General features: G+C 67.3%; 55 protein-coding genes, 2 tRNA genes and 2 pseudogenes (1 of these 59 cut by a window edge). 17 read left to right on the top strand and 42 right to left on the bottom strand.

All coding sequences use genetic code 11. The features are described 5' to 3' along the window. Positions 1–1,387: the 3' portion of a carboxy terminal-processing peptidase gene (locus tag VL129_RS11500; RefSeq protein WP_325412957.1), read on the top strand. It extends 722 nt beyond the left edge of the window; only the last 1,387 of its 2,109 coding nucleotides appear in the window; its start codon lies beyond the left edge, outside the window; it ends in the stop codon at positions 1,385–1,387. A gap of 192 nt (positions 1,388–1,579) precedes the next feature. On the opposite strand, the gene VL129_RS11495 is transcribed toward VL129_RS11500, so the two are convergent. The 6 genes from VL129_RS11495 to VL129_RS11470 all read right to left on the bottom strand — a co-directional run bounded on the left by VL129_RS11495 (position 1,580) and on the right by VL129_RS11470 (position 5,788). Further along, a complete protein-coding gene (locus tag VL129_RS11495; protein WP_325412956.1) occupies positions 1,580–2,053 on the bottom strand; it encodes a tetratricopeptide repeat protein in 474 nt (157 codons plus the stop codon). A 1-nt stretch (position 2,054) separates the two neighbouring features. After that, positions 2,055–2,414 (bottom strand): hypothetical protein, encoded by a 360-nt coding sequence (locus VL129_RS11490; RefSeq protein WP_325412955.1) that lies wholly within the window; start codon positions 2,412–2,414, stop codon positions 2,055–2,057. A gap of 1 nt (position 2,415) precedes the next feature. Next, on the bottom strand, positions 2,416–2,739 hold the full coding sequence (locus VL129_RS11485) for a helix-turn-helix domain-containing protein (RefSeq protein ID WP_325412954.1): 324 nt from the start codon (positions 2,737–2,739) through the stop codon (positions 2,416–2,418). A gap of 89 nt (positions 2,740–2,828) precedes the next feature. Further along, positions 2,829–3,272, bottom strand: coding sequence for a YkvA family protein (locus tag VL129_RS11480; RefSeq protein ID WP_325412953.1), 444 nt, complete (start codon positions 3,270–3,272; stop codon positions 2,829–2,831). Positions 3,273–3,488: 216 nt separating this feature from the next. Beyond that, entirely contained in the window at positions 3,489–4,190 is a 702-nt protein-coding gene (locus tag VL129_RS11475; protein WP_325412952.1) for an FKBP-type peptidyl-prolyl cis-trans isomerase, read from the bottom strand. Positions 4,191–4,813: 623 nt separating this feature from the next. Beyond that, positions 4,814–5,788 (bottom strand): DUF1631 family protein, encoded by a 975-nt coding sequence (locus VL129_RS11470; protein WP_325412951.1) that lies wholly within the window; start codon positions 5,786–5,788, stop codon positions 4,814–4,816. Positions 5,789–6,028: 240 nt separating this feature from the next. Here VL129_RS11470 and nadC point away from each other — a divergent pair, with 240 nt between their 5' ends. Further along, positions 6,029–6,877, top strand: a complete 849-nt coding sequence (gene nadC, locus VL129_RS11465) for a carboxylating nicotinate-nucleotide diphosphorylase (RefSeq protein WP_325412950.1) — start codon at positions 6,029–6,031, stop codon at positions 6,875–6,877. Positions 6,878–7,012: 135 nt separating this feature from the next. Here the strand turns inward: nadC and pap are convergent, their stop codons facing one another. Further along, on the bottom strand, positions 7,013–8,503 hold the full coding sequence (gene pap / locus VL129_RS11460) for a polyphosphate:AMP phosphotransferase (protein ID WP_325412949.1): 1,491 nt from the start codon (positions 8,501–8,503) through the stop codon (positions 7,013–7,015). Positions 8,504–8,617: 114 nt separating this feature from the next. Here pap and mnmC point away from each other — a divergent pair, with 114 nt between their 5' ends. The 4 genes from mnmC (at position 8,618) to VL129_RS11440 (ending at position 12,944) form a co-directional block, all read left to right on the top strand. Beyond that, on the top strand, positions 8,618–10,582 hold the full coding sequence (gene mnmC / locus VL129_RS11455; protein ID WP_325412948.1) for a bifunctional tRNA (5-methylaminomethyl-2-thiouridine)(34)-methyltransferase MnmC2/FAD-dependent 5-carboxymethylaminomethyl-2-thiouridine(34) oxidoreductase MnmC1: 1,965 nt from the start codon (positions 8,618–8,620) through the stop codon (positions 10,580–10,582). 80 nt (positions 10,583–10,662) lie between these two features. After that, complete coding sequence (locus VL129_RS11450; RefSeq protein ID WP_325412947.1) at positions 10,663–10,929, top strand: metal-sensing transcriptional repressor; 267 nt, start codon at positions 10,663–10,665, stop codon at positions 10,927–10,929. 10 nt (positions 10,930–10,939) lie between these two features. Next, positions 10,940–11,695: a sulfite exporter TauE/SafE family protein gene (locus tag VL129_RS11445; RefSeq protein ID WP_325412946.1), complete on the top strand. Its 756-nt coding sequence runs from the start codon at positions 10,940–10,942 to the stop codon at positions 11,693–11,695. Between the two features lie 157 nt (positions 11,696–11,852). Next, complete coding sequence (locus tag VL129_RS11440) at positions 11,853–12,944, top strand: TRAP transporter substrate-binding protein (protein ID WP_325412945.1); 1,092 nt, start codon at positions 11,853–11,855, stop codon at positions 12,942–12,944. Positions 12,945–13,133: 189 nt separating this feature from the next. Here the strand turns inward: VL129_RS11440 and VL129_RS11435 are convergent, their stop codons facing one another. Continuing rightward, a complete protein-coding gene (locus tag VL129_RS11435) occupies positions 13,134–13,778 on the bottom strand; it encodes a cation efflux transmembrane domain-containing protein (protein ID WP_325412944.1) in 645 nt (214 codons plus the stop codon). Between the two features lie 68 nt (positions 13,779–13,846). Here VL129_RS11435 and VL129_RS11430 point away from each other — a divergent pair, with 68 nt between their 5' ends. Together VL129_RS11430 and VL129_RS11425 are read left to right on the top strand one after the other, a co-directional pair. Continuing rightward, positions 13,847–14,269, top strand: coding sequence for a MerR family DNA-binding protein (locus VL129_RS11430; RefSeq protein ID WP_325412943.1), 423 nt, complete (start codon positions 13,847–13,849; stop codon positions 14,267–14,269). 87 nt (positions 14,270–14,356) lie between these two features. After that, the gene (locus tag VL129_RS11425; RefSeq protein ID WP_325412942.1) at positions 14,357–15,259 is read left to right on the top strand and encodes a prenyltransferase; all 903 of its coding nucleotides are present in this window, start codon (positions 14,357–14,359) and stop codon (positions 15,257–15,259) included. A 608-nt stretch (positions 15,260–15,867) separates the two neighbouring features. On the opposite strand, the pseudogene VL129_RS17195 reads toward VL129_RS11425, so the two are convergent. From VL129_RS17195 to VL129_RS11410, 4 genes and pseudogenes are all read right to left on the bottom strand, one after another. After that, positions 15,868–16,449 (bottom strand): annotated as a pseudogene (locus VL129_RS17195) (methyl-accepting chemotaxis protein); the annotation flags it as partial. A 273-nt stretch (positions 16,450–16,722) separates the two neighbouring features. Then, positions 16,723–17,487 (bottom strand): annotated as a pseudogene (locus tag VL129_RS17190) (MCP four helix bundle domain-containing protein); the annotation flags it as partial. 197 nt (positions 17,488–17,684) lie between these two features. Next, entirely contained in the window at positions 17,685–18,749 is a 1,065-nt protein-coding gene (locus VL129_RS11415) for a methyl-accepting chemotaxis protein (RefSeq protein WP_139182006.1), read from the bottom strand. A 648-nt stretch (positions 18,750–19,397) separates the two neighbouring features. Further along, positions 19,398–20,339 (bottom strand): class I SAM-dependent methyltransferase, encoded by a 942-nt coding sequence (locus tag VL129_RS11410; RefSeq protein WP_039560412.1) that lies wholly within the window; start codon positions 20,337–20,339, stop codon positions 19,398–19,400. A 65-nt stretch (positions 20,340–20,404) separates the two neighbouring features. Between VL129_RS11410 and VL129_RS11405 the strand changes: the two genes are divergently transcribed. From VL129_RS11405 to VL129_RS11395, 3 genes are all read left to right on the top strand, one after another. Then, complete coding sequence (locus VL129_RS11405) at positions 20,405–21,127, top strand: SIMPL domain-containing protein (protein ID WP_325412939.1); 723 nt, start codon at positions 20,405–20,407, stop codon at positions 21,125–21,127. Between the two features lie 124 nt (positions 21,128–21,251). Next, positions 21,252–21,611, top strand: a complete 360-nt coding sequence (locus tag VL129_RS11400; RefSeq protein WP_052237615.1) for a VanZ family protein — start codon at positions 21,252–21,254, stop codon at positions 21,609–21,611. 13 nt (positions 21,612–21,624) lie between these two features. Beyond that, a complete protein-coding gene (locus VL129_RS11395) occupies positions 21,625–22,050 on the top strand; it encodes a DUF2141 domain-containing protein (RefSeq protein ID WP_027591217.1) in 426 nt (141 codons plus the stop codon). A gap of 135 nt (positions 22,051–22,185) precedes the next feature. Here the strand turns inward: VL129_RS11395 and VL129_RS11390 are convergent, their stop codons facing one another. The 18 genes from VL129_RS11390 to dapA form a co-directional block, all read right to left on the bottom strand. Then, positions 22,186–24,747, bottom strand: coding sequence for a DUF6701 domain-containing protein (locus VL129_RS11390; RefSeq protein ID WP_325412938.1), 2,562 nt, complete (start codon positions 24,745–24,747; stop codon positions 22,186–22,188). A gap of 3 nt (positions 24,748–24,750) precedes the next feature. After that, the gene (locus tag VL129_RS11385; RefSeq protein WP_325412937.1) at positions 24,751–25,128 is read right to left on the bottom strand and encodes a pilus assembly protein MshP; all 378 of its coding nucleotides are present in this window, start codon (positions 25,126–25,128) and stop codon (positions 24,751–24,753) included. Next, entirely contained in the window at positions 25,118–26,086 is a 969-nt protein-coding gene (locus VL129_RS11380; protein ID WP_325412936.1) for a PulJ/GspJ family protein, read from the bottom strand. Before VL129_RS11380 ends, VL129_RS11385 begins: the two co-directional genes overlap by 11 nt. Position 26,087: 1 nt before the next feature. After that, the gene (locus tag VL129_RS11375; RefSeq protein ID WP_414705194.1) at positions 26,088–26,465 is read right to left on the bottom strand and encodes a prepilin-type N-terminal cleavage/methylation domain-containing protein; all 378 of its coding nucleotides are present in this window, start codon (positions 26,463–26,465) and stop codon (positions 26,088–26,090) included. A gap of 149 nt (positions 26,466–26,614) precedes the next feature. Continuing rightward, a complete protein-coding gene (locus VL129_RS11370) occupies positions 26,615–27,058 on the bottom strand; it encodes a pilus assembly FimT family protein (protein ID WP_325412935.1) in 444 nt (147 codons plus the stop codon). A 102-nt stretch (positions 27,059–27,160) separates the two neighbouring features. Continuing rightward, the gene (locus VL129_RS11365) at positions 27,161–27,616 is read right to left on the bottom strand and encodes a type II secretion system protein (RefSeq protein ID WP_039560420.1); all 456 of its coding nucleotides are present in this window, start codon (positions 27,614–27,616) and stop codon (positions 27,161–27,163) included. 38 nt (positions 27,617–27,654) lie between these two features. Beyond that, positions 27,655–28,137, bottom strand: a complete 483-nt coding sequence (locus VL129_RS11360) for a prepilin-type N-terminal cleavage/methylation domain-containing protein (protein ID WP_325412934.1) — start codon at positions 28,135–28,137, stop codon at positions 27,655–27,657. Further along, the gene (locus VL129_RS11355) at positions 28,134–29,378 is read right to left on the bottom strand and encodes a type II secretion system F family protein (RefSeq protein WP_325412933.1); all 1,245 of its coding nucleotides are present in this window, start codon (positions 29,376–29,378) and stop codon (positions 28,134–28,136) included. The genes VL129_RS11360 and VL129_RS11355 overlap by 4 nt, the downstream gene beginning before the upstream one ends. Further along, a complete protein-coding gene (locus VL129_RS11350) occupies positions 29,378–31,093 on the bottom strand; it encodes a GspE/PulE family protein (RefSeq protein ID WP_325412932.1) in 1,716 nt (571 codons plus the stop codon). Before VL129_RS11350 ends, VL129_RS11355 begins: the two co-directional genes overlap by 1 nt. Beyond that, positions 31,090–32,697 (bottom strand): pilus (MSHA type) biogenesis protein MshL, encoded by a 1,608-nt coding sequence (mshL, locus tag VL129_RS11345; RefSeq protein WP_039606151.1) that lies wholly within the window; start codon positions 32,695–32,697, stop codon positions 31,090–31,092. Before mshL ends, VL129_RS11350 begins: the two co-directional genes overlap by 4 nt. After that, the gene (locus VL129_RS11340; RefSeq protein WP_325412931.1) at positions 32,694–33,023 is read right to left on the bottom strand and encodes a Type II secretory pathway component; all 330 of its coding nucleotides are present in this window, start codon (positions 33,021–33,023) and stop codon (positions 32,694–32,696) included. Before VL129_RS11340 ends, mshL begins: the two co-directional genes overlap by 4 nt. Continuing rightward, positions 33,016–33,657, bottom strand: coding sequence for a type II secretion system protein GspM (gspM, locus tag VL129_RS11335; RefSeq protein ID WP_027591228.1), 642 nt, complete (start codon positions 33,655–33,657; stop codon positions 33,016–33,018). Before gspM ends, VL129_RS11340 begins: the two co-directional genes overlap by 8 nt. Then, on the bottom strand, positions 33,650–34,252 hold the full coding sequence (locus VL129_RS11330) for a PilN domain-containing protein (protein WP_027591229.1): 603 nt from the start codon (positions 34,250–34,252) through the stop codon (positions 33,650–33,652). The genes gspM and VL129_RS11330 overlap by 8 nt, the downstream gene beginning before the upstream one ends. Then, positions 34,252–35,127, bottom strand: coding sequence for an MSHA biogenesis protein MshI (locus tag VL129_RS11325; RefSeq protein WP_325412930.1), 876 nt, complete (start codon positions 35,125–35,127; stop codon positions 34,252–34,254). The genes VL129_RS11330 and VL129_RS11325 overlap by 1 nt, the downstream gene beginning before the upstream one ends. A 690-nt stretch (positions 35,128–35,817) precedes the next feature. Next, positions 35,818–35,907, bottom strand: a tRNA-Ser gene (locus VL129_RS11320). Between the two features lie 101 nt (positions 35,908–36,008). Next, positions 36,009–36,884 (bottom strand): phosphoribosylaminoimidazolesuccinocarboxamide synthase, encoded by an 876-nt coding sequence (locus tag VL129_RS11315; protein ID WP_325412929.1) that lies wholly within the window; start codon positions 36,882–36,884, stop codon positions 36,009–36,011. A gap of 85 nt (positions 36,885–36,969) precedes the next feature. Further along, positions 36,970–38,055 (bottom strand): outer membrane protein assembly factor BamC, encoded by a 1,086-nt coding sequence (gene bamC, locus VL129_RS11310; protein WP_325412928.1) that lies wholly within the window; start codon positions 38,053–38,055, stop codon positions 36,970–36,972. A 21-nt stretch (positions 38,056–38,076) separates the two neighbouring features. Beyond that, the gene (gene dapA, locus VL129_RS11305; protein ID WP_325412927.1) at positions 38,077–38,955 is read right to left on the bottom strand and encodes a 4-hydroxy-tetrahydrodipicolinate synthase; all 879 of its coding nucleotides are present in this window, start codon (positions 38,953–38,955) and stop codon (positions 38,077–38,079) included. Positions 38,956–39,124: 169 nt separating this feature from the next. On the opposite strand from dapA, the gene VL129_RS11300 reads away from it, so the two are divergent. After that, the gene (locus VL129_RS11300; RefSeq protein ID WP_325412926.1) at positions 39,125–39,682 is read left to right on the top strand and encodes a glycine cleavage system transcriptional repressor; all 558 of its coding nucleotides are present in this window, start codon (positions 39,125–39,127) and stop codon (positions 39,680–39,682) included. A gap of 10 nt (positions 39,683–39,692) precedes the next feature. After that, positions 39,693–40,169: a peroxiredoxin gene (locus tag VL129_RS11295; protein ID WP_325412925.1), complete on the top strand. Its 477-nt coding sequence runs from the start codon at positions 39,693–39,695 to the stop codon at positions 40,167–40,169. 141 nt (positions 40,170–40,310) lie between these two features. Here the strand turns inward: VL129_RS11295 and VL129_RS11290 are convergent, their stop codons facing one another. Next, positions 40,311–40,559, bottom strand: coding sequence for a sulfurtransferase TusA family protein (locus VL129_RS11290; protein WP_325412924.1), 249 nt, complete (start codon positions 40,557–40,559; stop codon positions 40,311–40,313). Positions 40,560–40,668: 109 nt separating this feature from the next. Between VL129_RS11290 and VL129_RS11285 the strand changes: the two genes are divergently transcribed. Continuing rightward, complete coding sequence (locus VL129_RS11285) at positions 40,669–42,108, top strand: M48 family metalloprotease (RefSeq protein WP_325412923.1); 1,440 nt, start codon at positions 40,669–40,671, stop codon at positions 42,106–42,108. 191 nt (positions 42,109–42,299) lie between these two features. Here VL129_RS11285 and thrC read toward each other — a convergent pair whose 3' ends face one another. The 6 genes from thrC to VL129_RS11255 form a co-directional block, all read right to left on the bottom strand. Further along, positions 42,300–43,709, bottom strand: coding sequence for a threonine synthase (gene thrC, locus VL129_RS11280; protein ID WP_325412922.1), 1,410 nt, complete (start codon positions 43,707–43,709; stop codon positions 42,300–42,302). A gap of 51 nt (positions 43,710–43,760) precedes the next feature. Then, the gene (locus VL129_RS11275) at positions 43,761–45,065 is read right to left on the bottom strand and encodes a homoserine dehydrogenase (RefSeq protein ID WP_325412921.1); all 1,305 of its coding nucleotides are present in this window, start codon (positions 45,063–45,065) and stop codon (positions 43,761–43,763) included. A gap of 106 nt (positions 45,066–45,171) precedes the next feature. Beyond that, on the bottom strand, positions 45,172–45,645 hold the full coding sequence (locus VL129_RS11270) for a GFA family protein (RefSeq protein WP_325412920.1): 474 nt from the start codon (positions 45,643–45,645) through the stop codon (positions 45,172–45,174). A gap of 167 nt (positions 45,646–45,812) precedes the next feature. Continuing rightward, the gene (locus tag VL129_RS11265; RefSeq protein WP_325412919.1) at positions 45,813–46,538 is read right to left on the bottom strand and encodes a DsbC family protein; all 726 of its coding nucleotides are present in this window, start codon (positions 46,536–46,538) and stop codon (positions 45,813–45,815) included. Positions 46,539–46,589: 51 nt separating this feature from the next. After that, entirely contained in the window at positions 46,590–47,486 is an 897-nt protein-coding gene (xerD, locus tag VL129_RS11260; protein WP_325412918.1) for a site-specific tyrosine recombinase XerD, read from the bottom strand. 40 nt (positions 47,487–47,526) lie between these two features. Beyond that, on the bottom strand, positions 47,527–47,931 hold the full coding sequence (locus VL129_RS11255) for a hypothetical protein (protein WP_325412917.1): 405 nt from the start codon (positions 47,929–47,931) through the stop codon (positions 47,527–47,529). Positions 47,932–48,050: 119 nt separating this feature from the next. Here VL129_RS11255 and VL129_RS11250 point away from each other — a divergent pair, with 119 nt between their 5' ends. Beyond that, positions 48,051–48,923, top strand: a complete 873-nt coding sequence (locus tag VL129_RS11250) for a helix-turn-helix transcriptional regulator (RefSeq protein WP_325412916.1) — start codon at positions 48,051–48,053, stop codon at positions 48,921–48,923. 165 nt (positions 48,924–49,088) lie between these two features. Here VL129_RS11250 and VL129_RS11245 read toward each other — a convergent pair whose 3' ends face one another. From VL129_RS11245 to moaB, 5 genes are all read right to left on the bottom strand, one after another. Next, a complete protein-coding gene (locus tag VL129_RS11245; RefSeq protein ID WP_325412915.1) occupies positions 49,089–49,892 on the bottom strand; it encodes an MOSC domain-containing protein in 804 nt (267 codons plus the stop codon). A 72-nt stretch (positions 49,893–49,964) separates the two neighbouring features. Beyond that, positions 49,965–50,888 carry a chemotaxis protein CheV gene (locus VL129_RS11240; protein WP_325412914.1) on the bottom strand — a complete coding sequence of 308 codons (924 nt, stop codon included), beginning with the start codon at positions 50,886–50,888 and terminating at the stop codon, positions 49,965–49,967. A 126-nt stretch (positions 50,889–51,014) separates the two neighbouring features. Then, positions 51,015–51,920, bottom strand: a complete 906-nt coding sequence (gene yegS / locus VL129_RS11235; protein WP_325412913.1) for a lipid kinase YegS — start codon at positions 51,918–51,920, stop codon at positions 51,015–51,017. Positions 51,921–52,149: 229 nt separating this feature from the next. Then, positions 52,150–53,346: a molybdopterin molybdotransferase MoeA gene (locus VL129_RS11230; protein ID WP_325412912.1), complete on the bottom strand. Its 1,197-nt coding sequence runs from the start codon at positions 53,344–53,346 to the stop codon at positions 52,150–52,152. Further along, positions 53,343–53,882 (bottom strand): molybdenum cofactor biosynthesis protein B, encoded by a 540-nt coding sequence (gene moaB, locus VL129_RS11225; protein WP_325412911.1) that lies wholly within the window; start codon positions 53,880–53,882, stop codon positions 53,343–53,345. The genes VL129_RS11230 and moaB overlap by 4 nt, the downstream gene beginning before the upstream one ends. Before the next feature lie 75 nt (positions 53,883–53,957). Here moaB and mobA point away from each other — a divergent pair, with 75 nt between their 5' ends. Beyond that, positions 53,958–54,533, top strand: coding sequence for a molybdenum cofactor guanylyltransferase MobA (gene mobA, locus VL129_RS11220; RefSeq protein ID WP_325412910.1), 576 nt, complete (start codon positions 53,958–53,960; stop codon positions 54,531–54,533). 117 nt (positions 54,534–54,650) lie between these two features. After that, positions 54,651–54,727: transfer RNA gene (locus VL129_RS11215), tRNA-Pro, on the top strand. Positions 54,728–54,931: the final 204 nt, after the last annotated feature.

The following is a 54,931-nucleotide window of genomic DNA, read 5'->3' as shown; positions in this document are numbered from 1 at the left end:
GGACAATGCGGAAAACTTCGACATCAACATGAGCCTGTCGCTGGAGGGCATCGGCGCGGTGCTGCAAAGCGACAACGAGATGGTCAAGATCGTGCGTCTGGTACCCGCCGGCCCGGCCGAGAAGAGCAAGCAGCTGGTGCCGGCTGATCGCATCGTCGGCGTAGCCCAGGGCAGCGACGAAATGGTCGACGTGATCGGCTGGCGCCTGGACGAAGTGGTCAAGCTGATCCGCGGCCCCAAGGGCTCGAAGGTGCGCCTGGAGATCATCCCGGCCAGCAATGCGCCCAACGACCAGACCAGCCGCATCGTGACCCTCACCCGCGAGGCGGTGAAGCTGGAAGAGCAGGCCGCCAAGAAGTCGGTGCTGCAGCTGGAACATGAAGGTCGCGACTACAAGCTCGGCGTCATCGAGATCCCCGCGTTCTACCTGGACTTCAAGGCCTACCGTGCCGGCGACCCGAACTACAAGAGCACCACGCGGGATGTGAAGAAGCTGCTGGCCGAGCTGAAGGAAGAGAAGGTCGACGGCATCGTCATCGACCTGCGCAACAACGGCGGCGGCTCCCTGCAGGAAGCCACCGAGCTGACCGGACTGTTCATCGAGCAGGGACCGACCGTGTTGGTGCGCAACAGCGATGGCCGGGTCGACGTGCTGGCCGACGAGAATGCCGGCACCCACTACACCGGTCCGATGGCCGTACTGGTCAATCGCCTGTCCGCCTCGGCCTCGGAAATCTTTGCCGGTGCCATGCAGGACTACCACCGGGCGCTGATCATCGGCGTGCAGACCTTCGGCAAGGGCACCGTGCAGAGCATCCAGCCGCTCAACCACGGCGAACTGAAGCTGACCCTGGCCAAGTTCTATCGAGTGTCCGGCCAGAGCACCCAGCATCAGGGCGTGGTGCCCGACATCCTCTACCCCTCGGACGTGGATACCGACGAGATCGGCGAAAGTGCGCTGCCCGAGGCGATGCCCTGGGACCGCATCCATCCGGCGATCCGCCCGGAAACCGATCCCTTCAAGCCGTTCCTGGCGGATCTCAAGGCCCGCCATGACGCGCGCGCCGCGCAGAACCCGGACTTCGTCTTCACCCGCGAACGTCTGCAACTGTCCCAGGAGCTGATGAAGGAAACCCGGGTTTCCCTGAACGAAACCCAGCGTCGCACCCAGCACGCCGCCATCGAGGCGCGTCAGCTGAAGCTGGAGAACACCCGCCGCCTGGCCCGTGGCGAGGAACCGCTGAAGAAGATCAAGTCGGAAGACGAGGAAACGCTGAGCCCGCACGACGCCGACAAGCCCAAGCCGGAAGAGGACGCCTACTTGGCGGAAACCGGGCATATCCTGCTCGACTACCTGTCCCTGGACAGCCGCGTGGCCAAGCACTGAAGGGATCTAGGGTGGACAAGGCTTTCCTTGTGCACCCTCGGCAGTGGATGGCGGGCAAGAGCAGCGTTGACCGCCCCACGCAATGTCCCTGTAGGAGCGGCTTCAGCCGCGATGCGGTGCAGCTCCTACAGCAGCAACCACAAATGAAAAAGCCGGCTTCCGCCGGCTTTTTCATTCACGCGCGAATCGTCGCTACAGCCCCAGCTCCTCGGCCCGGCGCTGATACCGTTCGGCCAGATCCGCATCGGCGATCAGGCCGTAGCCACCGCTGCGATACAGATCGGCCAGCTTGCGGGCCGCCAGCGGGTGCCCTGCCTGGGCGGCGAGCATCCACCAGCGCGCAGCCTCCTGACCATCGGGCTCCTGCTGCGGGCTGCCGGCCAGGCTGGTCACACCCAACTGGTAGGCCGCCTTGCTGTCGCCGTTCTGGGCAGCCAGGCGTAACAGGCGCAGTCCTTCCTCGCGCGCGCCCAAGCCACGCCCGCGAAACAGCAGGACATGTCCATAGAAGCTCTGCGCCGGAACATGGCCCAGGGCGGCCATGCGCGAGAACTGTCCTTCCATCCAGCGCCAGGCGCCGGGTTTCTGCATCAGCCAGCGCCAATGAAACAGGCGGCGCGCCAGCGCATAGCCCAGTCGCGCCCGAAGTCGCCACCACCACGCCATATCAGGGCTCCTGTGGGTAATCGAACTCAAAGACCCGCGCCACCTCGGCGGCATGCCAGGAGGCGGCTGCGGTGCCATCACTCGGCCCGGTGAAACGACCCAGGCGCGTCACGCATTCGAAGAAGCCGGGGCGCGGCAGTCGGCTCGCGCCCTGGCTGATGACCAGCGAGCTGCGCAGCGGACGCTCCGATCGGGCATCCAGCGTAGCCAGGTATTCCAGCGCGGCCACCAGGGTCTGCATGGCCGGCGCTGGCAACTGCAGGCGCTCGATCAGCGCCCGGTAGGTGAGCAGGTGACGCTGGCGGCTGGCATCGTTCAGTTCCGCAAGCAGGGCATCCCAGTGCTGTCGACTGATGCGCATCTCAGACCCCCTCGGCGGCAACACCCAGCAGCCGGGCCAGGGAGCGGCGGATGGCGTCGTCGGGCTCGCGCTCACCCTGCTCGATCATCGCCAGATAGGACGGGCTGATGCCCACGCCACGCGCCAGATCCGCCTGGCTCATGCCCAGCGCCTCGCGCAATTCGGCGAGCCGTTGCAGGCTGAATCCGCTCGCCTGCAGGCTGCTGGCCACCGCTGCATGGGGCTCGGCAGCGTGACCGGCGGCGCGCAACAGCGCCTGGTATTCGTCCCAGGGCAGCACGGCATATTCCGGCTGACCTTCGCGTGTTATCACTTGCACATTCATGGATACGTCTCCTGGAAGCACGACCACCGATCCCTCGGCGACCACATCTTAACAAGCCCAACCGTCTTCATTCGTCCGCCGAGCGCACATCAGGGCGCCGAGCGGGAGCGAATTTCCGCCTCGTCCGGCAGGCGCTCCAGTTGCTGGCGCCGCGTCGCGGACTGCGCATCCCGCCAGGCGACGAAGGCATCCAGCTCGCCGCTCCAGGTGCGCATGATCCAGGCGAGCACGGCCACGTCGTCGATCAGTCCCAGGCCCGGCAGGAAATCGGGAATCAGGTCCAGCGGCGAGAGAAAATACACCAGTCCCGCCACCACGCTGAGCAGCGCCTTGCCGCTGATCGCCCGATACTCGCCACGCCACCAGGCCAGGCACAGCGCCTGGAGCAACGCCAGACTCTCGCCCAACCCGCGTTTGCCGCCCCGCCGGGCCGCCTTGCCGGACACCGCCAGCAACAGCGCCGGCAGGCGCTTGCGGCGCAGGATACGCGCCGCAATGGGCAGGAAGCGGGCCAGATGCCACGGCACATTCATGCTGGTCTCCAGGCGGGGCGCGAATGACCGGCGTCCCGCTCCGCTGCAAAACAGAAGCTGTTCCTGAAAGGGTACACAGGAGTCGGGCGGGCTGCCCGGGCTTTCATGCGCAGCCCATCACTGACTCCTTACTAAGACCCGCCGCGGCCGCTACCGGTTTCCAGCGGCGGAAACGACAGCGCCCCGTCAAGACGGGGCGCCTGGCCTGACGCGCAGTTACTTGGCGTTCTTGCCCTTGATGCCCAGCAGCTCCAGCTCGAACACCAGCACCGAGCTCGGCGGAATCAGCGGGCTCGGGCTCTGATCGCCATAAGCCAGATCACTGGGGATGTACAGCTTGTACTTCTCACCAACGCTCATGAGCTGCAGGCCTTCGACCCAACCCTGAATCACGCCGCCCACCGGCAGTTCGATCGGCGCGCCGCGCTCGACCGAGCTGTCGAACACGCTGCCGTCGGTGAGGGTGCCCACGTAGTGCACCGTCACCACGTCATCAGCCTTCGGCTTGGCGCCGCTGGCCTTCTTCAGCACTTCGTACTGCAGCCCGCTGGCGGTGGTGACCACCCCATCGCGCTTGCCGTTTTCCTCGAGGAATTTCTTGCCGGCAGCAACGCTTTCCGCCTGCTGGGCCGCCAGACGCTCGTCCACACGCGCCTGCAGGGCGGTGAAGGCCTCAATCAGCTCCTCATCCTTTACCCGCGGCTCGCGATCGGCCAGCGCGTCCTCGATGCCCAGGGCAACCGCCTGGGGATCCAGATCGTCCATGCCGTCACGCGCCAGGCTCTGGCCCATGTTCAGGCCGATGCCATAGGAGGCTTTCTGGGCCGGGGTAGTGAGTTCCACGCTGGTCTGCGAATCGCAGCCAGACAGAACCAGACCCACCAGCGCCATGGACGCCGCCAACCGATGTTGTCTCATGCTGTTTCCTTCTTCCGCCTTGCGGGGGGTTTCAAACGAGCGGCGAGCTTAGCAGTCCGCCGCAAAAACTGGCTACCGCGATAGGAGCGGCACGAGGCCAGCAAGGTTCCCCAACGCCGGATTCGCCGACGGCCTCGCGGAAATTGACGACAGTCATTCAACCGAAGGCGACTCGGGCCGAGAATGCCCCCGTCTGTTCCTCCCGCTCGTTCCCCTCGCAGGCCTTTGGCCGCGAACGGGAGGAACAGGCGACTCCTCGCGCCGACACCTGTAGGAAATCGCTTACACCTCCTGTAAGCGGCTCGCCCGAAATCCCCCAAGCAGCGCCACGCACACTTCATATAAGCCTTTGTTTTTCATGGAATTACCGGATCCGGCTGGCGGGTTGCCAGACGCTTGCCAGGCGCTCCGGGCGATTGCCGTGCCCAGCCGGCGCACTAGAATCCAGAGCGTGTCGAGGGATCGACCGGGTTGCCAGGACGGTGGCCCGCAGGGATCCGATGCAGGATGCATCGTCGTCAGGAAGACGGCGGGGAGTAAAGGGATCGGGACGAAAGGGGCGGGGTCATCCCCCGCTCCTTTTTTATGTCCTCGGTTTGCTCCACTGCCGATGGCGGGGCGGCTCAGTTGGGCTCTGTGTTCACGCGCCGCAGGTTGATCACCGACTCCAGCGCCCGATCGAAGATCAGCGCATCGTCCAGCAGGCGCACCGCGCCTGCGGCGAAGTCGGCCGCCAGCTCGGCCCGGGTGCGTTCCAGCACCTTCGCGCCACTGCGATTGACGAAGATGTAGCGCCCGGTCGGCTTGACGAAGGCGGCCAGCTTGCAGCGCAGCTTCTGCGCCTCGTCCACGCGGATTTCCAGCCAGCTGCCAACCCGCAACTGATCAACCTGACGGTCTTCGACTACATCCTCTGCGTCAGGTGCGACCGGTGCCTTTGCTTCCTCGTCAGGCTCCGGCTGCGCCGCTACAAGCCCGCCAAGCTCGCGGATGGCCTCGTCGCACAGCACGCCCAGCCGGCCCAGGCAGTGCCGCTCGAACAGCTTGAGCACGATCAGCTTGATGCGAATCGGCATGTCCGCCTCGCTGCACGCCTCGGCGAAGCAGTCGCAGAGCGCCCGGGGCCCTAAGGGGTTGTCCGAAATGGCGAGCGCGCGTCCGCGCAGGGCGGCGAAGCACGCGCTCAACCGGCCGAGCCGCTCGCCCAGCAGGCCCAGGCTCTTGCCGACCATTGCGTCATCGGCCACCCGCGCCTCGTGCTCGGCATGTCCCCGCTGACGCGGCAGCGCTTCGTCGTCCTGCAGGAGGCCCTCGAAACCGCCCGCGCAACGATCCGCAAAGGTCCGCTCGATGCCTTGTCGCTTGAGGCGCAGATCGCGCATGGCCTCGAAGTACAGGCTCTGTTCCTGGTTGTTCTCGGCGCGGTCGGCCATGTCGAACAGCGCATCGTCGACTTCGTCGAACAGGGTCTGCATGCCCTGGCGCAACTGCGCCAGAGCCAGCTCGCGAATGCCTTCCAACGGCGCGGGCAACGGTTGTCCGCTGCGGCGACGCGACGTCGGCAGACCGAAGGCAACCACCTTGGCTTCAGTATTCATCTCGGAACCTCGGAGTGAAGCAGGCGCCAGCGCAGGCCAGCACCCGCCAGACGCCGGAACCGGCGTCCGGGAAAAACGAACTGGCCGAATTATTGGCCAGCCCGCCAGAGGCTCAAGCCCTGCACCACGCGTACATGACGTGCTTCACAAGACCGGCTGAGGGGCCGACGAACGCAACCCGGGCACAGCGGCCTCCGGCCTCGTATAATCGCCGCCCTCCCCCCTCCGCAGGAGCCCGCCATGGCCAACCTCACCCTTGCCGAGCTGACCGCCGACATCGAAGCCAACGTCCGCCTGGCGCTGGCCGAAGACCTCGGCAGCGGCGACATCACCGCGCAACTGATCCCCGCCGAACGCCTGGCGCATGCCAGCGTGATCACCCGCGAGGCGGCCGTGGTCTGTGGCACGGCCTGGGTCGATGCGGTGTTCCGCCAGCTGGATGCGCGCGTGGCGGTGCACTGGTGCGTGCAGGATGGCGAGCGCGTCGAACCCAACCAGGTGCTGTTCCGCGTCGAAGGCCCGGCGCGCGCGCTGCTCAGCGGCGAACGCAGCGCCCTGAATTTCCTGCAGACCCTCTCGGCGGTAGCCACCCGCTGCCGGTATTACGCCGACCTGGTCGAAGGCACCGCCGTGAAGCTGCTGGACACCCGCAAGACCCTGCCCGGCCTGCGCCTGGCGCAGAAGTACGCGGTGACCTGCGGCGGCTGCCACAACCACCGCATCGGCCTGTACGACGCCTTCCTGATCAAGGAAAACCATATTGCCGCCTGCGGCGGCATCGGCGCGGCGGTGGCCACGGCGCGCAGCATCGCGCCCGGCAAGCCGGTGGAAGTGGAAGTGGAAAGCCTCGACGAACTGCGCCAGGCACTGGATGCCGGGGCGGATATCGTGATGCTCGACGAGCTGAGCCTGGACGACATGCGCGAAGCGGTACGCCTGACCGCCGGCCGCGCCAAACTGGAAGCCTCGGGCGGCATCAACGAGCGCACCCTGCGCGGCGTGGCCGAGACGGGCGTGGATTACATTTCCCTGGGCACGCTGACCAAGGACATCAAGGCCGTCGACCTGTCGATGCGCCTGAGTCTCTGATCGCGCCCGCCCGCGTCGGCCGGGCAACACCGAACCCCTGTAGGGCCGGCTTTACGCCGGCCGGAGGAGTCGGAGGCCACCTTCAGGCCTCCGGGATAACCCGGCCCCACCCGCCGCGAGGCTGCTTGGTGGAGCTTACCGGTCCCGCTCGAACGCCCGCTCCAGCGCATCGTTGATGGTGCGCAGCACCTTCACGCGGGCGAAGCGCTTGTCGTTGGCTTCCACCAGGGTCCAGGCCGCCAGGCCGGTGCTGGTGCGATCAACCATGTCTTCCACCGCGTCCACGTAGTGGTCCCACTTCTCGCGGTTGCGCCAGTCGTCCTCGGTGATCTTGAAGCGCTTGTGCGGCGTGGCTTCGCGCTCCTTGAAACGCGCGTGCTGGGTGTCCTTGTCGATGGCCAGCCAGAACTTCACCAGCACCACGCCATGCTCCACCAGGCTTTCCTCGAAGTCGTTGATTTCCCCGTAGGCGCGCAGCCAGTCGGCCTGCGAGCAGTAGCCCTCGATGCGCTCCACCAGCACGCGGCCGTACCAGGAGCGGTCGAAGATGGTGAACTGCCCACGCGCGGGAATGTGCCGCCAGAAGCGCCACAGGTAGGGATGGGCCAGTTCCTCCTCGGTCGGCGCGGCGATGGGGATGATGCGGTACTCGCGCGGATCCAGCGCCTCGGTGACCCGGCGGATGGCGCCGCCCTTGCCCGCCGCGTCATTGCCTTCGAACACCGCCACCAGCGCATGCTGGCGCATGCGCTTGTCATGCATGAGCGCCGACAGGCGCGCCTGCTCGTGGGCCAGTTGGGCCTTGTAGGCGTCCTTCTCCAGCGCCTGGCTCAGGTCCAGGCTTTCCAGCAGACGACGGGTGCCCAGGCTGGCGGCCACCGGCACGGCATGCGGCGCCGGACGCGGCCCGCGTGCCGCTTCCAGGGCCGCGCGCAGGCCCTGCAGAAGAATCTTGCCCACCGTCATGTTGCGGTAATTGCGGTCGCTGCTGTCCACCACGTACCAGGGCGCATAGTCCCGGCTGCTGCGGCGGATGATGTGCTCGGCATGCCGCACCACCTGGTCGTAGGTCTTGCTCTGCTGCCAGTCCAGCGGGCTGAGCTTCCAGCTGTGCAGCGGATCGTCGGCCAGGCTCTGCAGGCGTGCTTCCATCTGCGGGCGGGACAGGTGGAACCAGAACTTGAAGATCAGCGCGCCTTCGTCGCACAGCATGCGCTCCAGGCGCTGCGCGCCCTCGATCGACTGATCGAGCTGGGCGTCGTCGATCTTGTCCTTGACCCGCGCTTGCAGCATCTGGCTGTACCAGTTGCCGAAGAAGATGCCGGTGCGCCCCTTGGCCGGCAGCTGCCGCCAGTAGCGCCAGGCCGGCGGTCGGGCCAGTTCCTCGTCGCTCTGCACATCGAAGGTGGACACCTGGATGAGGCGCGGGTCCATCCATTCGGTGAGCCGCTTGACCGTATCCCCCTTGCCGGCGCCCTCGATGCCATTGATCAGGATGATCACCGGGAAATTCGCCTGCTCGCGCAGCTGGTACTGGACTTCCAGCAGGGCCTGGCGCAACGCGGGCAACTCGGCTTCGTAGGTTTTCTTGTCGATGGCGTGGCCGATTTCGGCGGATTCGAACATGGATGACGCTTCCTGAACTGCAAGGCGGCCAGACTACCCAAATGCGCACCAGTCGACAAAGTCGTAATGCCATCACGCGAGCTACAATGCCGCACCTTTTGCGGAGCCAGATCCATGTCCGAGAGTTCCCGGGCCCAGCTCGACTGGGACGAGCACGGCCAGCCCCTTTCCCGCCAGTTCGGCGATGTGTATTTCTCCCGCGCCAGCGGCCTGGAAGAGACCCGCCACGTGTTCCTGCGCCACAACCGGATCGCCGAGCGCTGCGCCGCCCTGGCGGACGATGGCCGCCTGGTGATCGGCGAGACAGGCTTCGGCACCGGCCTCAATTTCCTCTGCGCCTGGCAGACCTTCGCCGAGCATGCGCCGGCCGGTGCGCGCCTGCACTTCGTCAGCGTCGAGAAGTATCCGCTCGATGGGGAAGACCTGCGCCGCGCCCTGGCGCTGTGGCCGGAACTGGCCGCCTTCAGCACGCCGCTGCTCGAGCAGTACGCCGGCATCCAGCCGGGCTTCCAGCGCCTGCTGTTCGACGGCGGCCGGGTGCTGCTGACCCTGCTGGTCGGCGACGCCCTGGAATGCCTGCCGCAGCTGGATGCCCAGGTGGACGCCTGGTTCCTCGACGGCTTCGCCCCGGCCAAGAACCCGCAGATGTGGACGTCCGAGCTGTTCACGCAGCTGGCGCGGCTGTCCGCCCCCGGCGCCAGCCTGGCCACCTTCACCTGCGCCGGCACGGTGCGCCGTGGCCTGATCGAGGCCGGCTTCCGCATGGAAAAGGTCAAGGGCTTCGGCCACAAGCGCGAAATGCTTGCCGGGCTATACGAAGGCCAGCCCGCAGCGGCCGGCAAACCCTGGTTCGCCCGGCCGCCGCGCCCGGCCGAGCGCCGCGCGCTGATCATCGGCGCCGGGCTGGCCGGCTGCGCCAGCGCCGCCAGTCTGGCCGCGCGCGGCTGGCAGGTGACACTGCTGGAGCGCCACGGCGAGGTCGCCGAGGAAGGCTCGGGCAACCCGCAGGGCGTGCTCTACCTGAAGCTGTCGGCGCACGGCACGCCGCTGTCGCGCCTGCTGCTCGCCGGCTTCGGCTATACCCGTCGCCTGCTGGAGCGCCTGGAACGTGGCGTCGACTGGGACGCCTGCGGCGTGCTGCAGCTGGCCTTCGACGCCAAGGAAGCCGAGCGCCAGGCGCAACTGGCGGCCGCCTTCCCGCCCGGCCTGCTGCAGCCGCTGCCCCAGGCGGAAGCCGAACAGCGCGCCGGCATCGCCCTGCCCAGCGGCGGACTCTTCTACCCGGAGGCCGGCTGGGCGCATCCGCCGGCGCTCTGCCGTCTGCTGGCCCAGCACCCGAACATCCAGTTGCTGACCCACCACGAAGCGCTGTCGATTCGCCGCGCGGACGGCGAATGGCAGGCCCACGGCGCGGACGGCCTGCTGGCGGCCGCGCCGATCCTGGTACTGGCCAACGCCACCGACGCGGCTACCTTCGAGCCGACCCAGCACCTGCCGCTCAAGCGCATTCGCGGCCAGATCACCCGCGTGCCGGCCACACCGGCCAGCCGCGCGCTGCGCACCGTGTTGTGCGCCGAGGGCTACGTGGCGCCGCCGCGCGGCGACGAGCACACCGTGGGCGCCAGTTTCGACCTGCACAACCGCCAGCAGGGCGTCACGACCGAGGAGCACATCGGCAACCTGAAGCGCCTGCGGGAGATTTCCGCCGACCTGGCCGAGCGCCTGGAGACCGATCGGCTCGACCCGGCCAGCCTGCACGGCCGCGCCGCCTACCGCTGCACCAGCCCGGACTACCTGCCACTGGTCGGCCCGCTAGCCGATCCGCTGGCGTTCGCCGAGCGTTACGCGGTGCTGGCCCGCGATGCCCGCCAGGTTCCCGATGCGCCCTGCCCCTGGCTGGACGGCCTGTATGTGAACCTGGCCCACGGCTCGCGGGGCGTGGTCACCGCGCCGCTATGCGGCGAGCTGCTGGCCGCCTGGCTGGAAAACGAACCCCTGCCGTTGCCGCTGGCTGTCGCCGAGGCCTGCCATCCCAACCGCTTCCCGCTCCGCCAACTGGTGCGTGGCCCGGGGGCCTGAGCCGGCGGTCCGCTCTCGCGTTGCCGCCAGCGCCGCCCCGACAGTACACTGCGCCCCCTTGATACCCCCTGGGAGTAACCATGCCCGATTCGATCCAGCTGCATCAGGACACCATGCTCAAGCGTCTGGCCCGCGTTGAAGGCCAGATTCGCGGCATCCAGGGCATGATCCGCCGTGGCGAGGACTGCGAGGCGGTCGCCCAGCAATTCGCCGCCGCGCGCAAGGCGCTCGACAAGGCCTATCAGGAGATGCTCGCCTGCCTGCTGGAGGAAACCGTGCTGGACCCCGAGCGGGACGATGCGCAGATGCTCAGCCGGGTCCGCACCATCTTCACCAAGTACACCTGATCCTTTGCCCATGGAACTTCTGCTGGCCGAAGCGCTGGGCATCGGTCTGGTGCTCGGTTTGCTGCTGGGCCTGACCGGCGCCGGCGGTTCGCTGGTCGCCCTGCCCCTGCTGCTCAGCCTGCACCTGCCACTGCGCGATGCCATCGGCGTCAGCCTCGGCGCGGTGGCCATGTCCGCGTTGATCGGCGCCATCCCGCGCGCGCGCCTGGGCCAGGTGGCCTGGCGCCCGGTCGTGTTGCTGGCCGTGGCCGGCCTGCCGGGCAACGCCCTGGGCCAGTGGCTGGGCCGCTTCGTGCCGGAAACCGCGCTGATCATCGCGTTCTGCGCCCTGGTGCTCTGGTCGGCCTGGCGCCTGTGGCGCAGCAGTGGCCAGCCGCCTCGCGTCGATCCGGGTCCGCTGCGCCCGGGCCCGCTGCTGGCCATCGGCGTCGGCGTCGGCACGCTGTCCGGGCTGATGGGCGTGGGCGGCGGCTTCCTGATCGTGCCGGCGCTGCTGTGGTTCTCACCGTTGCCACTGCTCAGCGCCATGGCCACCTCGATGGCCGTGATCGCGCTGGTCAGCGGTGGCGGTTTCCTGATCTACCTCAGCGGCGCCAACCCGCCGCTGCCGCTGCTCGGCGGCCTGGCCCTGGGCGGCGCCATCGGTGTGCTGAGCGGCAACCTGCTGGCGCAACGCCTGAACAGCACGCTGCTGCAGCGGCTGTTCGCGCTGATGTTGGTGCTGGTGAGCCTGTCGATGGCGGTGCAAAAACTGGCGAGCTTGTGATTCGCGGCGACGCTGGATTATTGTGCGCCACGCCCGCTGCCTCTGGCGCGCGGGTTCTGCCTCGCTCCGCCCAGGCATTTCGGCACCCGGACCGCGGTCTCCCCGTCCCCGGAACCGACCGGGCGGGGCCCAACCTTCCGCGAGGGGAACACTCCTGATGAATCGCCGCCAACTGTTCGGTGCCACTTCGGCGCTACTGCTGGCTCTCGGCCTGGCCGGGTGCAAGGACGAACAACAATCACAAGCCACCGCTGCCGCGCCGGTGGAAACCGTGCACTGGAAACTGGTGACCACCTGGCCGAAGAACTATCCGGGCCTGGGCACCGGTGCCGAGGACTTTGCCAAGCGCGTCGAGCGCATGAGCAATGGCCGCCTGGTCATCAAGACCTACGCCGCCGGCGAGCTGGTGCCGGCCATGGAAGTGTTCGATGCCGTGTCGCGCGGCACCGCGCAGATGGGCCACGGCCCCTCCTACTACTGGAAGGGCAAGGTGCCGGCCGCGCAGTTCTTCACCTCGGTGCCCTTCGGCCTGACCACCATGGAATTCAATTCCTGGGTGACCTACGGCGGCGGCATGCAGCTGTGGGAAGAAGCCTACGCGCCGCACGGCGTGAAGCCCCTGCTGGGCGGTAACTCCGGCATGCAGATGGGCGGCTGGTTCAACAAGGAAATCAACAGCGTCGACGACCTCAAGGGCCTGAAGATCCGCATGCCGGGCCTGGGCGGCGAAGTCATCGGCAGCATCGGCGCCACCCCGGTCATCGTGCCTGGCAGCGAGGTGTTCACCGCCCTGCAGACCGGCATGATCGACGCCACCGACTGGGTCAGCCCGTACAACGACCTGGCTTCCGGCATCCACAAGGCCGCCAAGTACTACTACTACCCGAGCTGGGCCGAACCGCAGGCCGCCATCGAGCTGCTGATCAACAAGGCCGCCTGGGATGAACTGCCCGCCGACCTGCAGGCGATCCTCGAAGAGGCCGCCCGTGGCTCGCTGCAGCTGATGATCGACGAGTACGTCTACAACAACGCCAAGGCCCTGCAGGAACTGCAGAAGCAGGGCGTGATCCTGAAGAAGTTCCCGGACACCGTGCTCGCCGCGCTGCAGCAGCAATCCGAGCAGGTGATGGACAAGTTCGCCGCCGAGAGCGACCTGAACCAGCGCATCTGGACCTCCATGAAGCAGTTCCGCGAACTGGCCACGCCGATGGGCGAAGCCACCGACAAGAACACCTACGAATGGCGCTGATGCCGCGCTGATTCACAGGTGCAACGAAAAGCCCCGGCCTCGCCAGAGACCGGGGCTTTTTTGATCCCCCACCGCCCGAAGCCGCCGCACCAACCTGTAGGAGCGACTTCAGTCGCGAGCTTTGCCCGCGCTCCGCACACAAGAGCCTCGCGGCTGAAGCCGCTCCTACAAGAAAGCGCGCAGCCGCTGTCAGTGCCGCTGGCCAGCCAGCCCCTGCTCACCCTTCAGCTCACCCCGCGCCTGCAAGAGGATCTGCGTGGCGGCGCTGGTCGCCAGGCTGGCCATGATGCCGGCCACCAGCAGGTCCGGCCAGGCGCTGCCGGTGCCGAACACACCGAGCGCGGCCAGCAGCACCGCGAGGTTGCCCAACGCGTCGTTGCGCGAGCACAGCCAGACACTGCGCATGTTGCTGTCGCCCTCGCGATAGGCGTAGAGCAGCGCCGCCACGCCGACGTTGGCCAGCAGCGCCAGGGTGCCCACCACGCCCATGGTCGGCGCGCTCGGTACCGTGCCGCTGACCAGATGCCACAGGGCGGTGGCCAGCACCGCGATGCCGAACAGCAACATGCACAGCGCCTTGAACAGCGAGGCCCGGGCCCGCGCCACCACCCCCATGCCCAGCACCAGCAGGCTGATGCCGTAGTTGGCGGCGTCGCCGGCGAAATCCAGCGAGTCGGCGAGCAGCGATACCGACCCGGCCGTGAAGCCGGCGCCGATCTCCACCACGAACATGGTGAAGTTCACCACCAGCGCGATCCACAGGATCTTCCGGTAACGGCCCGACCGCAGCGCGGTCGCGCACGTATCTTCGTGACTGCAGCAATTGGCTCCCATGGAGTCTCCTTGGTGTTTTTCAGAACTGGCCGTAGGCTAAAGCCTGTAGTTGCTACAGGGTCAAGCGCATGTCCACCACCCTCACCATCGGCTCGCTGAGCAAGCAAAGCGGCGTCAACGTCGAGACCATCCGCTTCTATGAGCGCTCCGGCCTGCTACCCCCGCCGCAGCGCACCCCGTCCGGCTATCGCAGCTACCGCCCCGAGGATGTCCGCCGGCTGCGCTTCATCCGCCGCGGTCGGGAGCTGGGCTTCAGCCTGGAGGAAATCCGCGAACTGCTGGAGCTGGCCGCGCAACCGCAGCAGCCGTGCGCCAGCGCCGACCGCATGGTCCGCGAGCATCTGGATGCCATCGAGACGCGCATCCGCGACCTGCAGAACCTGCGGCAGGAACTGCGCAAGCTATGCGACTGCCGGAGTGCCGAGGCCGAGCATTGCCGGCTGCTCGAAGCGCTGGACGAGCGCCAGTGCTGCCAGCACCCGGACGACTGAGCCCCATCAATACCGCCGGCGCGCGTTGCTGGCAGAGTGCAATGCCCGCCGTCCGGCGGGCACGCCGATACCTCAAGGAAAAATGCAATGAGCGAAACCTGGGCCTGGCTGGGTGTGGCGCGTGGGCGGTTTCTGCCGCTGACGCTGAGTTGTGTGGCGCTGGGAGTGGCGCTGGCCCTGCCGCCCGGCCAATCCGCAGCGCTGCCGCTCGGCGAAGCCCTGCTGGTGCTGCTTGGCGCGCTGGCCGCGCATGTGGCGGTGAATGCGCTCAATGAATATGGCGACTACCGCAGCGGCCTGGACCTGCGCACCCGGCGCACCGCCTTCAGTGGCGGCAGCGGCACGCTGGTGGCGCATCCGCAGCTGCTCGGCCGCGCCCTGCTGCTGGGCGTCGGCAGCCTGCTGACCTGCGCGCTGATCGGCCTGTTCTTCCTGCTGCGCCAGCCGCAGCTGCTGGCCAGCCTGGCGCCGCTGGGATTGGCGGGCCTGCTGCTGGTGCTCGCCTATACCCCCTGGCTGACCCGCCATCCCTGGCTCTGCCTGTTCGCCCCGGGGGTCGGTTTCGCGCTGATGGTGCTCGGCGCGAGGCTGGTGCTCGGCGGCCCGCTGGACAGCCGCGACCTGTTGCTGACCCTGGTGCCGCTGCTGCTGTGCAACAACCTGCTGCTGCTCAGCCAGTTTCCCGACATCGACGCCGACCGCGCCGCCGGCCGCTGCACGCTGCCCATGCAGATCGGCACGCGTGCAGCACTACGCGTGGCGCTGCTGCACTGGCTGCTGGCTTACGGCGTGCTGCTGGCGGCGCTGTGGCGACCCGAACTGGCCGGCGCCGCCCTGGGCCTGCTGACCCTGCCGCTGGCGCTGCGCGCCGCCTGGCTGCTGCGCCGCGATGCGCTCGAGCCGCAGCGCCTGCTGCCGGCACTGGGGCTGAACGCGGCGGTGAGCGTGGCGACGCCGCTGCTGATGGCGGTGGGGCTGGTGGTGGTATAGGCCGGCCGGAGCTGCACTTGTAGGGCCGGGCTGATCCCGGCCGGCGGAGGGGGGGGGAACGGCGCCGACGCGTGGGCATTCAGCCCCGCTGGCCGGCGTAAAGCCGGCCCCACAAGATCCCTGCGGTGTTCACGGGCATGTAGGGACGGGTTTATCCCGGCCGGCGGAAGGTGGGGACGGACGGCGCCGACGCGTGGGCATTCAGCCCCGCTGGCCGGCGTAAAGCCGGCCCCACAAGATCCCTGCAATGTTCACGGGCATGTAGGGCCGGGTTTACCCCGGCCGGGGACGGCGCCGCAGCGTGGGAATGCGACCCCGCTGGCCGGCGTAAAGCCGGCCCCACAAGATCCCTGCGGTGTTCACGGGCATGCAGGGCCGGGTTTACCCCGGCCGGCGGAGGGAGGGAACGGCGCCGAAGCGTGGGCATTCAGCCCCGTTGGCCGGCGTAAAGCCGGCCCTACAAGATCCCTGCGGTGTTCACGGGCATGTAGGGCCGGGTTTACCCCGGCCGGGAACGGCGCCGCAGCGTGGGAATGCGACCCCGCTGGCCGGCGTAAAGCCGGCCCTACAAGAGCCATCCAAGACTCGCGGCCAGGGAAAAGCCTGACTCAGAGCTGAAAGCGACTGGTCAGCCGGTTGAGGTCGGTGGCTAGGCGGGCCAGTTCGTCGCTGGCCGCCGAGGTCTGCTGGGCGCCGGCGGCGCTCTGCTGGGCGATGTCGCGGATGGTCACCAGGTTGCGATCCACCTCGCGCGCCACCTGCGCCTGTTCCTCGGCGGCGCTGGCGATCACCAGGTTCATCTCGTTGATCTGGCTGACCCGCTCGGCGATGCGCGCCAGCGCCTGGTCGGCCTGCCCGGCCATGCTCTGGCTGCGCGTCGCCACTTCACCGCTCTCGTGCATTTCCCGCACCGCCGCCTGAGTGGCGGCCTGGATGGCGCCGATCATGCGTTCGATCTCCTGGGTCGAGCTGTGGGTGCGTTGCGCCAGGCCACGCACCTCGTCGGCCACCACGGCGAAGCCGCGACCGGCCTCGCCGGCGCGTGCCGCCTCGATGGCCGCGTTGAGCGCCAGCAGGTTGGTCTGGTCGGCGATGCCCTGGATCACCACCAGCACCTGGCCGATGGATTCCGCCTCGGCCGCCAGACGCTCGACGGTCGCCGCCGTCTGCCCCAGCTTGCCGCCCAACTGGTCGATGCTCTCGCGGGTCGCCGCCACCTGGCGCAGGCCATCGCGGGCTTCGCGCTCGACCTCGCCGGAGGCCGTCGAGGTGCGCGTCGCGTTACCGGCCACTTCGTCCACGGCAGTGGACATCTCGGTCACGGCGGTGGCGGCCTGCTGCACTTCGTCATTCTGGCGGGTGATGCCGCGCGCGGTGTCGTCGGTCACCGCGTGCAGCTCCTCGGCGGCCGAGGCCAGTTGGGTGGCCGAGCCCTGGATGCGCTGCAGGGTATCGCGCAGGTTCTGCTGCATCTGTTGTACCGAACGCTGCACCTCGGTGATTTCATCGCGACCGACCGGATGCAGCGGCTGGGTCAGGTCGCCTTCCGCCACCCGGCCGGCCGCCTGCTTGAGGGTAGCCAGCGGCCCGAGGATGCTGCGCAGCAGCAGCGCCGCCAGGCCCGCGCCCAGCGCCAGCAGCCCCAGGATGACGCCGATGGTGACCAGCCGATTGGTCTCGTAGCGGGCGACGGACTCGTCGTACACGGCACGGGCCGCCTGGAGCTGAACATCCATCAATGCGTTGATGGCCGCGGAAATCGGATCGATACGCCCGTACAGCTCGGTGTCGACGAACTGCTGCAGATCGAAGGAATTCTTGCTGCGCAGGATCTCCCGCAGGTTGGCCAGCGGGGCGCGCAGCTCCTGCATCATCGGGTCGATGCGGGCCACCAGTTGCTGCTCTTCGTCCAGCAGCAGGGTCTCCAGGTAACGCTTCCAGGCGCGGTCGATCTCGCCCTGCGCCTTGTCCACTTCGCCCATGGCCTGCTCATAGGACATCAGCCCGAGGTTGGCCTTCTGCGCGGCATCGACAATCTGCACGGCATACATGTCCGACACCACCTTGAGTTCGCGCAGCGGGACGATGCGGTCCAGGTACATCGAGTTCAGCCCCACCAGGCTGCGTTGCTGGGCGACCAGCGACACCACGCCAGTGATCAGGGTACCGAGCAGCATCACGCCGACCAGCAGCAGCAGACGGGTGCGTATGGTCCAGTTTTGCAACATGGCCTTCTCCTTGAAGTGAACACGGCGAAACGCCGAAGCAAATCGGGGCTTCGGCCCTCGGAAGCTTCCCCAGAGGGGGCACGCAGGCGCTGGCAGTCGGTTTATAGGGTTCTGGTAGCCCGCCGCAGCGGGTCCGACGCGCCGTTATCGGCAGCAGATGCCGAAAATTGAGTCCATTTTCGGCACCCCCACTCGATCTAGAGCTGGAAGCGGCTGGTCAGGCGGGTCAGATCGGTGGCCAGGCGCGTCAGCTCGTCGCTGGCGGCCGAGGTCTGCTGGGCGCCGGCGGCGCTCTGCTGGGCGATGTCGCGGATGGCCACCAGGTTGCGGTCCACTTCGCGGGCCACCTGGGCCTGCTCCTCGGCGGCGCTGGCGATCACCAGGTTCATCTCGTTGATCTGCCCGACCCGTTCGGCGATGCGCGCCAGGGCCTGGTCGGCCTGCCCGGCCATGCCCTGGCTGTGCGCGGCCACTTCGCTGCTTTCATGCATTTCCCTGACGGCAGCCTGGGTGGCGCTCTGGATGGCGCCGATCATCCGTTCGATCTCCTGGGTCGAACTGCGCGTGCGCTGCGCCAGGCCGCGCACCTCGTCGGCCACCACCGCAAAGCCGCGTCCGGCGTCGCCGGCGCGGGCCGCCTCGATGGCCGCGTTGAGGGCCAGCAGGTTGGTCTGGTCGGCGATGGCCTGGATCACCACCAGCACTTGGCCGATGGACTCCGCCTCGGCGGCCAGCCGCTCGACGGTCGCCGCCGTCTGGCCGAGCTTGCCGCCCAACTGGTCGATGCTTTCGCGGGTCGCCGCCACCTGGCGCAGGCCGTCGCGGGCTTCCTGCTCGGCGTCGCTGGACGCCGTCGAGGTACGCGTGGCGTTGCCAGCCACCTCGTCCACGGCGGTGGACATCTCGGTGACCGCCGTGGCGGCCTGCTGGACTTCGTCGTTCTGGCGAGCGATGCCGCGCGCGGTGTCCTCGGTGACCGCGTGCAGTTCCTCGGAGGCCGACGCCAGTTGGGTGGCCGAACCCTGGATGCGCCCGATCAGCGTGGCCAGCTGCTCCTGCATTTCGCGGGTGGCGAACAGGATGCTGCTGCGATCATCCGCCGCCACCGGCAGCTTCTGGGTGAGATCGCCATTGGCTATCCGGCGCAGCGCCAGCGCCGCCTCGGCGGGCTCGCCGCCCACCTGACGGAAGACGCCACGACCGACCAGCAGCGTGGCGCCAGCCACCAGCAGCAGGGTGGCCAGGCTGATGAACAGGGCCATGCGCGAAGACGCATCGAGCCCGGCCACCAGCGACACGTAGCCGGCATCGGCTTCCTGGTCGCTTTGCTTCACCAGTTCCAGCAACGGACCGCGCAGGGCGCGCCAGGCCGGGGTTTCCTGTTCGACCAGCAGCAAGCGCGCCTCGATGAGCTCGCCGACCCGGACTCGCTCGATGACTTGCGCCTGGAGCGGCGGCCAGGCACGCAGGTGGCGCCGCAGCGTCTCGGCATCGGCGACATGCTCAGGATCGTTCGCCAACAGGGCGACCAGCCGCTCACCGGCGGAATTAAGGTTTTCCAGGGCCGCCTGATGGTTCTTGTACGCCTGTTGATTCGCAGGATCGATCAGGATGTTGCGCAACGCCTGCCCCATCTGCAGGCCGTTGGCGTAGGCCTCGGTGGCCAGCTGGCTGAGCGCCACGTGATGCTCCACGAACTCGACCAACTGGTCCTTGCCGCGCTGCGCGTAGAACAGCGTCACCGCTGCCAGTACCAGCACCCCGAGCACGCTGGCGCAGCCCAGCAGCCACAGACGCGCCTTGAGCGTTTGCGTGCGGTTATCCATCACTCCCCCTTTTGTACTGGCGAATGGGCCTGGCGTGGCCCGTTAGGGCGTTTATCGGAAACAAACGGCGAAACTTGACGCATGTCACGACGCGTCGCGGAAAACCAGTGCCTTCAATCCACCGTGCGGATCGATATCGGCGAACTCCGGCGGGTTCTCCAGCCGCTGCTCGAAGCGCAGGCTCGGCGCCTCGCTGGCCATACCCTCGATCAGGAAAGCGGCGTCGATGTCCGGCGCGTTGATGCAAGCCAGCACCCCTCCGCCCGGCGTCAAAAGCTCCGGCAGCTTGCGCAGGATCTTGGCGTAGTCGCGGGTCAGCGCGAAGCTGCCCTTCTGGAAGCTGGGCGGGTCGATGATGACCAGGTCATACGGCCCTTCCCGGCGCACCCGGCCCCAGGACTTGAACAGTTCATGGGGCAGAAAGCTCACCCGCCCCAGGTCATGACCGTTGAGTCGGTGATTGTCCCGGCCGCGCGCCAGGGCGGCGCCAGCCATGTCCAGGTTGACCACCCGCTCGGCGCCGCCGGCCAGGGCCGCCACCGAGAAGCCGCAGGTGTAGGCGAAGAGGTTGAGCACCCGCTTGCCGGCCGCATTGTCGCGCACCCAGCGGCGCCCGTAGCGCATGTCGAGGAACAGCCCGCTGTTCTGCTTGCGGCCCAGATCCAGCTGGTAGCGCAGGCCGTCCTCGGTGATCTGCCAGCCGTCCAGTGCCTCGCCGACCAGGAACTCGGTCGGGCTGCCGGGCTGGTAACGCAGGTGCAGCAACAGATGACGGGCACCGCTGCCCTGCCAGGCAGCCGACTCGCCTAGGCGCAGCAGCAGCGCGCGCAGCGCCTCAAGGCCGTCGCCCTCCGGCTCGCGGAACAGCGACACCAGCAGCACGCCTTCCAGCCAGTCGACCGTAAGCTGCTCCAGACCCGGCCAGCAACGGCCGCGACCATGCAGCAGGCGGCGGGTCTCGGCGGGCGGCGAGACCAGCGCATCGAGCACACACTGCTCCAGTGTGGCGAGGGCGTCGGGGTTCATTGGCGGTGGCACCTGCAAAAAAAAGCCGGCATTGTACTCGCCTCGCTGCCTACCGGAGAGCCACCATGCCCGTGACCCGTTTCGGAATCGTCCCCACCCTTATCCTCGGAGCCGCGTTGGCCTTCGCTGGCTGGTCAGTGGGCCAGGGTATCGAGCGTTTTCGCCTGGCAGACCGTTCGGTGACCGTGAAGGGGCTGGCCGAGCTGGACGTGAAGAGCGACTTCGCCATCTGGACCCTGGGCTTCCGCCGGGGCGGATCGAGTTTCGACGAAGTGCAGCGCCAGCTGGCCGCGGACCGCCAGCGGGTGGTCGCCTTCCTGAGCGAGCAGGGCTTTACCGCCGAGGAGATCGAGGTGCGCCCGCTGCAGGTGCAGGACCTGCTGGCCCGTGAATGGGGCAACAGCGACGTGGCGCTGCGCTTCACCGGCCAGGGCCAGGTGCTGGTGAAGTCCTCCCGCGTGGATGCCGTGGCCAAGGCCGCCAACGCCAGCGATCCGCTGATCCAGGCCGGCATCCAGCTGGAGAACCCCGACGGCTTCGCCGGACCCCGCTACCAACTGCGCGGCTTCAACGAAGTCAAACCGCAGCTCCTCGAAGAAGCCACCCGCAACGCCCGCGAACAGGCCGCCAAATTCGCCGCCGACGCCGGCGCCACCCTGGGCGATCTGAGAAACGCCAACCAGGGCGTGATCCGCGTACTCGACGACGACGGCAGCGACATGGACAGCTCGCGCACCATCGGCAAGCGCCTGCGTGTGGTCAGCACCTTCCAGTTCGCCCTGGAGTGATGCGAAGCGGCCCCGGTGGGCGACCGTCCCTGTGGGGCACTACCCTGTAGGGCCGGCCTCACGCCGGCCGGAATACACCCGCCGCCTGTACCCGCTGCTTCCGCTTTCACCGCAAGGACCACCCATGCACCTGCTCCACCGCATTCCCCTTTCGCTCTGGCGCCTGGCCTTCACCGCCTGCCTGCTTGCCGTGCTGGTGCTCGCCCTGCTTCCCGATCCCGACCCACGCCTGAGCACCGGCTGGGACAAGGGCAACCACCTGCTGGCCTTTGCCAGCCTGGCGTTTCTGGGCTGCATGGCGCTGCGCGGCCGCTGGCTGATGATCACGGCGGGCCTGCTCGGCTATGGCGTGCTCATCGAGCTGCTGCAGGGCCTGACCGGCTACCGGTTCGCCGAATGGGCCGACCTGCTGGCCGATGGCCTGGGCATCGCCCTCGGCGTGCTGGCTTACGTTGTGCTGCGCCCCCGTGTTTCCCACCCTTGAAGGACCTACCACCATGTTCCGCCCAGTCTTCCTCCTGCTCCCCGCCCTGCTCGCCAGCGCCACCGCCTTGGCCGACAACCGACTGACCATCGAACTGACCGGCATCCAGCACGACCGCGGTGAGCTGAGCGTCGGCCTGTACCAGGATCCCAAGACCTTCCGCAAGGAACCGCAGGCGTTCCAGGTGCACAAGCTGCCGGCCACCCCGGGCACTGCCACCCTGACCCTGGAAAACCTGCCCGCCGGCCGCTACGCGATCATGGCCTACCACGACGAGGACGGTAACGGCGAACTCAACCGCCGCTTCGGCATGTTCCCCACCGAAGGCTACGCGCTGTCCAACAACCCCACGGTGATGGGCCCGCCGAGCTTCGAGGACAGTGCGTTCGAGGTGGTGGAGGGTGGGGAGAATCGGGTGGTCTTGGAGGTGAGGTACTAAGGCGGTGCCGGCCTCCGGACCTTTAGGGGCGGCTTCAGCCGCGATGCTTTTGTGCGCCCCGGCCCACGCGCATCGCGACTGAAGTTGACTCCACGGAAGGCAGGCCGGATTGCCGAACTTCGTTCACAACCCAGCTCAGCGCCCGATCACCTCGCGGCGGAAGATGATCTTCTCGTTTCCCTTGTAGATGCCGAAGGTGGCTAGGCCGCTGGGGTTCTCGAAGCCATCGCCCTTCCAGTCGTATGTCAGCCAGTCGGGGACCTGCGGCGTGACGACTACGCTCCCTTCGCCACCCGGGCCGGGAGCGGTCAGGCGGATCACGCCCCTGCCCTGGGCCAGCGCTGAAACCTGCGCCTGGGTTTTGCCCTCCAGTTGTCCGGTGTACGAACCCAACTGCACACCGGTGATCACCGCGCAGGCATCGCTGCCATCCGGCACGAAGGCATTGCCGGACTGCCAGGTTTCCACCTGATAGGGCAGATCCAGCGGTGCGTGCTCGGGGCCATGGGCGTTGCCTACCCGGATACGCCCCAGCCGAATCTCACCGCCCGGCGCCTGAAAACCGAATGGATCGGACTCGAAACCCACGCAACCGGCGGCACCATGGCAGGTTGTCTGATCGCCGTCCTCGGCGTAGGTAAGCTGCCCGGCGGGCAGCGCCAGCACCAGCTCCGGCGAAAAGGGCGCATCCACCACCGGCTGAGGCCCGTTGGGATGGCGCTCATAGCGAACCTGGCCATCCATCCGGTAGAGCCGGCCGCCATCCCCGGCTGAGCCATCCGGTTGCAGCTCGAACGTGCCCACCCTGAGCCGGGTGGCATCCTGGAGCTGGCCTGCGGCAAATGTCAGCACCGGCTTCAGTTGCGCATTCAGCTTCCAGGCGACCCGGTCATGGTTGCGCGTTACCGTACCGTTGCGGCTCATTCCGGTAATCGTCAGTTCGGGAACCCGCGCGTGTGCAAAGTCGATGTCCTCGCCCTGATAGCTGAATCCACCACCGGCCATGCACCCCGGCGCAAGCGCCGGGGCATTCAGCCCCACCGCGAGATAGGCCGGAGCAAAGCGGCCAAGGACAGGGCCCTCGCTGTCAAAACCGGCTCCCCCGAGGTAGGCCGCACTGCGCACATTGATCCTGAAGCTGCCGACCTCGTACAGCTTCTGGTCCTTCAGGACATGAGTCCCCCCCAAGGGGTGCGCGTAATCCGCCCGTTCCAACACCCCATCGACGCCAGCCGCCGGCGTGACGACCCTCGCGTCCAGCTCCAGCGTGCCCACAAAGTTCGGCGTCGGCGGCGCCGCACAGAGGTCGGCCTGGGATGGGCTGGCCGCCACGCCCACCGGGGTGACGCGCAGATCGAAGGGGTCTCCCGCACGCACCGGTTGCCCTTTGGGCGCAAACAGCGGGCAATCGACTGTGCTGCAACCCGGCCCATCGGCCTGAATGCAGACGCCATAGGGGCGAGAAGCCAACAATGTGCTCCCCCTCATCTCCAGTCCTTCCTCTTCCCCGCTGCCCACAAAGCGGGCATGTAATTGCACGGCCCCCGCATCGTCGTAACGAACCTGCAGAGGACTGGTTGCCTGGTTATCGAAGGTCAGCGCTACCGGCGTCGCTGCGCTTGCGGCGCCGCCGATCGGCTTGGCGTTGATCTGTACCGACTGGGTACCGGAGACCGGGTTGTCGTAACTCGACCAGAACGCGATCTCCCGCTGGCTGCCGGCAAAACTGCCGTCCGCTACACAGGCGCCACTGGCTCCATCCAGGCGCAATGCCTGCAACGCGGCGGCTTCTGGTTTGCCGGCGATCAGATTCGGTACGGCGAGCCGGAAACCGCTGCGCAGGATTTCCAGCCCACAATCCCCGTTGCTGCAGCGATAGGAATCGCCGACCACCCCCAGTTGCAGCGAGCCAGGTATGCGTTTCAGATAGGCCGTGGCCGTGTCGCTATCCACAAACGTCACCGTGCCGTTGCCGAGCCAGCGATTGGTCGGCGTCACGGTCAGGGTTTTGGTCACCGGCACAGTGCGCGAACAGTTGGCATCGGCACAGGCGCGGATGAGTACCGGGATGGGTTCGCAGCTGAACTGCGGTGTGGGGAAGGACAGACGGTAGTGGTCGACCACCATCCCACCGCCGGGCGTGCAAAGGTCTCCAGAGGAAAATCCCTGCGCCGCCGCCTCGTCATAAACGATGACATCCTTGACCTTGGTAGAGATGCTCCCTTCCGCCGTCATGGCCCCTTCGACCCGCACGTCCGGGTTGGCGCTGATATTTTTCGTCGCGTAAATCAGGGCATTGATTCGGTTCTTCGTGCCGATGTCCAGATTGCCACGCACCACGATCAGCAGATCCTCGGCCGATCCATTGATATTGATTTCGGCATGGGGCTGAAAATCGGTATCGCCATCAATGAAAATCCGTACCGGACGCCCTTTCGTTACGGTGATTTCCGCGCCGTTATCCAGTCTTCCACCTCGGTAGAAATAATCTCCCGAGACGAGGTAATCCTCCCCCTTGGCAGGGAAGCTCTTGTACTCGACCCCGGGCTTGTCCATCACGGAAAGATCAAGCCTGGCCACAGTCCCGGGGGTGGCATCCTGAGGAAACACGTCCGCGCAGAGCGCCGCAAAAGCGCTCCCGCTGAAACTGCCAAGCAGCAAAACCATGCACAGCAAGGCACGCGGCGTACTTCTCATCCCTTACTCCCCAACCAGCGCCGAGACACGCCGATATACATGATCCGGCCCACCTGGCTGCCCCCATTGCGCTTCGGATTCCACTACGTGGATAGTCGGCCCATCGTCCTGACAGACCACTGTCACAGCGAACTCCAGCACGTTGAAGGACTCGCTCGCCGGGCAGGCGTTATCAACAAGCACCCGATACATCCCCCACTCCAGCCCCGCCCGTGCCGCCTGGTAGGCGCGGGCCTGCTGCAGCGCCAGGCTGCTGGTGCTGTGCTGGGTCGCAGCCAGGCGGGCCATGGCGGCGACCACGCCGGCAATGACGAGGATCAGAAACAGCGCGGCGACCAGGCCGAAGCCGCGCTGGCGACTTGAAGCAAGTTCAGGGGGCATTGTCGACGTGGACCTGCTGTACGAGGCTGATGGTTTCACCGTCGCGCGTCAGGGACAGCCGCAAGGTGACAAGAGCGTTACGGGCGTGGCTGCCAGGCTGATAGGTAAAGCCACTTCTGGCGCAATCCACATGGTCGGCCAGCAGCGGCTGGCCGGAATAGTCGTAGCCATTCGACAGGCTGGAAAACTCACCGCGTGTCAGCCGGCGGCCATTGCATTGATAACCCACAACCCTGTCGGCCAGAAAGAACCGCTTTTGCGGTGAGGCATAGCGGAAACTGAAAGGCGCTGTCACGGCATTGTCGAAACGAAGCTGTTGCGGCTGAGCCCCATCAGCTGAGGCGGGAACCAGCTCCGGTTTTCTGCCGGTGATATCCAGAATGCTCCCCGGATTGGGCAGTGGTGTACCCCAGATCTCATCTGGGTTTGTGTTGTAAATGATCAGCCATCTGGCGTCAGCAATACTGATCGGTGCCCCCGGCAGTTCCAGAACGCATTTCTTGTCGGGCATGGTCGTGCAATCCCCCAAACGCGGCGGATCGAAACGTGGACCATCCGGTTGCAGCTGGTTGGGCTGATAACGGCCGCCTTCGCTGATTGACAGCAGCTCAAGCGTGGAACAGCCGAATTGGGCATTACATGCCCCCCGGGTACGCACCGAGTTGGGCACGGCCCCGCGAATATCCCTGGCCATGCGGTTCAGCGCGGTGGCCGCCTGATCGGTCAGTTCCGCCCGGCGGCTCTGATCGACAAAGCCCTGCAACGGGCGCGACAGCACGGTAGAGATCAGCACCGCCACCACCCCAGCCAGGGCGATGACCAACACCAGTTCGACCAGTGTGAAGCCGCGCTGCCTTGAGCGTAGGGAGGTCAAGGCATGGCCTTGGCCGCCATGGTGGCTGCAAGGCCGCTTGGTGGCCAGGAAAGCGCTGACCTCCCTGCGGTGCGGGGAGCGCATGTCAGTAATCCGTCCGCCAGCCATCGAGGGTCAGGGTTCCTTGTGCAGGGTCGGTTACGGTTACGCGAATGCGCTTTGCGGGCACAGGGGCGCCGGACGGGCCCAACTGAAGCGTCTCGATTCGCGCCTGGACCCGGTAGGCATCCAGTTCGTCAATCGGCTGGTCATCAAGGCCCTTGGGAGGCTCCGGAGCTATGTCAATCAACTGGTCGTACGGGGTCAGGTGGAGCCGTTCCAGGTACCCCTCCGCAATCGCCAGGCTCTGCTGGCGCAGCATGGGATCGGCGGAACGCGCGGTGATCGAGGCCATGGCGCTGAACAGCGCGGTGGCGGCGATGCCGATGATGACGATGGTGATGATCAGCTCGACCAGGGTCATGCCGCGCTGGCTGGCCGCATGGCTGGCACCCGGGCCCGCCACCGGCGGTCGGAGCTCGCAAGGAACCGTGGGAGCGGACTTGTCCGCGATGCGGTGCGCACCGAACCCAGCAGCTCGCGGACAAGTCCGCTCCCACAGGGGGCGCATACTCATGGCGTCACCTCGACAAAGCCCGTTTCGTGCACGGTCATCATGAAGGTGCCCCCGACGGTGGTGCTGTGTTGCTTACTCGTGCCGCCGCGGGCGTCGAAGACCACCTTCAGCGCCGGGACCACGGACACACTGCGTGGGTTGCCGGCCTGGTAAGGACCGCCGGCCGGGTCGGCGACCGACGCCTCAGGCGCCAAGCCGCCGCAGGTCGAGTGATGCAGCAGCCGATAGCCCGCACTGTCCAGCTCGACCCGAATCGGGCAACCGGAGGCCACGGCCACCTTTTGCGCATAGCGCACGGCGGCCAGGGCCTCCTCGAAATAGACCCGCTCGTCGAAGACATCACGGGAAAAGAAACGCGGCCCCGCCACGGCGGCGAGGATGCCGATGACGACCATCACCAGGATGAGTTCGACGAGGGTGAAACCGCGTTGTGTCTTCATAAGGCATGAACCCGACGTGGGGTTGTCAAGACGCAGCCTTGGCCACCGTGGCGGCCGCGCGGTGGACAGAAACACGCTGCCCACCTATCAGCTACCAAAGAATTAGCAGTCATCGTCCACTGCGATGCTTGCCGGAGTAACGGGATCCGTACTCGTATCAGCAGCGGTGTAGGTCACTTTGCAGGTACTCGCAGCGGTAGCCTCGCCACCATTCGGTGCGAAATACAGGACGCCGGCAGACCCAGCAGCGTCGGCGGAAACTTCCACGCCATCTACTTGTGCAGCAGCAACGATGCCCGCCCGAGTCGCCGCCGGGTAGCCACCGACCATGGCGATGGTTACCCCTTCCAGAACTACCGGGCCAGTTCCTGCCAACTCCGCAGCATGCGCAATCGCCGCCGCCGAACGCAGGCTACCAGCCACGCCTTCCACCGCAGCAACCCGCGCCTGGCCCCCAAAATCCGCAAACCGCGGCAACGCAAACGCCGCCAGAATGCCTAGTACCACGATCACCATGATCAGCTCGACCAGGGTGAAACCACTCTGTTGCTTCTTCATATAAAGCTCCCCCTTTGGGTGTGTTTAAAAAACAAATGTCATTCGGCGACGGTAACCGCGCCGGTGCGGGTGTCGTACTCGATGCTTCGCGTGTCGCGCTGGTAGCGGTAGCGGCACAGCGGCGCAGCGAATTCGCTGAGATAGGCGGCGCTGCCGCGCACGGCCACGCTGGGTGCGGAGCCGAGCAGCACGCCGCGCCAGAGCTCGGCGCAGCCTTGCGCGCCGGGTCCGGAGGCGGTCGCCACCGGCCAGCCCAGTTCGTTGACGTCCACGTCGCCGTCGCCGAAGCCGGCGACGTTGTTCAGTCCGCCGCGTCCGCTAGCGCGGTTCAGTTCCCACTGGGCGCGCACCATGGCCACGCCGGCGGCCAGGGCGCCGGCGGTGCCGTTGACCGAGGCGGCCTGGGCATCGTCGGTGGCGCTCATCAGGCGCGGCAGCGCCACGGCGGCGAGCAGGCCGACGATGACGATGACCACCACCAGTTCCAGCAGGGTGAAGCCCTGTTGCGCGTCCCGGCTCATCGCACCCCCTTGGTGGCGGCGGAAAGTTCCCACATGGGCAGGAACACACCCAGCGCCAACACCAACACCATGCCGCCCATGGCGACGATGAGGATCGGTTCGATGGAGTCGGCCAGGCGCTTGAGGTCGTAATCGACCTCCTGCTCGTAGAAGTCCGCGACCTCGATGAACAGGTCATCCAGGGCGCCGGTCTCCTCGCCCACCGCCAGCATCTGCAGTACCAGCGGGGTGAACAGGCCGCTGGCCACGGCGCCACGGGTCAGGGATTCGCCGCGCTCCACGCCGTCGCGCATGGCCAGGATGGCCTGGCCGATGTGGCGGTTGCCCACGGTGTTGCTGTTGATGGCCAGGGCCTGCAAGAGCGGCAGGCCGGCGCGGTACATCATGGCGAAGGTGCGGGTGAAGCGTGCCAGGGCGATGCGCTCGAAGATGCCGCCGACAATCGGCAGGCGCAGCTTGTAGCGGTCCCAGAGGCGCGCGCCGGGCTCGGTCTGCAGCCAGCGCAGCAACAGCACCAACCCGCCGGCCAGGACCAGGGCGATCAGCCACCACCACTGCTGGGTGAACTCGGAAAAGCCGATAAGGATGCGCGTGGGCAGTGGCAGCTCGCTCTTGAATTGGGCGAACACCTTGGAGAACGCCGGGATCACCAGCAGGTTGATGACCACCAGCGCCACGCCCATGGCCAGCAGCACGAACAGCGGGTAGCGGGTGGCCTGCTGGATGCGCTTGCGGGTTTCGCGCTCCATGTCCAGGTAGCCGGCCAGCTGCTTGAAGGCCAGGTCCAGCTGGCCGGTGTTCTCACCGACGCTGACCATGCTGATGAACAGCGGCGTAAATACCCTGGGATGGCTGGACAGCGCCACACCCAGGCCGTTGCCGGCTTCCAGGTCGGCGCGCACGGCGCGCAGCACTTCGCCGAAAAAGGGGTTGCGGGTGGAATCGGCCAGTCCGCCCATGGCGCGCAGGATCGGCACGCCGGCCTTGCTAAGGCTGTGCATTTGCCGGCAGAAGATGATCAGTTCCTCCAGCGACACCCGCTCGCGGCCCAGCAGACGCCTGAGCTGGCGCAGCAGATTGGTGTCGCCGCCCACGGCGGATTCGGCCTGGGCCTCGATGGTCAGCGGCGTGATGCGCTCGGCCAGCAGCTCGCCGGCCAGCGCTTCGGCGCTCGCCGCCTGGCGTACGCCGCTGACCTTCTGGCCCTGGGCGTCGCGACCGGTGAAGCGGAACGCGGCCATCAGTCGAATTCCTCCACCAGACTGGCGCTGACGCGGAACACCTCATCGACGCTGGTCAGCCCGGCCAGGGCGTAGTCCAGCGCCACCGCAGCCAGCGGACGGTAGTGGGGTTGCCGGCGCGCCGCATCGACGAACGCCTGCGGGTCGTTGCGGCGCAGCGCGGCGGCCATGGCGGAGTTGACCTCCAGCAGTTCGTAGACGCCGATGCGCCCCAGGTAGCCGGTGTTGTGGCAGTGATGGCAGCCGCGGCCGCGCACGAAGCACCGACCGTTCAGCAGGCGGCCATGGATGACTTCCAGCCAGCGTTGCTCGCGCTCCTCGGGCGCGTGCTCCTCGCGGCAGTGTTCGCACACGCGGCGCACCAGGCGCTGGGCCAGCACGGCGTTCAGGGCATTGGCGACCAGGAACGGCTCGGCGCCCATGTCGATCAGGCGCAGCGGCGAGGTCAGCGCGTCGTTGGTGTGCAGGGTGGACAGCACCAGGTGGCCGGTCAGCGCGGCGCGCAGGGCGATCTCGGCGGTCTCGCCATCGCGGATCTCGCCGACCAGCACGATGTCCGGGTCCTGACGCAGCGCGGCGCGCAGCACGCGGGCGAAGGTCAGCTCGATCTTCGGATTGACCTGCACCTGGCTGATGCGCGGCAGGCGGTATTCCACCGGGTCTTCCACGGTGATGATCTTGGTTTCGGCGCTGTTCAACTCGGCCAGGCCCGCGTACAGCGTGGTGGTCTTGCCCGAGCCGGTCGGGCCGGTGACCAACACCAGCCCGTGAGGACGGCGCAGCAGCTGGCGGAAGCGCTCGAGCATCTCCACCGGCATGCCGGTGCCGTCCAGGCTGAACACCCCGGCGCTCTGGTCGAGCAGACGCAGCACCACCGATTCGCCGAACTGCACCGGCAGGGTCGAGACGCGCACGTCCAGGTTGCGGTTCTTTACCCGGATGTTGAAGCGGCCGTCCTGGGGCAGGCGCTTCTCGGAGATGTCCAGGCCGGCGAGGATCTTCAGGCGCATGACCAGCGCCGAGGCGATGCGGGTTTCCTTGATCAGTTGCTCGTTGAGCACGCCATCGATGCGCAGGCGCAGGCGCAGCACCTTGTCGTCCGGCTCGATGTGGATGTCCGAGGCCTTCATCTGCACCGCGTCCTCGAACAGCGTCTGCAGCAGGCGCACCACCGGGGCGTCCTGGTTGTCCTGGCTGATGCCGCCGAAGTCGAAATCGGCTACCTCCAGGCGCTCGTCCAGCTCGCCGGCCAGCGAGGCGATCTCGCTGCTGCGCCGGTAGATGCGGTCCAGCGCGGCCAGCAGGTCGGCCTCCAGCACCACCGCCGGATGGACACGCTTGCCCAGCAGGCGCTCGGCCTCGTCCAGCGCATAGAGGTTGAGCGGATCGGCCATGCCCAGCAGCAGGCCGTCGCCCTGGCGCGACAGCACGATCACCCGGAAACGCCGCGCCACCGCCTCGGGCAGGCTCTGGGTCAGGGCCGGGTCGAACTTGTAGTGCGGCAGCTCGACGAACGGGATGCGCAGCTGCTCGGAGAGCGCCTTGAGCAGGCGCGTCTCGCTGATGAAACCGAGGTCGACCACAGCGCGGCCGAGCTTCACGCCGGTGCGCTTCTGCTCCTGCAAGGCACGCTGCAGCTGGGCGTCGTCGATCAGCCCGGCCTCGATCAGCAAATCACCGAGCCGCACGCGGCCCTGGCGGAAATCCTGGTTCATCGCCGGCCGCTCTCGTCGAAGGAGCGCGCACTGCTCTGCAGCACCTCGTGCCAGGTCTGGTCGCCGACCACCAGCGGACGCATCAGGATGACCAGCTCGGTCTGCGTGGAGACCTTGCGCTGCTGCTTGAACAGCCAGCCGAGCCCGGGCAGGCGGCCCAACCACGGGACCTGCGCGTCGGTGTTGTCGGCGCCGTTCTCGATCAGGCCACCAATTACCACCACCTGGCCGCTGCGCGCGCGCACGATGGAGTCGGACTGGCGGGTGGTGGACAGCGCCAACGGCAGCAGGAAGGTGTTGCTGGAGCTGCCCAGCTGGATGCTCTTGTTCTGGTCCTGAACGCGGCTGACGGTGGGTCGCACGTGCAGGGTGACCTGCTCGCGCTCGTCGATCTGCGGCGTCACGTCCAGGGAGATGCCGGAGAAGAACGGCGTCAGGGTGATGTCCAGGTCCGGGGCGGTGCCGCCGCCGGCCAGGGTGGTGGTGGTGGTGGACACGTCGGTGACGAAGAACTCGTCGGTGCCGACCTTGATCACCGCCTTCTGGTTGTTCAGCGTGGAGATGCGCGGGCTGGACAGCACGCGCACGTCGCCCTGGGTTTCCAGCAACTGCAGGATGCCGTCGAAATCACCGACGCTCAGCGCCGCGCTGAACACACCGCCGATGCCCTGGGCGCCGGCCAGCTCGGCGCCGGCCAGGGCCACACCGAAGCGGCTGTTGCGCTCGCGGCCCAGGTCGCTCCAGCGGATGCCGGCCTGGAATTCGTCGGTCAGGCTGACTTCGAGGATCTTGGTTTCCAGGATCACCTGGCGCTGCAGGTTGCGCTGCGCCTTGTCGAGGAAGTCGGCCACGCTCTGCTGGTCGGCGCTGGAGGCGCGCACCACCAGCAGGCCGGCCTGCGGGTTGACCACCACGCTGTTGCCTTCCTCGGTACCGATGATCATCGCCACCACGGCCTGCACTTCCTTCCAGAAGTCGGCGTTGCTGCTGGTCAGCAGGTGGCTGGCGCTCACCGTACTGGCGGTGCTGCTCGTGGTGGTGCCGGCGGCGCCGGCGCCGATGCTGTCGCTGGTGGTCACCTGGCCGGAGCTGACCCGGGTGTCGCTCATGCCCTGGCGCTGCACGTTCAGGTAGTTGAGGTCGTAGGTACGGGTGATCGCCTGGTTGGGCTGGATCTGGTAGCCGTAGCTGGTGCGCCGGTAGTCGTAGCCGTAGCCGTCGCGCACCGCGGCCAGCACTTCCGGCAGGGTGACCTGGCGCAGGCTGAGGGTGATCTCGCCGCTGACCTGCGGCGGCACCAGGATGTTCTGCCCGGCGCTGTCCATCAGGCTGAGAAAGAAGGCGCGCGCCGGCATATCGCTGACCAGCACGTCGAAACGCGGCGCAGCGGCGCTCGGCGCAGCGGGCACGGGCGGTTCGACCGGGGCGCCGCGCGTGGCCGGCAGCGGTGCCTGCAGGGCGGCCTGGCTGTGGGCGAGGCTGTCCTGGAAGGACCGGGCGGTCTCGTCGGCCAGGCGCCGTTCTCCGTCCGGGAAGGATTGGCAGGCACTGATCAGGACGAACAGGCCGAGCAGGCCGAAGCGCGGGGCAAAGGAAAAGATCATGGCGTGTTTCGGCTCGGAGTCAGAAGGGGAGAAACCAGGTGCAGGGTGCTGCGCCGCCCCTGCCGCTCGACGCTCACCGAGCGCGCGCCGATGGCCAGCACGCGGGCACCGTCGACGCGATCACCGACTCGCAGGGTCTGGCCGTTGATCACCGCGCGCGCACTATCGGCGGTGCGCAGGATGGCCTGCAGGCGCAGTGGTTCGAGAACCGGCGCGGGCTGGTTGGCAGCGGCCGGCAACGCCTGGCGCGGCGGCAGGGTCGGGTCGGCGGCGAACAGGGGAATGCTCAGCAGCGACAGGGCGAGGGACAGGCAGGACCTAAACACCGAGCCACCCCGCATGTCGGCTGAGGGTATAGAGCTCCAGGCGGATGCTCGCCTTGCCCGGCCCGGCTTCGCCGACCCGGTAGTCCAGGCTGTTCCAGTGCAGTTGCCAGCCACTGGCCTGCACGGCTTGCAGGTAGGCGAGCAGGTCGAAGTAGCCGCCTTCCAGGGTCAGGCGCAGGCCGTGGCGATAGAGCACCGAGGGGGCCTGTTGCGCATCCGGCAGGCTGAGCGGGGCGCTGAAACTCTGCAGCTCCACCAGACGCAGGCCGGATTGGCGACGCAGCAGGTCTTCCAGCAGCTTCTGCATGTCGGTGGGCGAGATCAGCCGGGCCGTGCCGCTGTCGATCCCGGCGAAGATCGCCTCGCGTCGGGCCTCGGCCTCGCCGATGGCCTGGCGATAGCGGGGGTTGGGGTCGGCGGCCAGGCGTTCATCCAGCTGGCGCATGGCCGCCTGCGCCGCCGCAATGCCCTGCTCCACCTGGCGCAGGCGTTGCTCCTGAGCAACCGTACGCGCCGCCAGGGGCGCGGCCAGCCACTGCACGTACAGCAGACCAACCAGCGCCAGGCCGACCAGATACATCAGCCACTGCTCACGCGGCGCCCGCTGGCGCCAGAACTGCACGAGGCTATTCATCGCCCGGCTCCTGCTCGACCTGCGAAGCCAGGCTGAAGCGCAGCAGACCGCTGTCTTCACGCTGCACCTGCAGCTGGGCGAACTCACGGCCCTGCAACGCGGGGCTGCCACTCAGGCTGGCCAGGTAGCGCGGCACCTGGGTCTGCTCCTGCGCCAGGCCTTCCAGACGCAGCAGCTGTCCGCCTTCCCGCATGCGGATACGGGTCAGCCACAGCCCCTGGATGTGCCGGTCGGCCAGCCCGGCCAGAAGCGGCGCGAAGCCCGCGCGATGCTGGGCTTCCAGGGACAACAGGTGGTCCGCCAGCTGCTGGAGGCGCTGGTTGCCGGATTGCAGCTCGGCCAGCCGCTCGCTCAGCCCGCTGTCCAGTTGCGGCTCGCGGAAGCTGGCCTGGCGGTTGAGCAGCTCGGCTTCCACGGCACGGGACTGCTGCTCGGCGCGCGCCAGGGCCTGGCTGCCGAGGTGGCTGCGCCACAGCGTCCAGCCGCCATGCAACAGCAGCAGACACGCCAGCACGGCAAGGCCCAGCAGCATCTGCCGGGGGCGCGGACCCGACGACTGGGGCGTTTCCGGCTGGTAGAGGTTGATGTTCTGCATCAGGCGGCATCCTGGCGCAGCGCCGCGCCGATGGCGCCCAGGCATTGCACCTGCTGCAGTTCGGTCAGCTCGGCGGCCGGCTGCCCGGGGAACAGCTCGCGCAGATCGACCACCTGCAGCGGCGTGGCCAGCCCGTAGGTCAGCTCTGTGCGGGCCTCGGCGGCCTTGTGCTTCATGGGCAGCAGCAGGATGCGGTTGAGCCGGCCGGCGCCGATCTGGCTTTCGAAGTAATCCAGACTGCGCTGGATCTCCAGGGTCATGTTGGCCAGGTCGTCGACCCCGCCCCGCGCGCCCTGCTCCAGGCGTCGCGCCATGTACAGGTCGGCGCCCTTCTGGATGCAGATCATGCTTTCCGTTGTGCGCAGGCGCAGCACGGCGATGTTAAGGTCCGGCGCCCCGGCCAGCAGGCCAAGGTTGCGGTAGGCCATTTCCGAGATGTCGATGCTGGTCAGTCGCAGGCCGCTGCCACGCAGCCAGGCGGCGTACTGGTTCATCTGCGCCTTGCCCAGTACGGCGCAATAGGCCATGCGCATGCGCCCGCGATAGGCATCGGCCGGCAGCGCGAAGCAATCCAGCACGACCTGGTCCAGCGGCTCGCCGAGCATGTCCTTGACGCGCCAGCGCATGGCGTCGCGCAGCTCATCGACGGGAACTTCGGGGGCTTCGAGGAGGAAGGTACGGTAATCGGCGGAGTGCAGCACCAGGTTGGCGGGCAGGCCGGACAGGCCGAGCTCATCGACCAGCGCCTTGAGCACGGCGGCACGCTCGGGCAGTTCGGCTTCGCGATACACGCAATGCAGCAGTTCCGGTGCCTGGCCGGCACGCCTGCGCACCTGCGCAAGCGCAATGCCCTGATGACTGAATTCCAGGCCCACCAGTCCGTCTGGCAGGGGCTTCGTCCTTTTCAACCACGCCACTGAGGCTACCTGTCAAAGACCGTTTCGCACCACGCCTTCCTGCGCGTGCTGCGAGCGACTACTGCTGACGATGCGGCCTGCCAACCTTGCGACCGAAAAAGGGCCACTACACAGCGAACCGGGCCTGGTTTTCGCCATTGGTGCCTGCCCTGACCGGCAACACCGACAACAAACGCGTCTGGAACGGGGTTTCCAGCCGTCCAACGCAGACCTCGAACTGTGAAGCGGCGCACATTTTCGTTCAGCGCCGGTTATTTGTCGATAGCTCGAAAACAGAGGAAAAGTGTCAATTTGCTATCTCATAGCCATTAGCGATGAGCAAATTTCCTTTTACATCAAGGGGTTATGGCGAGTTGACACCTTTGAACGGTCAGGCTGCCCGCCAGGTTGGCTATCGGAAGAAAAAAGTCGGCAGGTTCATCTGGAAGACCGAGGGCAGCTCGCGATGCAAATGTTCTCGGTACTGGGGCGGTTGCCGTGCAACCCCGCATGGCGAAAAACGCGAGGCGAGGATCGTCCAGAGATGAGCCACGCTGGCCATGACGATGCGGTGCCCGTTGATCCAGTGGCCGGCTTTCGACACCTGGGTCCCAGAAAGCAAAAACCCCTGAAATTCGCTAGGAAAATCAGGGGCTCAGGCTTGATGTATGGCGGGGAGATAGGGATTTGAACCCTAGGTGCCCGTGAGGACACAACGGATTTCGAATCCGTCCCGTTCGACCACTCCGGCATCTCCCCAGAGGTCGGCGCGCATCATACCAGCTGCGGCGCATTTGTCTAACCCCCGACGCAAGTTTTTCGCTCGCATTTCAAGTGCTTGCACTGTGCCGGGAACAGGCTCAGGCCTCGCCGGTCAGGCGGGTCAGCGCCTCGCGGTACTTGTCGGCGGTCTTCTGGCAGACCTCGGCCGGGACCTTCGGCGCCGGCGGCTGCTTGTTCCAGCCGGTGGACTCCAGCCAGTCACGCACGAACTGCTTGTCGAAGCTCGGCGGGTTGCTGCCTTCGGCGTAGCTGTCGGCCGGCCAGAAGCGGCTGGAATCCGGGGTCAGCGCCTCGTCCATCAGGGTCAGGGTGCCGTCTTCGTCCAGGCCGAACTCGAACTTGGTGTCGGCGATGATGATGCCGCGCGTGGCCGCGTACTCGACGGCGGCGCTGTACAGGGCGATGGCGGTGTCGCGCACCTTGGCGGCCAGTTCGGCGCCGATGATTTCCTCGCAGCGCGCGAAGGAGATGTTCTCGTCATGGTCGCCCACGGCGGCCTTGGTGGACGGGGTGAAGATCGGCTGCGGCAGCTTGGCCGCTTCCTTCAGGCCGGCCGGCAGCGGAATGCCGCAGACGGTGCCGCTCTTCTGGTATTCCTTCCAGCCCGAGCCCACCAGGTAACCGCGCACGATGGCTTCCACCGGCACCGGCTTCAGGCGCTTGGCCACCACGGCGCGCCCCTGCACCAGCGGCAGTTCAGCGGCCGGCACCACGTCTTCCACCTTGTCGCCGGTGAAGTGGTTGGGCACCAGACCGTCGAGCTTGGCGAACCAGAAGTTGGAGATGGCGGTGAGGATCTTGCCCTTCTCCGGAATCGGCTCCTCGAGGATGACGTCGAAGGCCGACAGGCGGTCGCTGGCGACCATCAGCATGCGCTTGTCATCGATCTCGTAAAGGTCGCGGACTTTGCCGGAGTAGAGTTTCTTCAGGCTCAGGGCGGTGGGTGTGGTCATGTCGAAAAGGTCCGCATCATCGGAAAGAAAACAGGCGAAACCACGCTACGGGGTTTCGCCTGGGGTTCGAGCTGAAACGCGGGTTTCAGTTCAGATTGCTTTGGATCTGCCCCAGCACGCGCTGGGCGACGTCCTTCGGCGCCAGGGTGTCGGCATCCTGCTCCAGCGAGACCTGCACGCCGCTGCCCAGACGGGTCAACCGCACCTGGTAGCGCTCTTGATCGGTTTCGTCGCTGCCGAACAGGCGACCGAAGAAGCCGGGTTTCTCGCCGGGCTTGCGGGCATCGCCGGACAGGTTCAGGTAATACAGGCCCAGGCTACGATTGAGGTCATCGATGCGCAGATCGGCGCGCTCCAGGGCGCGACCGATGCTCGACCAGCTGCGGTCGAAGTCGGCCTCGACGTTCAGCACCGGGTTGCCGCTGCCGTCTTCACCGGCGATGACCCGCACCTGGCTGTCGGCGGTGCGCGCCGCCAGGGACACCGAACCACCCTGCCCGGCGCCGCGCTCCAGGCCGGCGAGCAGCTCGTCGAGCAGCGCGCTGTCCAGGGTCTGGTTGGTCGAGCGACTGGGGAAGCTCAGGTTGGCCGTGCTGTCCGCCGGCCGCTCGACACTGGCCAGGAAGATCTCGCTGGTGTTGCGCTGCACGCCCGGCTCGATGCGCACGCGCAGGCGTAGCTGGGCGTCGGGAGCGGCGACCGTCACGCGGCCACCCAGACGGCGGCTCAGTTCCGGCGACAGGCGATCGTAGCGCTGCCAGGCGGTGATGAACTCGCCGGTCTGCGGCCGCTCTTCGGCGATCGGCAGGCCGTTGCGCTCGAAATACTGGCGCGCCAGCGGCCAGACTTCGGCCGGCGGGCGCAGGGCCAGCAGCCAGCGCGAGTCGCCACTTTTCTGCAGGCTGAACTCACCACTGTCCGGGCCGGCGGCCAGCGGCTGCGGACGCGGCGTTTCGAATTCCTCGTCACGCACGGCAACCGCGGGGATCTGCGAGGGAATCGGCAGCAGCGGGTCCAGGTGCTTGACCTGCGCACCCTCCGGCACACGCATGGGCGCGGTCTGTTGGGCCAGGAGGTAATCGCTGCCGCGATCGCGGAAGCCCAGCCAGCTGCAACCGCCAGTGCCGGTGATGATCAGGGCGAGTGCGGTGAGTCCGGCCAGTCGCTTCATGCGCTTCGTTTCCTTGGTCTGTTAGGCCAGCATGCCGGTCTGACGCAGGGCCTGGCGCAGCGGTTCGTGGCAGCGCTCGCTGAGCCAGGTGAGCGGCAGGCGAATGCCTTCCGGGATCAGGCCCATCTCGTGCAGCGCCCACTTCACCGGAATCGGGTTGGACTCCAGGAACAGGGCCTTGTGCAGCGGCATCAGGCGATCGTTGATAGCGCGGGCGATGGCGGCCTCGCCACGCATGGCGGCGGCGCACAGGTCGCTCATGGCGCGCGGCGCGACGTTGGCGGTCACCGAGATGTTGCCCTTGCCGCCCAGCAGCATCATTTCCACCGCGGTGGGGTCGTCACCGGAATAGACCAGGAAATCCTGGCCGACACGCTCGAGCACTTCGCGGGCGCGCTGCAGGTCGCCGGTGGCTTCCTTGATGCCGATGATGTTCGGCACACGGGCCAGGCGCTCGACGGTTTCCGGCAGCATGTCGCACACGGTGCGGCCCGGCACGTTGTAGAGAATCTGCGGGATGGCCACGGCTTCGGCGATGGCGCGGAAGTGCCGGTAGAGGCCTTCCTGGGTCGGCTTGTTGTAGTAGGGGGTGACCAGCAGGCAGGCATCGGCGCCGACGCCCTTGGCCAGCTCGGTGAGTTCGATGGCTTCGCGGGTGCTGTTGGCCCCGGTGCCGGCGATGACCGGGATGCGACCGTTGACCTGATCGACGACGCGGCGCACCACTTCGATGTGCTCATCCACGGTCAGGGTGGCGGATTCGCCGGTGGTACCGACCGCGACGATGGCGTTGGTGCCCTCCTGCAGGTGGAAGTCCACCAGTTTGCTCAGGCTGTCCCAATCCAGTGCACCTTGCGCATCCATGGGAGTGACCAGCGCCACCATGCTGCCCGAAATCATCTACCACCACCCCTGCCAGAAAAGAGAGGGGCCAATGGTACTGTCGGCCCCGGCCTCGCACAAGCGAAGTTCCGGGGCCCCGCCATTCCTTTGGGCGGCGCTTTTCGCTACCCTTTCGCCCTCGTTTCGACGCCTTCGGCGTTGTCTTCATCTGCGTTAGGAAGCCTGCATGTCCACCCCGCCCGTTCGTGAACAATTTCTGGTCGTCAGCGCCCTCGGCAACAACCCCATGACGCTGACCAGCGTGCTGTACCGGACTTGCCAGGAAAGCCGCTGCGCGGTGACTTCCACGCAGCTCAGCCGCCACGGCGAATGCAGCGTGCTGACCCTGCAGGTCGGCGGCAGCTGGGATGCCCTGGCCCGCCTGGAAGGCACCCTGCCGTCGATCGCCAAGCGTCATGATTTCACCCTCAACGTGGTGCGCAGCGTGCCGCTGGAAGTCCGCCCGCAGGCCCTGCCGTATGTCGCCTACGTCAGCGCCGCCTATCGGCCGGACATCCTCGGCGAGCTGTGCCAGTTCTTCACCGATCACCGCATCGAGCTGGAAAGCCTGAGCTGCGACACCTACCAGGCGCCGCACACCGGCGGCACCATGCTCAACGCCACCCTCAACGTGACCCTGCCGCCGGGCACCCAGATCAGCTGGCTGCGCGACCAGTTCCTGGACTTCGCCGATGCACTGAACCTCGACGCGCTGATCGAGCCCTGGCGCCCGAACAACCCGTAAGGAACCCGTCATGACCGTCAGCCTCGAGCAGCCCGTTCCCGACTTCCAGGCCCAGGCCACCGGCGGCCAGACCGTCCAGCTGAGCGCACTCAAGGGCCGCCAGCTGGTGCTGTATTTCTATCCGAAGGACAGCACCCCCGGCTGCACTACCGAGGGCCAGGGTTTCCGCGATCGCCACGAGGAGTTCCTGGCCGCCAACACCCTGGTGTTCGGGGTGTCCCGCGATGGCCTGAAATCCCACGAGAACTTCAAGGCCAAGCAGTGCTTCCCCTTCGACCTGATCTCCGACAAGGACGAGCAGCTGTGCCAGCTGTTCGAGGTGATCAAGCTGAAGAGGGTCTTCAAAAATGTAAGCCTGGGCATTGAACGGAGCACCTTCCTGATCGACCAGGACGGCGTGCTGCGCCAGGAATGGCGCGGCGTGAAGGTACCGGGCCATGTGGACGCGGTGCTCGACGCCGCGCGGGCGCTGCACGAAGGGCGCTGAGTAGGAGCGGCTCCAGCCGCGATTCTGTCAGACGACACCGAAAGCATCGCGGCTGAAGCCGCTCCTACCGATTCCATGCAACACCCGCGGCCGGCGTAGGGCGGTCAGCGCCTTTCTGGCCGCCGATTCACCCAGCTCGAATCACGCCTTGCGCAACCAGTAGCGGAAAATCCCCGCTTCCTCTTCCTCGCGCAACAGCTCATGCCCGGCCAGGCGCGCGAAGGCACGAAAATCGCGCTGCGAACCGGCATCGGTGGCGGTGACCTTGAGCACCGCGCCGCTGGGCAGGCGGTTGAGTTCCAGCTTGGCCTTGAGCAACGGCAGCGGGCAGTTCAGGCCGCTGGCATCCAGTTCCGCATCGCAGGCCGGGGCCTGTCCTTGGTCAGTCATTTCACACCTCTGCGCAATGAGCGGGCGAGAATACCCAAGCCCCGACGCCGCTGGCCAGCGACGCCGGGCCAAGGCTACAGTTAGCCCCTCGATTCGAGCGAGTGCCCGCATGACCGCCCCGCGCCCTTCCCTGCTGCTGCTTGCCGTCTGCCTGGCCCTTTGCCCGGTGGCGCGCGCCAATGACCTGCCTTCGCTGGGCGACGCCAGCTCGGCCATCGTCGCGCCCGAACAGGAGTACCAGCTCGGCCGCGCCTGGCTGAGCATGCTGCGCGGCCAGGTCGTGCAGCTGTCGGACCCGCTGCTCAAGGACTTCGTCGAGCGCCACGTCTATGGTCTGGCCGAGACCAGCCAGCTGCAGGACCGGCGCCTGGAGTTCGTGATCCTCGACAGCCCGCAGCTCAACGCCTTCGCCGTGCCGGGCGGCATCATCGGCGTCAACGGCGGGCTGTTCCTGCACGCCCAGACCGAAGCCGAGTTCGCCTCGGTGCTCGCCCACGAACTGGCCCACCTGTCGCAGCGCCATTACGCACGCGGCCTGGAAGCGCAGCAGCGCATGCAGCTGCCGCTGATGGCGGCCATGCTCGCCGGCGTGGTCGCCGCGGCGGCCGGAGCCGGGGATGCCGCCATCGCCGCCATCGCCTCCGGACAGGCGGCGGCCATCCAGAGCCAGCGCAGCTTCTCACGGCAGAACGAGCAGGAAGCCGACCGCATCGGCCTGAGCAACCTGCGCAACGCCGGCTACGACCCGCGTGGCATGCCCAGCATGTTCGAGCGCCTGGCCCGCCAGTACCGCTACGACGCCAAGCCGCCGGAGTTCCTGCTCACCCACCCGCTGTCCGAATCGCGCGTCGCCGACAGCCGCAACCGCGCCGAGCAGACGCCGGCCGGCGGCAAGACCGACAGCCTGGCCTACCAGTTGATGCGCGCCCGTACCCAGCTGCAGTTCGAAAGCACCCCGGGGCTGGCCGCCAAGCGCTTCCGTGCGCAACTGGAGGAAAGCCCGCAGAACGACGCCGCCCGCTATGGCCTGGCCATCAGCCTGCGCCGCGCCGGTCAGCTGGAGGAAGCCGGCAGCACTCTGCAGCCGCTGCTGGACAAGAGCCCGGACGACATCGTCTACAACCTGGCGCGCATCGAGCTGGACATGGATGCACAGCGCTACAGCCAGGCCAGCCAGCGGCTGGAACGGCTGCTCAAGGCCCACCCCGGCAACTACCCGCTGCTGCAGATGCAGGTCGAGCTGCTGTTGGCTCAGTCACGCCCGGCGGAAGCCGAGGCCATTCTCGACCGTCTGCTGCGCGAGCGGCCCAAGGACCCGGACATCTGGTATCAGGTCGCGGAAGTGCGCGGCCTGGCGGGCAACATCATCGGCGTGCACCAGGCCCGCGCCGAATTCTTCGCCCTGGTGGGCGACTACGGACAAGCGCTGACCCAGCTGGACTACGCCAAGCGCCGGGTGATCGGCAATTTCCCGCTGACCGCGCGGATCGAGGCGCGGCAGGATGAGCTGCGCACCGAAAAGCGGCTGCTGGAGGAAATGCTCAGGTAGAGCGGGTGCCGAAGGTGACCCCAAAAGCTCGCGACTGAAGCCGCTCCTACAGGTTCCGCGCGATCCCGTTTTTCTGCAGGAGCGGCCTTAGCCGCGATAAACACCCAGACGGCCTAAACGAAAAAGCCCGCAACTGGTAACGGTGCGGGCTTTTTGTTTGTGGCAGCGCAGGCTGCCAGCTGGCTTTCGCCTTACAGCGGCTTGCCGCGGTTGCCGTGCTGGCTGACGAACTGCTGCACGGCCTTGAGGTCGTTGGGCAGCACGTTCAGGCGCTCCTCGCGCTCGAACAGGTCGGTCAGGTGCGCCGGCAGGGCCGGAGCCTGGCCGACGCCGGCCTTGACCACCGCGTCCGGGAACTTGACCGGGTGGGCGGTGCCCAGCGTGACCATCGGCGTGGCCAGGCTGCGGCGGCATTCGCGGGCGGCGCGCACGCCGATGGCGGTGTGCGGGTCGAGCAGCTCGCTGCACTGCTGGTAAACCTGAGCGATGGTCTCGCAGGTCTCTTCGTCATTGACGGCCAGCGAGTCGAACAGCTTGCGGGCTTCGCTCCAGCGATCGGCCTCGACGCTGAAACCGCCACCCTGCTTGAAGGTGTCCATCAGCCCGGCGATGGCGGCGCCGTTGCGACCGTGCAGATCGAACAGCAGGCGCTCGAAGTTCGAGGACACCATGATGTCCATCGACGGCGACAGGGTCGGGTGCAGGGTGTCCTTGACGTACTGATTGCCGCTCATGAAGCGGTGCAGGATGTCGTTGCGGTTGGTGGCCACGATCAGCTGGTTGATCGGCAGGCCCATGTTGCGCGCCAGGTAGCCGGCGAAGATGTCGCCGAAGTTGCCGGTCGGTACCGAGAAGGCCACCGAACGGGCCGGCGCGCCCAGCTGGATGGCGGCGTGGAAGTAGTAGACGATCTGGGCCATGATCCGCGCCCAGTTGATCGAGTTGACCGCCACCAGACGGGTGCCCTTGAGGAAACCCTGGTCGGCGAAGCTGGCCTTGACCATCTCCTGGCAGTCGTCGAAGTTGCCGTCGATGGCGATGTTGTGGATGTTGTCGCCCTGGATGGTGGTCATCTGGCGACGCTGCACTTCGGACACACGGTTGTGCGGGTGCAGGATGAAGATGTCGACGTTCTCGCAGGCCTTGCAGCCTTCGATGGCTGCCGAGCCGGTGTCGCCGGAGGTGGCGCCGATGATCACCACGCGCTCGTTGCGCTTGGCCAGCACGTAGTCGAGCAGGCGGCCCAGCAGCTGCAGGGCGAAGTCCTTGAAGGCCAGGGTCGGGCCGTGGAACAGCTCCAGCACCCACTCGTTGCCGTCCAGCTGGCGCAGCGGCGCCACGGCGCGGTGGGCGAACACCGCGTAGGTGTCTTCGAGGATCTTCTTGAAGTCGGCATCCGGGATGCTGCCGGCCACGAACGGGCGCATCACCCGGAAGGCCAGCTCGTGGTACGGCAGACCGGCCCAGGAGGCGATCTCCTCGACGGTGAAACGCGGCAGGTTTTCCGGTACGTACAGACCACCGTCGCTGGCCAGGCCGGCGAGCAGCACGTCTTCGAAATTCAGGGCCGGCGCCTGGCCACGGGTACTGATATAGCGCATGTCATCAAACCTTCGGTGCGGGCCCGGCGCCGATGCCCCGGGCCCTGATCATTAGTTGAGCTGTTCTACGCGGATACGTACGACGTTGCCGCTGATGTCCTCGAGGGCTTCCAGGGCGGCGATGGCGTCGTCGATGTTGCGCTCCACCACGCGGTGGGTGACGAGGATCATCGGCACCAGGCCGTCCTGCTCCTCGGCTTCCTTCTGCATGATCGACTCGATGTTGATGCCGCGCTCGGAGAGGATGGTGGCGACCTTGGCCAGCACGCCCGGACGGTCCTGGGCGTGGATGCGCAGGTAGTAGGCGCTTTCGCACTCGCGGATCGGCAGGATCGGCAGCTGGGACAGCGCGTCGGGCTGGAAGCCCAGGGCCGGCACACGGCCTTGCGGCGCGCAGGACAGTGCGCGCGCCACGTCGACCAGATCGGCCACCACGGCGGAGGCGGTCGGCTCCATGCCGGCGCCGGCGCCGTAGTACAGCGTGCTGCCCACGGCGTCACCGTTGACCATCACCGCGTTCATCACGCCGTTGACGTTGGCGATCAGGCGGTCGGCCGGGATCAGCGTCGGGTGCACGCGCAGCTCGACACCGGCGTCGGTGCGGCGGGCCACGCCCAGGTGCTTGATGCGGTAGCCCAGCGCCTCGGCGTAGTTCACGTCGGCGGTGGTCAGCTTGGTGATGCCTTCGGTGTAGGCCTTGTCGAACTGCAGCGGGATGCCGAAGGCGATGGACGCCAGGATGGTCAGCTTGTGGGCGGCGTCGATGCCTTCCACGTCGAAGGTCGGATCGGCTTCGGCGTAGCCCAGCGCCTGGGCTTCCTTGAGCACGTCCTCGAAGGCACGGCCCTTCTCGCGCATTTCGGTGAGGATGAAGTTGCCGGTGCCGTTGATGATGCCGGCCAGCCAGTTGATGCGGTTGGCGGACAGGCCCTCGCGGATCGCCTTGATCACCGGGATGCCACCGGCCACGGCGGCTTCGTAGGCGACGATCACGCCCTTCTCGCGGGCGCGGGCGAAGATCTCGTTGCCGTGCACGGCGATCAGCGCCTTGTTGGCGGTGACCACGTGCTTGCCGTGCTCAATGGCCTTGAGCACCAGTTCCTTGGCGATGGTGTAGCCGCCGATCAGCTCGACGACCACGTCGATCTCGGGGTTGGTCACCAGTTCGAAGACGTCGGCGGTAATGGGGGTACCGGTGGTGTCGCACTTCGGGTTGGTGTCACGGGCGGCAATCTGCGCAACCTCAATGGTGCACCCGGCGCGCCGGGCGATCTCCTCTGCGTTGCGTTTGAGTACATTGAAGGTACCGCCACCGACGGTGCCCAACCCACAGATGCCTACTTTCACCGATTTCACGCTTGACTCCCCATGTGTGCGGCGTGGCGCGCCCGCAAGGCGCGGAAAAGAGCCGCACATTACGAAGGCCAGGGGGTCAAGTCAATTGGCCCTGCGGTTGGAAGCGTCAGTCGGTCAGCCCGTGGCGCTGATGCCAGTCGGCCAGGGATTCATCCGGATAGTCGTCGAAGCAGCGATCATTCGGCTTGCGTGCGACCTCCACCCAGGACGCGCGGGAGCCGAGCATCATGTGCACATGCTCGGGCGGCACGGGTAGCGGCGAGTCGATGGCCGAGGCGTGCGGGTGGACCAGCTCGGGCCAGGAGGGGTCGTATAGCCAGAGCGCACTGCCGCAGTGCCGGCAGAAATGCCGCTGGCCGGTGCTCGCCTCGCCGTTCTCCAGCCGGGCACGGTAGATGGCAAGGTGCTCCTCGCCCTCGACGGTGAGGCTGGCGTAATCCGCGCCCAGATTGATGGCGTAACCACCACCGCCCGCCGTCTTGCGGCAGATCGAGCAATAGCAGCGCATGAACGGATACGGCTGATGCGCTTCAACGCTGAAACGCACTGCGCCGCAATGACAGGAACCTTGCAGTCGCATCGCATGCCTCCTCTACCTACCGGTATTGGAGGGCATGCGGCGTTGGCGGTTCACGCCAATCATCTTTTGTAGGAGCGGCTTCAGCCGCGAGCTTCTGGGTGGGGCCTATACGAAAAGCATCGCGGCTAAAGCCGCTCCTACGGTCGCTCCTGCACGACTCGTGCGCCTCAGCGGGCCTGCAGCGCGGTCGGCGCCAGCTTGTCGGCCGGCTGGTAGCCGGGAATCAGTTGGCCGTTGGCCAGGAAGATCGCCGGAGTGCCCTGTACGCCGATGCTCTGCCCCAGCTTGAACTGCTCCGCCACCGGGTTCTCGCAGGTGGCCGCCGCCACCTTCTTGCGCGCCTTGGCCTGGTTCATGGCTTCCTGCGGATTCTTGGCGCACCAGACGCTGACCAGCGTCTCGTAGGTCGGAGAACCCACGCCGGCACGCGGGTAGGCCAGGTAACGCACTTCCACGCCCTGGCGGTTCAGCTCGGCGACTTCCTTGTGCAGCAGCTGGCAGTAGCCGCAATCGGTGTCGGTGAACACGGTGATGTGGGTCTTCGGATTCTTCGGCGCGAAGATCACCATCTCGTTGCGCGGCAGCGCGTTGAGCTGGCGGGCCACGGCCACGCTCTCGGCCTGCTCGGTGAGGTTCACCATCTGCCCGTCGCGCATCTGGTACAGGTAGCCCTGCATCAGGTACTGGCCATCCTCGCTCATGTAGAGCACCCGGCCGCCCTCCAGCTGAACCTGATGCAGGCCCTTGAGCGGGCTTGCGCTGACGGATTCGACCTTGAGGTCCGGCTGCAGGGTGTTCAACGTCTTGCGAATCGCCTGCTCGGCGTCGGCGGCCTGCGCCAGGGGAGCGGCAACAGCCAGGGCCAGGGCGGCGAAGAGCGAGGAAAAGCGCATGGGTACTCCGTGGGGAAGGGATTGCGAGGCGCCAGAGCCTATCACAGCTCTCTACCCGCGAGGATGGTGGCGGGCATGCAGCTCCTGCAGCCGGGCGCGGGCCACATGGGTGTAGATTTGCGTCGTCGACAGATCGCTGTGGCCGAGCAGCATCTGCACCGAACGCAGGTCCGCGCCATGGTTGAGCAGATGGGTGGCGAACGCGTGCCGCAGGGTATGCGGCGACAAGTGCTTGTCGATCCCCGCTACCCGCGCGTGCCGCTTGATGCGGTGCCAGAAGGTCTGCCGGGTCATCTGCTCGCCCAGGCGGCTGGGAAACAGCACATCGCTCGGTCGCCCGGCCAGCAGCGCCGCGCGCCCTTCGCGCAGGTAGCGCTCCAGCCAGTGCACGGCCTCCTCGCCCAGCGGCACCAGGCGCTCCTTGCTGCCCTTGCCGAACACCCGCACCACGCCCTGGCGCAGGTTGAGTTGCTCCAGGGTCAGCGACACCAGCTCGGTGACCCGCAGCCCGCAGGCATACAGCACCTCCAGCATGGCGCGGTCGCGCAGCCCCAGCGGCTCGTCCAGATCGGGCGCGGCGAGCAGCGCCTCCACATCCGCTTCGCTCAAGCTTTGCGGCAGCGAACGCCCGAGACGCGGCTGCTCGACCAGCAGGGTCGGGTCTTCGCCGATTACCCCCTCGCGCAGCAGAAAGCGATAGAAGCCGCGCAGGCCGGACAGCAGCCGCGCGGTGGAACGCGCGTTGTAGCCCTGATCGAGCCGCCAGGCCAGGTGGTCGCCCAGCGCCTCGCGGGATACCCCGACCAGCGCGATGCCCCGCTCGTCCAGCCAGCCGTGGAAGTGCGTCAGGTCGCTGCGGTAGGAGGAGCGGGTGTTGGCCGACAGGCCCTTCTCCAACCACAGGGCCTGGAGGAAGCGGTCGATCAGCAGGTGGTCGAGGGCGGGCATGGCGAGCGAGTGCCTTTTCGGAGGATCGAGATGCAGTGGATTATGCCGTCTCCCACCCCGCCCGCAGCATCCGCCGCACCGCGCACACCCGCCCCGCGCTGACGTCCAGTTCCAGCCAGCGCCCCGGCTGGGGCCTGTCGGCCTCGAACAGGCGCAGCGTGCCGCTGAACCAGAGCGCCGCCAGCGGGCGGCCGGTGGCCTTGCCGAACACGCGGCGGAACAGGCTACCCGGCTGCTGGTGGCGCTCCAGCTCGGCCAGGCGCAGCAGGCCGTCGACCACCACCCAGCGCGCCACATAGCCGCGCCGGCAAGCCGGATGGCGCGCACCCTCCTCGACGATGCGGGTCATCAGCCCGCGTTCGATGAAATAGCCATCCAGGGGGGTATCCCAGTTGAGGTAGGTCGTGCCGTCGAACAGCACGGTATCGGCAACCTGATGGGTCATCTGCACTCTCCTTATCACAGCCGGTCCGCTTGAATAGTGGCGAAACGATATGTAGCGTTACCCGACATATCCAGAGTGTTTACCTGTACAGGTAAAGTTTTCAGGCAGATGGAGCGAGCATGAAACGTCAACAGTCGATCGAATCCGTGCGCTGGGACCTGGCGCTGCGTTACCGCCTGATCGAAACGGTGGCCTGGTGGGAAGGCCGGCTGACCACCAACCACCTGATGCAGAGCTTCGGCATCAGCCGTCAGCAAGCCTCCCGGGACATCAACACCTACATCGCCGACCATGCGCCGCATAACCTGACATATGACCGGCACCTGAAGGGCTATGTGCCGACCCGCGACTTCGCGCCGCTGTTCATCGACGACAGCGCCAGCGCCTACCTGCACCTGCTCAACCAGAACCACGAACGCGCGCCGCACATCGAAGGCCTGGCGCTGGCCTATGCGCACACCGAGGTGCTGCGGGTGCCGGATCGCTCGGTGACCCCCGAGGTGCTGCGCCCGCTGCTGCGCGCCTGTCGCGAGGGGCTGCGCCTGGAGTGTGGCTATGTGTCGTTCGCCACGCCGGATGGCGAGACGCGCCTGATCGCGCCGCACACCCTGGTCTACACCGGCATGCGCTGGCATGTGCGCGCGTACTGCGAGCGCAACCGCGACTACCGGGACTTCGTGCTCAGCCGCCTGCGCGGCACGCCGGAGCTGCTCGACCTGCGCTCCGAGCACGGCCGCGACGGCGACACCGGCTGGAATGCCGAGGTGCAGGTGATCATCGAGCCGGACTCACGCCTGAAGCCCGAGCAGCGGGCGATCATCGAGCACGATTTCGGCATGCGCGGCGGCCGGCTGGTGATCGACACGCGGGGCGCACTGGTGCAGTACGTGCTGCAGCGCTACCACATCGACCCGACCAAGGTGCACACCAAGGCGGAGGCCCAGCAGATCGTGGTGGCCAACCTGGATGCGCTGCGGGAATGGCTGTATTGAGCTGCGCCTCTGGTGGATCGGTGAAGCGCGATCCACCCTACGAAGGCGCGCGGTTGGCGGATCCACCTGTAGGGTGGACAACGTCTTTCTTGTCCACCATCGCGCCGGCATCGGCGCGCCTGCGGCGCGTTTGGTGGATCGCTGGAGCGCGACCCACCCTACGGATCACTCCAGCAGCTCGACCGGCATGCCCACTTCCAGCCAGCCCTGACCTTCGACCAGCAGGTTCTGGCCGAACATCACGCCCTTGTCGCTCTTGCGGTAGCGCGCCAGGGTGGCCAGCGGTTCCTGGTCGGCGCTGCGCTCGCCGCTGTCCGGGTCGAGGGTGGTGATGATGCAGCGGGTGCAGGGTTTCACCGGGCGCAGGATCAGTTCGCCGATGCGCAGGCGCCGCCAGCCGTCCTCGGCGTAGGGATCGCTGCCGGAAATCACCAGATTGGGACGGAAGCGGCGCATCTCCAGCGGCCGGCCCACGCGCGCCGACAGGTCATCCAGCGAGCCCTGTCCGATCAGCAGCAGTGGAAAGCCATCGGCCAGGGCCACACGCTGGCCCGCTTCGGCGTAGTTCAGATCCACCTGGCGGGCCCGCTCCGGCGGCAGATAGACCAGCCGGCAGGCACGCCCCAGCCATTGGCCGAGCCACTCGGCGGCGGGGTCGCCGGCATCGGCGGCAGACGGTTGGTCCTTCCAGATGCTCACCTGACGCAGTGCCGCCCCGGCCGGCGGTACCGGCACGTCGAGGTCCGGCATGCCCGGCGCGCGCAGGCGCAACCCCTGCTCATCCTGCCAGCGCGCCAGCAACTGGGTCATCTGCGGCAGCACCCGCTGGGTGAGGAATCGGCCGCTGTCGGCCTCCACCAGCATCCAGCGACGGTCGCCGCGGACGCCCAGGCCGTCCACCCAGGCGCGTTCGAGGGGTTCGCCGATGGCGGATTTGAGCGGATAGCGGTAGAGCGCGGCGAGCTGCATGGCGACCTCGATAGGGGACGGACGGAAGGGCGCCAGCATAGCCGCAGCGCCCTGCGTCGCGTACCCCCGCGATCAGGCGTCGCGCTGCAGGCGGTCGCGGATCACGTCGATCAGGCGTTCCGGCTGGAACTTGGAGAGGAAGTTGTCGCAGCCGACCTTCTTGACCATCGCCTCGTTGAACGAGCCCGACAGGGAGGTGTGCAGCACCACGTACAGGTCCTTCATGCGCGGATCGTTGCGGATCTCGGCGGTCAGCCGGTAACCGTCCATTTCCGGCATTTCCGCGTCGGTGAACACCATCAGCAGCTTCTCGTTGAGGTCGTGACCCTCATCGGCCCACTGGCGCAGCTTGCGCAGGCCCATCAGGCCGTTGCTGGCGGTGTGGATCTTCAGGTTCAGCTGGCTGAGGGTTTCGGTGAGCTGGGCGAGCGCCACGCTGGAGTCGTCGACCAGCAGCACCTCGCGGCCGGCGGCGCCGGCGAGGACCGGATCGGCCAGGCGCTCGCTGGAGACGCGCGCGTTGTAGGGCACGATCTCGGCCAGCACCTTCTCCACGTCGATGACTTCCACCAGTTGGTCATCCACGCGGGTGATGGAGGTCAGGTAATGGGAGCGGCCACTGCCACCGGGCGGCGGCTGCACCTCTTCCCAGTTGAGGTTGTAGATGCGCTCGACGCTGTTCACCAGGAAGGCCTGCACCGAGCGGTTGTACTCGGCGACGATGATGGTGTTGGCCTCCGGCTGCAGCGGGCGCATGCCGATGGCCTTGGACAGGTCGATCACCGGCAGGGTCTGGCCGCGCAGGTTGATCACCCCGCACACGCAGGGGTGACGGTGCGGCATGCGGTTGAGGCGCGGCAGGTGCAGGACCTCCTGCACCTTGAAGACGTTGATCGCGAAGAGCTGCCGCCCGGCGAGGCGGAACAGCAGAATTTCCAGGCGATTTTCACCCACCAGCTGGGTGCGCTGATCGACCGAGTCGAGAATACTCGCCATGTGCTTACCTGACGTCGAAGTGAGTTGCGGCGCAACGTTTCAAGAGTTATCGGCCGCGACGCCGGCGAGTTTAATATCAAACCGGCATCACCCGCTGGACGGCAGACCCTAGACCGACCAACTGCGTCAATCCGCCACAGCACCGGTCAGCAACGGCGAATCCGCCGGCAGGTGCAGGCGCAGGGCCTGGCGACGCACCGCGAAGCGCACCCGGGCACTGTGCAGGGGCTCGCCATCGAGGTTCAGGTCCAGCCCCGCCGGCGCCTCGACCTCCAGCCACGGCAGGCGCGCGGTGATGGCCACCGCATCCAGCCCGAGCATGCCGCCGCCGAGCAGCACGCGCAGGGTTTCGCCGACGTCCTGCGGCGCGGGGATCAGGCACAGGTCGAGCAGTCCATCGGTAATGGTGGCGTTCGGGCAGAGCGCGTGGCCGCCGCCCGCCTGGCGTCCGTTGCCGATGCCCAGGGCCAGGAAGTCACCCTGCCAGTCGAAATCGGGGCCATGGAAGCGACCAAAGGCGCTGCGCACCTCGGCGAAGCGGGTGATGCCGGTGAGCAGATAGGCACCACCACCGAGGACTTTCTTCAGCTCTTCCGAGGTGTTGGCGGTGACCAGCGAACCAAAGCCGCCGGTGGCCATGTTGACGAACAGGCGTTCGTTGGCCATGCCGAGGTCGACTGGAGTGGCTTCAACGGCCAGCAAATCCAGGGCTGCCGCAGGCTCCAGGGGAATCTGCGCGGCCCGCGCGAAATCGTTGGCCGAACCCAGCGGCAGCAGGGCCAGGCTGGCAGCGCCCTGCAAGTCGATCAATGCCGTAGCCACCTCGTTGAGGGTGCCGTCGCCGCCGCCGGCGATCAGCCGCGAGTAGCCGGCCCGCAGGCCCTCCTCCACCAGGCGCCGCGCGTCGCCGGCCTCCCAGGTCAGGCGCACCGCCAAGTCCCAGCCGTCGTCACGGCGCGCCTGGACCGCCTCGCGCACCGCCTCGTTCTGCGCCTGCTTGCCGTGCAGAATCAGCCACGCCCGCCGCTCCATGCACGCCTCCTCGTTCCTTGCTGGTGAAGCATTGGAAAGCGCTCACAGGAGGATGGTTCGGGCGGCACGGATCTGTAGGAGCGACTGTAGGAGCGACTTCAGTCGCGAGCTTTTGGGGCGCCCGGCCAGGGGTGCCCGACTAGGGACGGCCACCCAGGCTGAACCTGCACGGAAAGCATCGCGGCTAAAGCCGCTCCTACAAAAAACCGGGGCCGCGCGGCATCCCGCGCTAGCCCAGCAGCTCGCTGAACGGAATGAAGCGCACCGGCGCGCCCTCGGCGAAGGTGTGCTCTTCGCGCACCTCGACCAGCCCATCGGCCCAGGCGGCGCTGCGCAGCACGCCGGAGCTCTGGTTCGCGTGCGGCACGGCACGCCCCTGCTCCAGACGGGCGCGCAGGTACTCGCGGCGGTTGCCGGCGCGTTCCCAGGCGAAGCCGGCCGGCACGTCGATACCCAGCGGCTCGACGGACTCGACACCCAGGCGGCGCAGCAGATAGGGGCGCGCCAGCAGACCGAAGGTCACCAGCGTGGAAGCCGGATTACCCGGCAGGCCGAGCACCGGCACACCCTGGTAGTGCCCGCAGGTCAGCGGCTTGCCGGGCTTGATGGCCAGCTTCCACAGCGCCAGCTCGCCGGCTTCGCGCAGCACCTGGCCGAGAAAGTCCGCCTCGCCGACCGATACGCCACCGGTCGACAGGATCAGGTCGACGTCACTCAGCCCGGCCAGCGCCTTGCGCGTGGCCTGCAGGTCGTCCGCCAGAATGCCGGCGTCGCGCACCTCGCAGCCCAGCCGCGTCAGCCAGGCGGCCAGCAGGCGACGGTTGCTGTTGTAGATCTGCCCCGGCCCCAGCGGCTGGCCGGGCTCGACCAGTTCATCGCCGGTGGACAGCAGCGCCACCGTGGGACGGCGCCGCACGGTCAGGGTGTCGCCGCCCAGGCTGGCGGCCAGCGCCAGTTCGATCGGGCCGAGCCGCGTGCCGGTGGCCAGCACCGTCTCGCCATTGCGCGCTTCCTGGCCACGCAGCCGGATGTTGCGCCCCGGGCGCAGCGCTTCGAGGAAGCGTACGCGGCCGTCCGCCAGCACCTCGGTGTTTTCCTGCATCTCCACGCAGTCGGCCCCGGGCGGCAGCGGCGCGCCGGTGAAGATGCGCGCGCAGGTGCCCGGTTGCAGCGGCTGCGGCGCGCCGCCGGCGAGAATGCGCTGACTGACCGACAGCGGCTCGCCCTGCCCGTCGGCCAGGCGCAGGGCGTAGCCGTCCATGGCGCTGTTGTCCCAGGGCGGCAGGTCCAGCCCGGCCAGCAGCGGCGCCGCCAGCACGCGGCCGTCGGCCTGCGCCAGCGGCACGGCTTCGGGGTCATCGATCGGCGTCTGCTCGGCCCAGGCCAGCAGGCGCTGCAGGGCGTCCTCGACGCTGATCAGGCTCATGCGCGGCTCTCGCAGGCCGCCGCCATGCGCAGGTGCGGCACGAAGTTACAGGGGCGGTGGCTGGCATCCAGCTGCTGGGCGAGGATGCCGTCCCAGGCGGTGCGACAGGCGTTGGTGGAGCCCGGCAGGCAGCACACCAGGGTGCCGTTGGCCAGGCCGGCCAGGGCGCGCGACTGGAGAGTGGAGGTGCCGATATCCGTGTAGGAGATCTGCCGGAACAGTTCACCGAAGCCATCGACCTGCTTGTCCAGCAGGCAGGTGACGGCTTCCGGCGTGCTGTCACGCGCGGTGAAGCCAGTGCCGCCGGTGATCAGCACCACCTGTACCGCTTCATCGGCGATCCAGGCGGCCACCTGCGCGCGGATATGGTAGAGGTCGTCCTTGAGCAGCACCCGGTGGGCAAGATGGTGACCGGCTTCGGTCAGGCGCTCGACCAGCAGCTGCCCGGAGGTATCGGTCTGCAGGGTGCGGGTGTCGCTGACGGTCAGAACGGCGATGTTCAGCGGCGTGAAGGGAACGGCAGCCTTGTGGGACATGGGGGTTCCTGTTGAGGGTTCGCAATGCCGGTGTTATATCACAGGCCTTCCGTCGCCCGTCCCAGGAGCCCCGCCGTGCCTACATGTTCCTCGCTTGAGCCCTGCTCGGTGCTGCTGCTGGCCGGTGGACGCGGTCAGCGCATGGGCGGCCGCGACAAGGGGCTGGTGGACTGGCGCGGCCGCCCGCTGATCGCCTGGCTGCATGATGTCGCCCGGCCGCTGAGCGACGACCTGATCATTTCCTGCAATCGCAACGCCGAGCGCTATCACTCCTACGCCGACCAGCTGGTGTCGGATGCCGAGCCGGACTTTCCCGGTCCGCTGGCCGGCATTCGCGCCGGCCTGGCGGTGGCGCGGCATCCCTGGCTGCTAGTGCTCCCCTGCGATGCACCCAGGGTAGACAGTGCCCTGCTGACGAGCATGCGGCGCGCCGCCCTGCCAAGCCGGCCGCTGCTGCTGCGCCAGGGCGCACAGTGGCAACCGCTGTTCTGCCTGCTGCCGACCCGCCTGCTACCCGACCTGGAGCGTGCCTGGCGGGAAGGCCAGCGCAGCCCACGGCATATCTTCACCACCATGGGCGCCGTGGCGCTCGACTGTGCCGAGGACGATCCCCGCCTGGCCAACGTCAATAGTCCGGATCTGCTGGAATGAGCCGACTGGTCGCACCGGGCAACCGGCGGCAAAACGCCGGCATACCCGCCCTGCAAAAAAAATTTCGCCTAACCCCTTGTGCATCAAAAGTTTTTCGGTAGAATGCGCGCCATCAAACGGAGCGTAGCGCAGCTTGGTAGCGCGTCTCGTTCGGGACGAGAAGGTCGCTGGTTCGAATCCAGTCGCTCCGACCAAATCCCGCAAAACCCCGCCTCACGGCGGGGTTTTGTTATTTCCCGAATCTGTTTCCCGCGCCCTGACGAGACGCCGGAAAACAGTCATCAAGTCGTCAAACTCTCCGCGCATTCTGGCAGGCGTTCACCGATCGCTGACACAGCCAGAACCCGGCAAACCCTGATAGCCCGGCTAAGCTGATCCCTCGACGGCTCGGCGGGACC

The organism is Pseudomonas sp. (assembly GCF_035497915.1).
Lineage (GTDB): Bacteria > Pseudomonadota > Gammaproteobacteria > Pseudomonadales > Pseudomonadaceae > Serpens.
This window is presented reverse-complemented; position numbering and strand designations above follow the sequence as displayed.

Excerpts from the sequence above, each read along its gene's own strand:
- VL129_RS11495 (WP_325412956.1), bottom strand. The coding sequence starts at position 2,053 with ATGGCGTGGTGGTGGCGACTTCGGGCGCGACTGGGCTATGCGCTGGCG.
- VL129_RS11490 (WP_325412955.1), bottom strand. The coding sequence starts at position 2,414 with ATGCGCATCAGTCGACAGCACTGGGATGCCCTGCTTGCGGAACTGAAC.
- VL129_RS11485 (WP_325412954.1), bottom strand. The coding sequence starts at position 2,739 with ATGAATGTGCAAGTGATAACACGCGAAGGTCAGCCGGAATATGCCGTG.
- VL129_RS11480 (WP_325412953.1), bottom strand. The coding sequence starts at position 3,272 with ATGAATGTGCCGTGGCATCTGGCCCGCTTCCTGCCCATTGCGGCGCGT.
- VL129_RS11475 (WP_325412952.1), bottom strand. The coding sequence starts at position 4,190 with ATGAGACAACATCGGTTGGCGGCGTCCATGGCGCTGGTGGGTCTGGTT.
- VL129_RS11470 (WP_325412951.1), bottom strand. The coding sequence starts at position 5,788 with ATGAATACTGAAGCCAAGGTGGTTGCCTTCGGTCTGCCGACGTCGCGT.
- nadC (WP_325412950.1), top strand. The coding sequence starts at position 6,029 with ATGGCCAACCTCACCCTTGCCGAGCTGACCGCCGACATCGAAGCCAAC.
- pap (WP_325412949.1), bottom strand. The coding sequence starts at position 8,503 with ATGTTCGAATCCGCCGAAATCGGCCACGCCATCGACAAGAAAACCTAC.
- mnmC (WP_325412948.1), top strand. The coding sequence starts at position 8,618 with ATGTCCGAGAGTTCCCGGGCCCAGCTCGACTGGGACGAGCACGGCCAG.
- VL129_RS11450 (WP_325412947.1), top strand. The coding sequence starts at position 10,663 with ATGCCCGATTCGATCCAGCTGCATCAGGACACCATGCTCAAGCGTCTG.
- VL129_RS11445 (WP_325412946.1), top strand. The coding sequence starts at position 10,940 with ATGGAACTTCTGCTGGCCGAAGCGCTGGGCATCGGTCTGGTGCTCGGT.
- VL129_RS11440 (WP_325412945.1), top strand. The coding sequence starts at position 11,853 with ATGAATCGCCGCCAACTGTTCGGTGCCACTTCGGCGCTACTGCTGGCT.
- VL129_RS11435 (WP_325412944.1), bottom strand. The coding sequence starts at position 13,778 with ATGGGAGCCAATTGCTGCAGTCACGAAGATACGTGCGCGACCGCGCTG.
- VL129_RS11430 (WP_325412943.1), top strand. The coding sequence starts at position 13,847 with ATGTCCACCACCCTCACCATCGGCTCGCTGAGCAAGCAAAGCGGCGTC.
- VL129_RS11425 (WP_325412942.1), top strand. The coding sequence starts at position 14,357 with ATGAGCGAAACCTGGGCCTGGCTGGGTGTGGCGCGTGGGCGGTTTCTG.
- VL129_RS11415 (WP_139182006.1), bottom strand. The coding sequence starts at position 18,749 with ATGGCCCTGTTCATCAGCCTGGCCACCCTGCTGCTGGTGGCTGGCGCC.
- VL129_RS11410 (WP_039560412.1), bottom strand. The coding sequence starts at position 20,339 with ATGAACCCCGACGCCCTCGCCACACTGGAGCAGTGTGTGCTCGATGCG.
- VL129_RS11405 (WP_325412939.1), top strand. The coding sequence starts at position 20,405 with ATGCCCGTGACCCGTTTCGGAATCGTCCCCACCCTTATCCTCGGAGCC.
- VL129_RS11400 (WP_052237615.1), top strand. The coding sequence starts at position 21,252 with ATGCACCTGCTCCACCGCATTCCCCTTTCGCTCTGGCGCCTGGCCTTC.
- VL129_RS11395 (WP_027591217.1), top strand. The coding sequence starts at position 21,625 with ATGTTCCGCCCAGTCTTCCTCCTGCTCCCCGCCCTGCTCGCCAGCGCC.
- VL129_RS11390 (WP_325412938.1), bottom strand. The coding sequence starts at position 24,747 with ATGAGAAGTACGCCGCGTGCCTTGCTGTGCATGGTTTTGCTGCTTGGC.
- VL129_RS11385 (WP_325412937.1), bottom strand. The coding sequence starts at position 25,128 with ATGCCCCCTGAACTTGCTTCAAGTCGCCAGCGCGGCTTCGGCCTGGTC.
- VL129_RS11380 (WP_325412936.1), bottom strand. The coding sequence starts at position 26,086 with ATGCGCTCCCCGCACCGCAGGGAGGTCAGCGCTTTCCTGGCCACCAAG.
- VL129_RS11375 (WP_414705194.1), bottom strand. The coding sequence starts at position 26,465 with ATGACCCTGGTCGAGCTGATCATCACCATCGTCATCATCGGCATCGCC.
- VL129_RS11370 (WP_325412935.1), bottom strand. The coding sequence starts at position 27,058 with ATGAAGACACAACGCGGTTTCACCCTCGTCGAACTCATCCTGGTGATG.
- VL129_RS11365 (WP_039560420.1), bottom strand. The coding sequence starts at position 27,616 with ATGAAGAAGCAACAGAGTGGTTTCACCCTGGTCGAGCTGATCATGGTG.
- VL129_RS11360 (WP_325412934.1), bottom strand. The coding sequence starts at position 28,137 with ATGAGCCGGGACGCGCAACAGGGCTTCACCCTGCTGGAACTGGTGGTG.
- VL129_RS11355 (WP_325412933.1), bottom strand. The coding sequence starts at position 29,378 with ATGGCCGCGTTCCGCTTCACCGGTCGCGACGCCCAGGGCCAGAAGGTC.
- VL129_RS11350 (WP_325412932.1), bottom strand. The coding sequence starts at position 31,093 with ATGAACCAGGATTTCCGCCAGGGCCGCGTGCGGCTCGGTGATTTGCTG.
- mshL (WP_039606151.1), bottom strand. The coding sequence starts at position 32,697 with ATGATCTTTTCCTTTGCCCCGCGCTTCGGCCTGCTCGGCCTGTTCGTC.
- gspM (WP_027591228.1), bottom strand. The coding sequence starts at position 33,657 with ATGAATAGCCTCGTGCAGTTCTGGCGCCAGCGGGCGCCGCGTGAGCAG.
- VL129_RS11330 (WP_027591229.1), bottom strand. The coding sequence starts at position 34,252 with ATGCAGAACATCAACCTCTACCAGCCGGAAACGCCCCAGTCGTCGGGT.
- VL129_RS11315 (WP_325412929.1), bottom strand. The coding sequence starts at position 36,884 with ATGACCACACCCACCGCCCTGAGCCTGAAGAAACTCTACTCCGGCAAA.
- bamC (WP_325412928.1), bottom strand. The coding sequence starts at position 38,055 with ATGAAGCGACTGGCCGGACTCACCGCACTCGCCCTGATCATCACCGGC.
- dapA (WP_325412927.1), bottom strand. The coding sequence starts at position 38,955 with ATGATTTCGGGCAGCATGGTGGCGCTGGTCACTCCCATGGATGCGCAA.
- VL129_RS11300 (WP_325412926.1), top strand. The coding sequence starts at position 39,125 with ATGTCCACCCCGCCCGTTCGTGAACAATTTCTGGTCGTCAGCGCCCTC.
- VL129_RS11295 (WP_325412925.1), top strand. The coding sequence starts at position 39,693 with ATGACCGTCAGCCTCGAGCAGCCCGTTCCCGACTTCCAGGCCCAGGCC.
- VL129_RS11290 (WP_325412924.1), bottom strand. The coding sequence starts at position 40,559 with ATGACTGACCAAGGACAGGCCCCGGCCTGCGATGCGGAACTGGATGCC.
- VL129_RS11285 (WP_325412923.1), top strand. The coding sequence starts at position 40,669 with ATGACCGCCCCGCGCCCTTCCCTGCTGCTGCTTGCCGTCTGCCTGGCC.
- thrC (WP_325412922.1), bottom strand. The coding sequence starts at position 43,709 with ATGCGCTATATCAGTACCCGTGGCCAGGCGCCGGCCCTGAATTTCGAA.
- VL129_RS11270 (WP_325412920.1), bottom strand. The coding sequence starts at position 45,645 with ATGCGACTGCAAGGTTCCTGTCATTGCGGCGCAGTGCGTTTCAGCGTT.
- VL129_RS11265 (WP_325412919.1), bottom strand. The coding sequence starts at position 46,538 with ATGCGCTTTTCCTCGCTCTTCGCCGCCCTGGCCCTGGCTGTTGCCGCT.
- xerD (WP_325412918.1), bottom strand. The coding sequence starts at position 47,486 with ATGCCCGCCCTCGACCACCTGCTGATCGACCGCTTCCTCCAGGCCCTG.
- VL129_RS11255 (WP_325412917.1), bottom strand. The coding sequence starts at position 47,931 with ATGACCCATCAGGTTGCCGATACCGTGCTGTTCGACGGCACGACCTAC.
- VL129_RS11250 (WP_325412916.1), top strand. The coding sequence starts at position 48,051 with ATGAAACGTCAACAGTCGATCGAATCCGTGCGCTGGGACCTGGCGCTG.
- VL129_RS11245 (WP_325412915.1), bottom strand. The coding sequence starts at position 49,892 with ATGCAGCTCGCCGCGCTCTACCGCTATCCGCTCAAATCCGCCATCGGC.
- VL129_RS11240 (WP_325412914.1), bottom strand. The coding sequence starts at position 50,888 with ATGGCGAGTATTCTCGACTCGGTCGATCAGCGCACCCAGCTGGTGGGT.
- yegS (WP_325412913.1), bottom strand. The coding sequence starts at position 51,920 with ATGGAGCGGCGGGCGTGGCTGATTCTGCACGGCAAGCAGGCGCAGAAC.
- VL129_RS11230 (WP_325412912.1), bottom strand. The coding sequence starts at position 53,346 with ATGAGCCTGATCAGCGTCGAGGACGCCCTGCAGCGCCTGCTGGCCTGG.
- moaB (WP_325412911.1), bottom strand. The coding sequence starts at position 53,882 with ATGTCCCACAAGGCTGCCGTTCCCTTCACGCCGCTGAACATCGCCGTT.